The organism is Actinoplanes sp. NPDC026670, from assembly GCF_040638175.1.
In the GTDB taxonomy this organism is placed as follows: Bacteria; Actinomycetota; Actinomycetes; order Mycobacteriales; family Micromonosporaceae; genus Actinoplanes.
The window spans coordinates 1-56,839 of the sequence record NZ_JBEZXU010000075.1 but is presented as its reverse complement, the minus strand read 5'-3'; the positions used below and the strand labels follow the sequence as shown (position 1 = coordinate 56,839).

Below are 56,839 nucleotides of genomic sequence, written 5' to 3'. Positions count from 1 at the left end.
TGTACAACGCGGTCCCGGCATGGAAACGAGCCCGGACTTTACGCCGCTGCGACGGCGAGAACGACACCCGGAACGACACGACAAACACCGTCGCATCTTTCGGCCGTTTCCGTTCCCGCCCCATTATCGAACAAACGTACCACCCAGCCTGACCGGGCTGGTGCCGGGTCAGCGCACGGGTTTACCCGGCCGTAAACGACCGGGCTTGCACCCGCAAAGCACAGGTCAAGGGCGTCCGGATCCCCGGCCGGGCGATCCCGGCGCAGCCGGCCCCACTATGATCACCGGGCATGGACAATCTCACCCATACGCTGATCAGCGTCCTGGTCGCGGAGACTGTCCACCGGACCCTGCCGCCGTCGACGGTGCTCAGCGACCGGGCCCGCCGGACCGTTGCGATCACCGTCATGGCGGTCGGTGGCAACCTGCCCGACGCCGACGTCCTCTACACCACCTGGGCCGGCAGCACGCTCGACTACCTGCTGCACCACCGGGGGCACACGCACACCGTACCCGGGGCGCTCGGGTTGTCTCTTCTGCTCTTCGCGGCGGTTCGGCTGTGGTGGTGGCGACGGAAGGTGACACCGTCGGCGGCCGACAACTGGTTCCTGGCCGGGCTGTCGGTGCTGGCGACGCTGCTGCACATCGGGCTCGACTTCACCAACAGTTACGGGGTGCACCCGTTCTGGCCGGTCGACGACCACTGGTACTACGGCGACTCGGTGTTCATCGTCGAACCTCTGCTGTGGGCCTGCGCGGCGGCGCTGCTGTTCGTGCTGCCGGGCCGGATCGGGCGCGTTCTGATCGCGGTGGTGCTGACGGCCGGCCTCGGGCTGAGCTGGTTCACCGGGTTCGTACCGCCGGCATTCGCCGCCCTGCTGACCGCCCTTGTCGCCGGTCTCGCGGCCCTCAGCCGATTCGCTCCGGCGCGGGTGGCGCTCGCCGGCGGCGTCGCCGCCTGGCTGGCGCTGACCGCCACCTTCGTGCTCACCACCCGCAGCGCCCAGAGCCGCATCGAGGCGCTGCTCGCCGAGAGTTTCCCGCAGGCCCGCACCCTCGACGTGGTGCTGACGCCGATGCCGGCGAACCCGGTCTGCCGTGAGCTGCTGGCCGTCCAGACCACCGCGGACCAGTATTTTCTCCGACGTGGGTTCCACTCGTTGGCACCCGGCTGGATCGCCGCCGAACGGTGTGCGGAGCTGTTCCCGTCGGGCGCCGAGCGGACCGCTCCGCTCGTTCCGGTCGCGCAGCCGTCGACCGCCGAGATCGCCTGGGGTGGCGAGCTGGCGCTCCCGGCGGGTCTGCTGCCGGGGCTGGTCGGCGACTACTGCGCGGTCGACGCGCTGCTCCAGTTCGCGCGTGCGCCGTGGGCGGTGGCGGAGGGTGACGGATGGGTCGTCGGTGACCTGCGGTACGACCGCGAGCCCGGACTCGGGATGGCCGAGGTGCGGGTCGGGCCAGCCGAGGACGAGTGCCCGCAACTGCCGGCCCCCTGGATCCCGCCCCGAGAGGACCTCCTGACCGGCGAATGACCCGCCGCCGGCCTGCTCTTTTGTTAGCGTCACACCGGTGTCCAGTGATGACTACACGGGAACCTTCGCGGGTCTCCCGGTCCACCGGTGGGAAGACGGCCCGGCCCCGACCGACCCTACCGCGGTGGCTTGGTGGATCTCCAACGAGTACGCGGGCGGCCAGCTCACCTCGGTCTTCGAGGAGATGATGAAGCTCGCCGGTCCGGCTGGGCCGACCGCCCTGATCTTCGGGGACTGGGGCGAAACGAATTCGACGCCGTTCCCGGTGGACATCCTGACCGGCAACGCGGACCGGCTCAGCGGTCTCCGCGCGTTGTTCATCGCCGACATCGAATCCGAGCAGTGCGAGATCTCCTGGATCCAGCACGGTGACATCACTCCGGTGCTGACGGCCTTCCCGAATCTGCGGAAGCTGCGGGTGCGCGGATCCGACGGTCTCGCGCTGTCCCCGGTGCGGCACGAGAATCTACGTGATCTCGTCCTGGAGAGCGGCGGGCTGCCCGCCCCGGTGGTGCAGGCGGTCGGCGAGTCCGATCTGCCCGCCTTGGAGCATCTGGAGCTCTGGCTGGGTGTCGAGGAGTACGGGGGCGGTGCCAGTGTCGACGACCTCGCGCGGATCCTGTCCGGCCGGTCGCTGCCGGCCCTCAACCGGCTCGGGTTGTGCAACGCCGAGAACGCCGACGAGATCGCGGCCGCCGTCGCCTCGGCGCCGGTGGTCGCCCGGCTGACCGAACTCGACCTGTCGATGGGCACGCTCGGCGATGTCGGGGCGGAGGCACTGATGGCCGGACAGCCGCTCACCCACCTCAAGCGCCTGGTCCTCAACCACCACTTCATGTCATCCGAGGTGGCGCATCGGCTGGTCGACGACCTGCCCGCCGTCGCGGTCGACGTCGAAGACCCGCAGGACGAGGAGGAATGGGGCCGGTACACCGCGGTCAACGAGTGAATCCGGCCCCGTCCCACGTGGATCAGCAGCGGCCCAGGTCCTCCCACTGCTGGGTCCAGCCGGGCTCCGAGCCCTGCGTCCAGTACCTGGCCTTCCACAGGTGCACGCCGTCGCCCGACTTGGGGCCGGACGGGTCGCCGTACCGGCTCCGCTCGTGTTTGACGGTGTTTCCGGTCGTGTAGGTCGCGCTGAACTGCCAGTTCGGGGCGGTCGAGCAGTTGCCGGCGGGTGTCGACGGTGACGGCGAGCCGGGGTTGGACGGTGTCGGCGACGACGGGTTCGACGGCGACGGGTTGGTGCACGGGCCGGAGGTGGCGACCGTGTCGGTGAAGCGGGTGCCGGCGGTCCGGTACGACGCCGTCTGCGAGCCGACCTGGGCCGGGCTGAGCACCTGGTTCTTGGCGAACAGCACCCAGTCGACCTGCTCGATGTAGGTGGACAGCCCGCCGGTGTGGGTGGCCGTGTCGATGAACCACAGGTTCCAGTTGATGGTCATCGTCTGGCGCGGGAAGTACTTGCCGCCGTGGTCGCCGACCTGCACGCCGTCGATCCAGTACACGACGTGCCCGTTGGCGACCTGCGCCACCAGGTCGTGCCAGCCGTCCAGACTCGACCTCTGCTCGGAGTGCAGATTGTCGGCGAACCAGGGCTCGTTGCGGTACGTGTACCAGGTGGTCTGATAGTTGATCGGCCCGGTCTCTCCCCAGCCGCCGTTCGGCAGGTACTCGGAGATGTCGAGTTCGCTGTAGGTGGGGTCGAGGTCGCCGTTGAGCGGGCTGATGGTGAAGAACGTCTGGTTGATGTGGTCGCCGTCGTTGCCGCTGACCGGGGTGTCGGTGAACCGGACCCGGCTGGCGTAGGTGCCCTCCAGGTAGCGCTTCTGGGTCGAGTAGAGCTCGGCGTGGCTGGTCCCGGCGGCGGTGCCGTCGGTGGAGGCGGTCAGCTGCATCACCTTCTGCCCGTTGCTGGTGGGGAAGGTGATCGCGTTCGGCGACCAGTTGGCCCCGGGCACACCCGGTCCGCCCTGGTAGCTGCGCGGGGTCCAGCCGTTGGCGGTCAGTGCCGGGTCGGCGGAGGAGGCGTAGTGGAAGTCGTCGAACAGGTAGCCGCAGTCGGCGGCGGAGGCGGTGCCGGCGTTCATGGCGACCACACCGACGGCCGCCAGGACCGTCGCTGCGGCGCCGCCGAACAGGCGTTTACCGATGGACATGGGCGGAGTCCTCCCTGGGGAAGGGGCCTAGTTTTCATTAAAGCTTGTTGCCGATGAAAATTACGACCGACAAGAGAGCAAGTCAATAATGAATTTCTATACGCCGATCGGCGCGCCGCCCGCCAAGACCGCCCGGGGGTACGGGTCAGGCGCCGCCGGTCAGCGTCGGCAGGACCTTCGCGGTGATGTCGCGCAGCCGGACCACGTCGTCCTCGGTGAGGTGGTCGAACACCAGCCGGCGGACCTCGGTCACGTGCCCGGGCGCGGCCGCCGCGAGCACCGCGAAACCGGCGTCGGTCAGGTGCGCGATCTGGCCGCGCTTGTCGGTCGGGCAGGCCCGCCGGGCCACCCAGCCGCGCTGCTCCAGGGTGGCGACCGCGTGCGAGAGCCGGGTCGTGGTGGTGCCGGCCATCCGGGCCAGCTCGGTCATCCGCATCGCCCGCTCCGGACGGGCGCTCAGCGCCGAGAGGATGTGGTAGTGGGTGTGCGGCAGGCCGGCCTGCTCGCGCAGTTGCTGGTCGAGCGCGGTGGGCATCAGCATCAGGATCTGGGCGAGGTTGAGCCACGCGCCCATCTCGGTGTCGCTGAGCCACTGCGGTTCGTCGGTCACTGCGCCATCCTCGGTGTGTCTGTCGATCGGCAACTGTGCTGGTCAGACGGTGCTGATCAGACGGTGTGGAACGAGCGTTTGGCCAGGCCGATGGAGAACCCGTCGATTGCGGTCGTCACCGCGGCCGCCGGGTCGCTCGATGCGCCGAGGGTGATGAACAGCGGCGTGAAGTGCTCGACTGTCGGATGGGCGTAGGGCATACCCGGCGCCCGGTCCCGGAAGCCGGCCAGCTCGTCGACGTCACCACGGGCCAGCGCGTCGGCCGCCCACGCGTCGAAGTCGGCCGACCAGCCCGGCACCCTGCCCTCCAGCATGGCCCGGGTGAGGAACTGCAGCCCGTGCGTCATGAACCCCGACCCGACCACGAGAACACCCTGCTCGCGCAGCGGCCGTAGCCGTTCGCCGAGGCCGAGCAGGGTGGTCGCGTCGTGGGTGGGGATGCTGAGCTGGAGCACCGGGATGTCGGCCTCCGGATACATCACCTTCAACGGCACCCACGCCCCGTGGTCCAGGCCACGGCTCGAGTTCTCGTGCACGGTCTGCGGCACCAGCGCCTTCACCTGGCGGGCCAGGTCACCGGCGTCCGGGGTGTCGTACCGCATCCGGTAGTAGAGCGGCGCGAACCCGCCGAAGTCGTAGACCAGCTCGGTGCCGGCGCTGCCGGACAGCGCCAGCGGCGCCGACTCCCAGTGCGCGCTGACGATCAGGATCGCGGTCGGCCGGGGCAGATCCCGTGCCCAGGTGTGCAGCTCGGTCATCCAGGCCGGGTCCTCGAAGGTCGGCGGGGCGCCGTGGCTGAGGTAGAGAGCCGGGATCGGCCCGTCGGCGGGTGTCCAGGCCCGGTGCGTGCCGACCGGTGTGACCCGGCCCAGATGCTGCCGGAACGGGTGCGCCGCGGGAATCAGCGCGTCGGCGAGGGTGGTACGGCTCGGGCTCATCCGATCGTCTCCAGGCGAGCGGCGGCCGGCCGCAGGACGTGGCTGTTCACGGCACGGACCTGGTCGGCCAGGTCGGGCAGTTCGAGCACCTCGACACCGTGCCGCCGCAATGTTTCGACGCCGTCGCAGTCGGCGAACAGGATCGGCTCACGCCAGGCCAGCACGCCCCGGCCGACACCGGCGTCCAGGATCAGCCGGGTGCACGTCGCGGGCCGGGACCGGCGGGTGGTGCACGGCTCCAGCGAGGTGTAGAGGGTGGCGCCGGACAGGTCGAGGCCGGGCCGGTCGGCCAGCCGGGCCAGGGCCTCCTCCTCGGCGTGGTGGTGCGGGTGGGTCTCGCCGGTGTAGCCGGTGGCCAGCAGACCCCCGTCGGCGTCGACGATCACCGCGCCCACGGCGTAGCGGTCCGGCACTGCGGGGGCCAGCCGGGACACCCGGATCGCCTCGCTCATCCAGAATCGGTCGGTGGCGGTCATGACGATCTCCCCGGAGCGGCGGGTCCCAGAAACGGCGGTCATGAGGATCTCCCCGGAGCGGCGGGCCCCGGAAGCGGCGGTCATGAGGCGAGCGCCGTGAGCGGCAGGTCGAGGGTGTGCGCGGTGTGGTCACGCTTGGTGGTCAGGTAACGGGCGTTGGCGGCGGACAGGTGCACGCCGGTCGGGATCCGGTCGGTCACCCGTACCCCCAGATCGCCGAGCTGGGTGGCCTTGTCCGGGTTGTTGCTGAGCAGCCGGATCCGCGGTGTGCCGAGAGCGAGCAGCATCTGCGCGGCGGCGGTGTAGTCACGCTCGTCCTCGCCGTGACCGAGCGCCAGGTTGGCCTGGTAGGTGTCGAGGCCGGTGTCCTGGAGGGCGTAGGCGTCGAGCTTCGCGTACAGGCCGATGCCCCGGCCCTCCTGACGCAGGTAGAGCAGGAACCCGCCGGCCGTGGTGATCCGCTCGGCGGCCTCCCGCAGCTGCGGGCCGCAGTCGCAGCGCTCACTGCCGAACACGTCGCCGGTCAGGCACTCGCTGTGCGGGCGGACCAGTGGCGCCTGGCCGCCGCCGGCCGCGAGAGCCACCGCGGAACGCCAGTCGCCGAGCCCGAGAGCCAGGTGCTCACGGCCGTCGGCCAGGCCGGTGAACGTGAAGACCTGCGCCGACGTGGCGTAACCGTCCGGGAACCGTAACGGCACCGTCACCTGCGTACGAATCTGCGCCGTCATCCCGTACCCCCAAGTTGTTGAACTTTCACGGACCAGCATCGTCCGCGAATGTTGAATGATCAATAAAACCTGGCGTGGCAAGAATCACTTGCCGTTGGTGCTTCAACAAACATCCGCTTGTTAAAGCGGTTGTTTGTATTAGAGTGCTGGACATGGTCGAACTCGACACCGCCTTCGCCGCCCTCGGTGACCCCGTCCGGCGGGCCCTGGTGAGCCGCCTGTCCCGGGGTGACGCCACGGTCGGTGAGCTCGCCGAACCCTTCGGCCTCTCCCAGCAGGCGATCTCCCACCATGTCGGGGTGCTACGCCGCAGCGGGCTGATCGAGCAGCGGCGCGAGGGCACCCGGCGGCCCTGCCGGCTGCGGGCCGACAGGCTGTCCGAGCTGGGCGGCTGGATCGCCGAGCAGCGCCGGGCCTGGGACGACCGTCTCGACGCCCTCGACCGGCACCTGGCCGGCGACGAGGACGCGGCAACGGGGACCTCGCGGTGAGCGGGGCCGAGTTGCGGGGTGACGAGCTGATCGCCAGGCGCCGGTTTGCGGCGTCGCCCGAGCGGGTCTGGGCCGCCTTCGTCGAACCCGCCGGGGTCGCCGCCTTCTGGGGCGGGTCACATGCGACGGTGCCGCCCGAGTCGGTGCGGATCGACCTGCGTCCCGGGGGAGAGTTCGCCCTCGACACCCGGGCGCCGGACGGCGCGACCCGGCGACTGCATTTCGTGTACGTGCTGGTCAGCGCCCCGCACGAGCTGGTCTTCGACGAGCCGGTCACTGGGCTCCGCACCACGATCACCATCCGGGCCGCCGGCGCCGGCACCGACCTGACCGTCCACCAGCGCCGCCTTCCGGTCGAGCTGCGGACCGCGCAGGCCGCCGACGGGCTCGCCTCGATCCTCGACGCCCTCGACACCTACCTGGAGAAACGATGAGTCAGCGGCATCTCGTGAACGAGTACTTCGACGGGTTCCGGACCGGTGACCACCCGCGGATTCTGGCCACCCTCACCGACGACGTCACCTGGGTCATCCACGGGCACCGGGTGACCAACGGCAAGGCCGAGTTCGACGGCGAGATCGAGAACCCGGCCTTCACCGGCCACCCCCTCCTCGATGTGGAGCGGGTCCTCGAGGACGGGGCGGTGGTCGTCACCACCGGTGAGGGTCGCGGGGTCAGCGTCGAACACGGTCCGTTCCGGTTCGCCTTCAACGACCTGTTCACGTTCCGTGACGGGCTGATCGCGCGTGTCGACTCGTACGTCGTACCGCTGAATTAGCAGTTCGTGGTGTGCTGGGCGGTGACCGCCGTGCCGTCGTCGGTGGCGGCGACCACCACCGACGTGGGACCGTCGCGGTAGGCGACGCGGTTGGCGTCGTAGGCCGCGAACTGCCGGGCCCCGGCCGGGACCGTGGCGTTCACGCGGGTCGCCAGGCGGCCCGCGTCGACCGGCTCGCTGACCGCCGAAACCGTCACGATCTCCCCGTTCGGGCACTTCAGGCGTTGTTCGGTGAGCCCGGCGGGCCGGGTGCCGACGGTGGCCAGCAGCGAGGTCACGGCAGCGCCGCCCGGGGTGGCCGGATCGGCCGTTCCGGTGCCGACGGATCCGGCGCTGCACTCGCTACGGGCGGTCACCGCCAGCCATCCCGGGCTCAGCCGCCGCACCGACAGCCGCACCGGGCCGACGTCGGCCTGCAACGCCCGGACCCCGGCCACCGCGTCTGACCGGCGGGTGACGTATCGGCCGGTCAGGCCCTGCTCGATCGTGGTGATCAGCGACTCCTCACCGCCCGGATCGGTGTAGAGGTCGGCCTTCGCGGTGAAGACCCGGCCCCGGCGCAGGAACCCGAGCTCGCACTCGGCGGCCGCCACCACCGCACTGACCGTGACGGCGGCGTTCTCACCGGCTGCGACGACGGCGTCCGCGACGGCGGTGTTCATGGTCGCCACCACGTCGCCGACGCGGGGCTGACGGTCGCCGTCCCACCGCCACCACACCGCGAACCCGGCCACCGCGACCAGCAGGGTCACCACGACGGCGGCGATCAGGAGGCGTTTCCCGGGAACCCTCACCGGAGCCAGGACACCAGCTCGTCGATGGGCTTACGGCGTTTGGCGAGTTTCGCCACCGGCACCCCGGGATCGTCGGCCGGGTAACCGACCGTGATCACCCCGGCCAGCGCTACGTCGTCGGGCAGCCCGGCCGCCGTGGACAGCGCGGCCAGCTCCGCCGGGAACGCCGGACTGTAGAAACCACTGGCCAGGCCCTCGTCGGCGGCGGCCAGCTGGAGCAGCGTGAACAGGGCGCCGGCGTCGAACCACCAGAACGGCACCGGCCACGGGATCTCCTCCGCGCCCGGCTCCAGCTTGTCGGCCTCGGTGTACCGCTCGTGGTAGGACGCCTCCCGGATGCCGAGGACCAGCTGCGCCGGCGCCTGCGAGATCCACGGCGGGAAGCCCTTCTCCAGATACCAGGGCTCGGCGACCGCGGCGAGTTCGGCCCGCTTCGCCGGGTCGGTCACCACCACGATGCGGTGGCCCTGGCTGAAGCCGGCGCTCGGGGCCCGGTGCACGACCTTCACGACACGTTCGAGGACCTCGCCGGGGATCGGGTCCGGCCGGTAGTTGCGAACCATCCGCCGCCCGCGGAGAACCTGATGGAATTCGGCCATCCGGCGACGGTAGCGAATCTGCGGGCTACGCGGGGATCAGGCGCAGTCCGTGGCAGGCGGACGCCTCCGCGGTGTGCGAGTGCCGGCCCAGCGTGGCCAGCTGTTCGATCGCGTGCAGGACCTGCTCGTTGGGGCACGGTTTGGTCAGAAGCGCGCAGACGCCGTGCTCGGTGGCTCGTGGGTCGCCGGGGTGCAGTTGCCCGCTGATCACCGCGATCGGGATCTGCGCCGAGCGCTCGTCGCCGCGGACCTCGCGGATCAGCGCCCAGCCGTCCATCCGGGGCATTCCGATGTCGGTGAGCAGCACGTCCGGTGGCGCCTCCCGGATCGCCCGGAGCGCCTCGACGCCGTCGACGGCCCGCGACACCGTGAAGGTGGTCTTCCGGAACATCCGGAGCAGCAGCGCCGCGATGTCCTCGTCGTCCTCGGCGACCAGCAGGACCGTCACGACGGCCTCCCGGACGGCGGCCGGACCGGCCGGCGGCGCGCGCGGCGGGCCTGGGCCGGGGTCAGGGTCGTCCTGGGCCGGGGGTCAGGTCGGTGGTAACCCACAGCCACCCATTATCGTCGCGTCACCCCACCTGGTCGTGACAATCCTGACAATCCGCGCTCACTGGGTGGGCGCAGACAGGCGGATCCCCACCCCGCGGACGGTGTGCAGGTAGCGTGGTTGCGCCGCCCGTTCGCCGAGTTTGCGGCGCAGCCAGGTGACGTGCACGTCGACCGTCTCCAACGACCGGCTCTCCGGCCACACGTCGCCGAGCAGCTGCTGCCGGGAGACCACCGTCCCGGCCCGCTCCATCAGGTACGCGAGCAGGTCGAACTCGAGCCGCGACAGCTGGAGCGCCGTGCCGTCGAGGGACGCCGTGCGCGCCTGCGGGTCGAGCGCCAGCCCGCCCACCACCAGCCCGGCCGCCGTCGGCCCGCGCCCCCGGCGCAGCATCGCCGCGATCCGGGCCTCGATCTGCTCGGCCGAGTACGGCTTGACCACGTAGTCGTCGGCCCCGGCACGCAGCAGCCGGATCATCTCGCTCTCCGCCTCCCGGGCGGTCGCGACCACGATCGGCACCTGCGAGGTGAGCCGGATCCGGCTCAGCACGGCCGCCCCGTCGAGGTCGGGCAGACCCAGGTCGAGCACCACCACATCCGGCTCGCGCGCGGCGACCTCACGCAGGCCGTCGAGGGCGGTCGCGCACAGGCGCACCTCATGGCCGGTAGCGGTGAGTAACCGGCCGATTGCTTCCCGGACATCGACGTCGTCCTCGATCACCAAGACCTGCGGCATTGCGCCAGCGTATCGGTGATGCAGAATGTGCCGATGGGCCGGAGCTGGAGATACGTCGCGGGATGGCTCGCAGTGACGGTAACCGCGGTCACCGTCTCCTGGTTCGGGGTCCGGCTCGGGGTGGCCCCGGCGCTCACCGACGAGCCACCGGTCGCCATCGACGTGAACCGGCGGTACACCGAGATCAGGTTCGGGCTGGCCGAGACCGAGCCGCCGCCGTCACCGAGCCCGTCCAAGGTGCGTCCGTCGCGGACTCCACAACGCACTGTGACGACACGCCCCCCAGCCTCACCGTCGGTGAAGCCCAGTGCGAAGCCGTCACCCACCCCGAGCGTGGAGCCGTCGGCCGTGGACCGGCGGCCGCGGTACCGGGTCTCCGCCGACGGCGGGTCGATCATCGTGGCCTTCTCGTCGACCCGGGTGGACATCGTCGACGCCGACCCGCTGCCCGGCTACACCGCCACCGGCGCCCGGCGCAGCGACACGGTGGTCGTCGCACGCCTGTCCACTCCGGGGCACACGTCGGTCATCACCGCCTACTGGAGCGGCGGCCCGGCGGCGCAGGTCATCGAGGAGTACGGATCCTGATCCGGCCCGGGTATCGACGGTCGTTACCGGGCCGATAGCAATCCTTCCGGTGCCCTTAAGGCAACCGAGGCGAGACTCCCACGGCACACAGAGATCGACTTGAAGCCATGGGAGGATCGTCAGTGAGACGTTCCCGCAGCAGAAAGGCGCTGCGCGTCACCGCGCTGGGCAGCGTCACACTGGTCATGCTCGGCCTGGGGGCGGCGTACAGCGCCGGTTACTCGGGTGCCGGCGAGATCCCGGAGCCGGACTTCTCCGACGGTGGCGCGATCAGCTCCGCGGCCGCCGCCGACCAGTACGTGACCGGTAGGTCCACCGGGTTCACCAAGGACCCGGACGCCACGTACACCCGCCAGTCGGTGACCACCACGGCGCGTGGCCTGAACTACGTGAGCTACTCCCGTACCTACAAGGATCTTCCGGTTTTCGTCGGCGGCGACGTGGTCGTCGTGACCGACGCCAAGGGCGCCGTCAAGGGCGGCACCACGACCGGCGCGGTCGAGGTCGCCACCACCCCCAAGGTGACCGCGGCCAAGGCCGAGAAGGTGTCGCTGCTGATCCACCCGGGCACGGTCAGCGGCGAGCCGAAACTCGGCATCGTCGCGGGTGAGGGCAAGGACCGCCTGGTCTGGGAGGTCGTCATCGAGGGCGACGACAGCCGGGCCCACGCCTACGTCGACGCGCGGACCGGTAAGTACGCGGGCTCATGGGACGAGATCACCGGTGGCACCGGGCAGGGTCACTACGGCGGTCAGGTCACCATCGGCACCACCACCGGGTCCGGCGGGTTCGAGATGCGTGATCCGGCGCGCGGCGGCATGCGGACGCTCAACGACCGCACCGGCCAGATCCTCACCGACGCCGACGACAAGTGGGGCAACGGCGCCGGCAGCGACATCACCACCGGTGGCGTCGACACCCAGTACGCCGGCGGCGTCCTCTGGGACATGCTGAAGGCCAAGTTCAACCGCAACGGCATCGACGGCAACGGCGGCGCCGCGACGATGTTCGTCGGCCTCACCGACGTCAACGCCTTCTACAGCTGCGCCGGTACGGGCGACGCCAGCCGGGACCAGACGAAGTACGGCCGGACCAGCGACGGCGCCCGCCAGGTCAACTCGATCGACGTGGTGGCGCACGAGCTCGGCCACGGCGTTTTCTGCCACACCCCGGGCGGCAGCCGCGGCACCACCAACGAGACGGGCGGCCTGAACGAGGCGACCGGCGACATCTTCGGCACCATGGCCGAGCACTTCGCCGCGAACCCGAACGACCCGCCCGACTTCCTGGTCGGCGAGAAGGTGAACCTCTCCGGCAACGGCCCGATCCGTAACATGTTCAACCCGTCCGCCGCCGGTGACCCGAACTGCTGGTCGACGAAGATCCCGACCACCGAGGTGCACTCCGCCGCCGGGCCGCTCAACCACTGGTTCTACCTGGCCTCCGAGGGGTCCGCCCCGGCCGGCAAACCCGCCAGCACCACCTGCAACGGGTCCAAGGTGACAGGTATCGGCCTGTGGCCGGCCGGTGAGATCTTCTACCACGCGCTGCTGCGCAAGACGTCCGGCTGGACCTACAGCAAGGCCCGCAAGGCCACCCTGGACGCCACCCTCGCCCTGCACCCGAACAGCTGCACCGAGTTCACCGCGATCAAGGCCGCCTGGGACGCCGTCAGCGTGCCCGCCCAGGGCGACCCGACGTGCGCGGTGGCCGCCCCGCAGCCGGCTCCCTCCACCAGCACGACGGCGACGCCTCCCGTTTCGGCGTCGCCGTCGGTCAGCCCCACCCCCGGCCCGACCGCTACCCCGGCGAAGACGGTCGACATCGACGCCTCCGCGCTCCGTGCCGACATCACCGAGTTCGCCCGGATCGCGCAGGCGAACAACGGCAACCGGGCACACGGGTCGGCCGGCTACAAAGCCTCGCTCGACTACCTCAAGCAGCGCCTGGACGTGGCCGGTTACACCACCCGCGTCCAGCAGTTCACCCACGCCGGCAAGACGGGTTACAACCTGATCGCCGATCTGCCCGGGCGTGGCGACCCCAACCGGGTCGTCATGCTCGGGGCGCACCTCGACAGCGTCACCCAGGGTGCTGGCATCAACGACAACGCCTCCGGCTCGGCCGGCATCCTCGAGGTCGCCCTGGCCTATGCCGCCTCCGGTGCGAACGGTGACAAGGGCATCCGGTTCGGCTGGTGGGGCGCCGAGGAGCTGGGCCTGGTCGGATCCAAGGCGTACGTGTCCTCGCTGTCTGCCGGCGAGCGGGCGAGGATCACCGGGTACCTGAACTTCGACATGATCGGCTCGCCGAACCCCGGCTACTTCGTCTACGGCGACGACGCCAAGGGGACGGCCATCGCCGCCGCCCTGAAGGCCGGGTTCACGGCGGAGGGCATCACCTCGCTGTCCACTGACATCAAGGGCCGCTCCGACCACGCCTCGTTCAAGGCCGCAGGCATCCCGACCGGCGGCACCGCGACCTTGAGCCTGGCCCCGGCGATGACCCAGGCCGAGGCCGATCTCTGGGACGGCGAAGCAGGCAAGGCGTACGACCCCTGCTACCACTCCGGCTGTGACGGGGCCGGCAACGTCGACTTCGACGCCCTGGACGCGCACACCGACGTGGCCGCGTACGCCGCCTGGACCCTGACCGGCGTCAAGGCGCCCGCCGAGACCACCTCGACCCGGGTGGAGAACCCGGCCGACTTCGCCGTCAAGGACCGTTCCGCGATCGAGTCGCCGATCACCGTGCAGCGCACCGGCAACGCGCCGGCCGCCCTCAAGGTGGAGGCGAGCATCCGGCACGGGTTCCGCGGCGACCTGGAGATCCACCTGATCGCCCCGGACGGCACCGCGTACCAGCTGAAGAAGTCCAGCCGGTTCGACAGCGCCGACGACGTCAAGCTCGACCAGACCGTCGACGTCTCGGCCGAACAGGCCTCCGGCACCTGGAAGCTGCGAGTCCGCGACCTGTACTCCGGCGATACCGGAACGCTGGACTCCTGGGCCCTGACGTTCTGATCAGGGTCGATCGGGCGTGCCCTGCCTATGGTGGGGCGCGCCCGGTCACGTTATGGTCGGCGGTCCGATGAGACGAAGCTACGTACTGGTCGCGCTGGCCGTCACCACCCTGGTGGCGCTGGCGTTCGTCATCCCGCTGGCGCTGCTCGTGCACAGCGCCGTGCAGGACCGTGCCATGCGCGAGGCCGAACGCCAGGCCCTCGGACTGTCCGCGGTGGTCGTGGTCGCCACCGACCGCGAACTGGTCCTCAACTCGATCATGAGCACCCGGGCGGGCCAGCACGGCGAACTCGCCGCCCACCTGCCCACCCTCGGCACCGTCGGGGTCAGCCGGGCCGGCGACGGCGCGGTCGCCCAGGTCCGTGACCGGGAGACCGCCGGCACGATCGGCATCGACGGCGGACGCGTCTACCTGCGCCCGGTCGCCCTCCCACAGGGGCTGATCGCCGTCATCGAGGTCTTCGTCCCCGGCACGTCACTGCGCGCCGGCGTCGGCACCGCCGTGCTGGTGCTGCTGGTCGAGGCGATCGTGCTGGTCGGCCTCTGCATGTTCCTCGCCGACCGCCTCGCGGCCCGGGTCGTCCGCGCCACCCGCGATCTCGCACGCACCGCCACGAGCTTAGGGGCAGGTCAACTTCATGCGCGGGTACGCCCGAGCGGCCCCCGTGAGATCGAGGAGGTCGGGTCGGCCCTGAACCTGCTGGCCGACCGGTTCCTGGAGCTGCTGGCCAAGGAGCGGGCGCTCGCCGGGAACCTGTCGCACCGCCTGCGGGTGCCGCTGACCGCGCTGCGCCTCAACGCCGAGGCCCTGCCCTCCGGCGACGACCGGGACCGTCAGCTGCGTGTCGTGGACCGGCTCGAACACGAGATCAGCGCCGTGATCAGCGAGGCCGGCCGTCCGCTGGCGGCCCGGCCCCGGCTGCACTGCGACCTGGGCGCGGTGGTCGCCGACCGGACCGGGTTCTGGGGCGCGCTCGCCGAGGACCAGGGGCGCACCTGGCAGGCCGACCCGCCGCCGGAGGGGATCACCGTGCCGGCCGCGTGGTCGCGGGTCACCGAAGCCCTCGACGTGCTGCTCGGCAACGTCTTCCACCACACCGGTGAGGACGCCGCCTGCCGGGTCACCGTCACGCGGGCCGCCGACTCGGCCACGGTGACCGTCGACGACGCCGGGCCCGGTTTCGCCGACCCGGAGGCGGCCCTGGCCCGGGGCGCGAGTGGCGCCGACTCCACCGGCCTGGGCCTGGACATCGCCCAGCGCCTGGCCGCCGACACCGGCGGTTCGTTCACCGTCGGCCGCAACGAGTGGGGCGGCGCCCGGGTGAGCCTCACGCTCGGTGTGGTCTCCGAGGACACCCCGGCCCAGCCCGTGCCCCGCCGCCGCTGGTGGCGCACCTTCGGCGGAGCCCACGCCCACCGGGGCTAAGGCATTCACATACTTCGATCAGACTGTTAGCTTCACGGGACGTGGTTGCGTGACCACCCAGAGTCGGGAGGTTCCCTTGCGCACAACCGTCCGCCGAAGCGCCGCCGTCGCGGCCGCCGCCATCCTCGCCACCCTCGGGCTGTCCACCGGCGCCCAGGCCGCCCCACCCGAAGCCGACGTCCTCGCGGTGCCGGGCGCCGAAGTCGTGAAGGACAGCTACATCGTCGTCCTCAAGTCCGGGAAGATCGCCCGCACCGTGGCCGCCGAACACCAGGCGACGCTGCTCCGTACGTACTCCAAAGTCTTCAATGGTTTCTCGGCGACCATGACGGCGCGCACGGCGCGGCAGGTCGCCGCCCACCCGGACGTCGCGTTCGTGCAGCCCAACGTGATCCACCGGATCTCCGACACGCAGACCAACCCGCCGTCCTACGGCCTGGACCGCATCGACCAGCGCAACCGGCCGGTCAACGCCGCGTACACCTACAACACCACCGCCTCCAACGTGCGCGCCTACATCATCGACACCGGCATCCGCACCTCCCACCAGGACTTCGGCGGCCGCGCGACCAGCGGATTCGACGCCATCGACGGCGGTACGGCCGACGACTGCAACGGCCACGGAACGCACGTCGCCGGAACCGTGGGCGGCACCGCCTACGGGGTCGCCAAGGGCGTGCAGCTCGTCGGCGTGCGGGTGCTGAACTGCGAGGGCAGCGGCACCACCGCCCAGGTCGTGGCCGGGATCGAGTGGGTCACCGCGAACGCCGTCAAGCCCGCCGTCGCCAACATGAGCCTCGGTGGCGGAGCCGACACGGTCCTCGACAACGCGGTCAGCGCGTCCATCACGTCCGGGGTCAGCTACTCGATCGCGGCCGGCAACGGGTTCCTCGGACTGTTCGCCCTGGACGCCTGCACCCAGTCACCGGCCCGGGTCCCGGCCGCGATCACCGTGTCCGCCACCAACAGCAGCGACGCGAAACCGTCCTGGGCCAACCGGGGCACGTGCGTGGACGTGTTCGCGCCCGGCATCAGCATCCCGTCGACGTGGAACACCAGCGACACCGCCACCAACACGATCAGCGGCACGTCGATGGCCACGCCGCACGTGGCCGGGGCGGCGGCCCTCTACCTGGCGACCCACCCGGGTGACACGCCGGCGCAGGTGCAGGCCGCGATCATCGCCAGCGCGACCACCGGGGTGGTGACCAGCCCGGGTTCCGGCTCACCGAACCGCCTGCTCTACACCGCCGCCTTCTGAGCGCCGGCTGCCCGCGAAGCCGGTGTCGGCGGCAGCCGCCGACACCGGCCCGGACCGCCAGCCGTCGCTGAGCGCGGGAATCGGGGTGCCGAAAGGCGCGTCAGCGACGGCTGGCGGTCTTTGGCTTCCGGCCGGCCCGGCAGCGGGTGACCGGGCTGATCCCGCCGCCCGATCGGGCGCCGTTCCCAAGATCAGGATCTTCGGCCCGCCCGTTGTTCCGATGATGGGACAGCCGGACCGGTCGTCGTGTCCGTGATCGGGACGGTCGGCCCGATGGCCGGAGTCCATGTGTCCTGCCGCGGCCGACGCCGGAGTCCTAACGTGGGTGGTGGAGGGATCGACATGAAGATCTGGCTGGTCAACGAGGTGATGACCGCGGACGTGGTGGCGGTCGGGCCGGAGGTGCCGTACCGGGAGCTGATCGTCCTGCTGGCACAGCACCGGATCAACGCGCTTCCGGTCGTGGACGAGGATCGGCGCGTGCTCGGGGTGGTGTCCGAATCGGACCTGCTGCTCAAGATCGAGTTCGCGGGTGCCGGGGAGCCGCGCTGGTTCGAGTTCCGGGGACGGGCACTGCGCCGCAAGGCGGACGCGATGACCGCCGGGGAGCTGATGACCGCGCCGGCCGAGGTGGTCCGCACGACCACCGGGATCCGCACGGCCGCCCGCCGGATGGAACAGGCGCACGTCAAGCAGTTGCCGGTGGTCGACTTCGGCGGGCGGCTGGCCGGCATCGTGAGCCGCGGCGACCTGCTGAAGGAGCACCTGCGTACGGACGCCGAGATCCTCACCGACGTGCGCGCGGCGATCCACGAGATCACCTGGACCGAGAACACCGGCCACGTCGTCGCGGCCGCCGACCGGGGCGCGGTCACGCTGACCGGCCGTTCCGAACGCTGGTCCACCACCGTCCTGGTCGAACGCCTGGTCCGCCAGGTCGCCGGCGTCGTCTCGGTCGACTCGCGGCTGACGTTCGACTTCAACGACCGCGACCTGGTCAAACCGGCGTCGTCGTATTTCGGCGCCTGACCGGCCCGGCCGCGGGTCGCCGACCCGGGTCCGGACCTTCTCCTCCTTCGGGCCGGAACCCGTCACGTCCCCGGCCGGCGGAAACTCGCCGACCGGGGACGCCGTCGGTGCCGGCCGGTGGCCAGCGCGGTCAGTGAAAGCCCGCCGGCCGGCGCGGTCAGTGGAAGCCCGCCTTGGGACGGGTCAGTCGGCGGCCAGCGCGGCCACCGGGCTGACCCGGGCCGCCCGCCGGGCCGGCAGAAGACCGGCCAAGACCGTGATCAACGCGGTGACCAGCACGATCGCCAGCAACCGCCCACCCGGGAGGGTCAACGGCAGGTCCAGGCGCAGCGACTCCAGGGCCAGCCACGCCATCGGCACCCCGAGCACGATGCCGAGCACCGCGCCGATCAGCCCGTACAACCCGGCCTCCATCCCGATCATCAGCCGCAACCGCCCCCGGGACAGCCCGAGGGCACGGGCCAGCCCGAACTCCTGGGTGCGCTCGAGAACGGACAGCCCGGTGGTGGTGCCGACCCCGACCGCCGCGATCAGCACGGTCAGCCCGAGCAGCCCGACCGCCGCCGCGAACAGCGACGACACCTCGCCGTCGGCCTTCTCGCGTTCGTCGGCGAGCACCGCCACCTCGGCCCCGGCCGGGCTCCCGGCGCTGCGGAACGCGGCCAGTGCTTCGTCCCGGCCACCGCCGGCGATGTCGGCGAGGATCCCGGCCGACGCGCCACCGAGCGCCTCCAGGTCGGCGGGCGCCAGCACCGCGCCCATCCGCAACGGCCCGTCCCCGGTGAGCACCGCGACGACCTCGGCGCGAACCGTCCGCTCGGAACGCAACGACACCACGTCACCGACTGTCGCACCGAAGTCGGCGGCCGCCGTCGCCGACAGCACCACCTTGCCCGGCCCGAGCGCCGCGACCTGCCCCGACGACGCCGAGAGGGTCCGCAGTTCCGGCATCGCGCCCATGTCGACGGCGATCGCCCCGTGCGAGAACCCACCGTCGGTGGTGCTGAAGTCGGCCATCCGGAACGGGGTGACGTCCCGGAACCGCGAATCGGCCCGCAACCGGGCCAGCACGCCGTCGAGACCGTCGGCGGCTCCGGCGGAGGAGGCGAAGAGAGCGAGATCAGCCGGGGTACGCGACGCCATCGTCCGGTCCGTCCACAGTTGCAGGCTGGAGATCCCCACGACCGTCCCGGCCAGCATGGTCACCCCGAGCGCGACCACCACCGACACCGCCGCCGCCCGCCGGGGTGTGCCCCCGATGCCGCTGACCGCGAGCCGCCCGGCCGGCCCGGCGGTCCGTAGTGGCCACCCGGCGACGGCGAGGATCGGGCGGATCAGCACCGGGCCGAGCAGGATCAGCGCGCCGAACCCGAACGCGCCCACCCCGACCAGGTACAGCAGCGCCTCGGACGAGCCCATGCTGCGCACCGTCAGCCACGCGATCGCAGCCGTCGCCGCGACCAGCAGCAGGCCGCCGGCCAGGCGGGTCCCGGCGATGCCGCGTTCGGCGGCGAGCGTGCTCGCGCTGCGCAACGCCTGCAACGGCGAGACCCCGGCCGCCGAGAACGCGGGAGCGAGCACGGCCCCGGCGGTGAGCAGCCCGGCCCCGAGCACCACGGCCACGGCGGCACCGACCGGCACCCCGGGCCCGGAGACGGTACGCCCGAACAGCCCGGCCACCGCCGGCGCGGCGAGCCCGGCGCCCTGGGCGAGCAGCACCCCGGCCGCCCCGGTGACCAGACCGACCACCGCGCCCTCGACGGCCAGCGCCGTCACCAGCTGACCGGGCTGCGCCCCGATCGCGCGCAGCAGCGCCAACTGCCGCAGCCGCTGCGCGAACACGATCCGGAACGTCGACGTGGCGACCAGCGCGGCCGCCACCACGGCGATCCCCACGAACATCGCCACCAGGGCGAACAGCTGATCGAACTGGCGTACCGCGGCGCGCGCCTCCCGTACCCGCATGGTCTCGCCGGTGGTGACGCTGAGATAGGCCATCGGATCGCGCAGCAGCGAGTCGGACAGACCGCTCATCATCGCGGGGATGTCGGCGCCCGGCGCCGCCAGAATGTCGACCCGGGGGAGACCGGGACTGCCGCTGATCCCGGCGACCACCCGATCCGGCGCCCAGGCCCGCTCGGCCGCGTCGCGCGGCCCGTCGACCACCCCGGTCACCGTGACGGTCACCGGCGCGACGCTGCGGTCACCGGTGTTGAGCCGCAGCGTGCCGCCGGCGCGCACCCCGAGCCGTCCGGCGGCCCGCCGGTCCACCGCGATCTCCCGCGCCGCCCGCGGATACACACCGGACACCAGCATGATCCGCGACAGCGGCCCGGTGCCGGGATCGGCGATCAGCTCCAGGTCACTTCCGGACGATGCGTCACCCACGGTGAACGTCGCGGTCACCCGCCCGGCGACTTCCGCAACCCCGGCGACGGTACGGATCTCGCCCACCTGCTCCGGGCTGAGCGGTTCCCCGCCGACGGCATACACGACGACGTCGACCGACGCGGGCGTCTCACTGAACGTGTCCAGGGTGGTCCGGGTGACGATCGCGTACGCCAGCACCGTCCCGAACACCACGAACGCCGCCACCAGCACCGACAGCCCGGTCATCAGCAGCCGCCCGGGCCGCCGCCACACCCCGCTGAGCTGGGTGCGCAGCACGATCCCGGACATCAGAAGACGATCTTCGGGATGCGCAGGTCGACCCCGCTGTCCTCGCAGTGCCCGGCGGCCAGCTCGTAGATCTCGTCGAGGGTGCCGGCGGGCGGGCGGATCGGGTCGCCGGTCGCCTTGACCATGGACCAGTGCACGTACCGGCCGACCTCGGTGCTGATCCCGTCGTTCTCCAGCTGCGTGTACCGGATCTGCCGGATCTGCTGCTCCCACTCCTCGGCCTTCGCGGCGTCGGTCGGTGGGGTCTGCGCCTTGTCGATCAGCTCCTGGGCCAGCGTGCAGTCGGCGGCCGACGCGGCGGTCGGCCCGAAGCGCTTGTCCCACAGGTAGTTCACGCCGTACGCCACACCGGCCATGACGACCGCGGCCAGGATCACGAAGGTGATGTTGATGTGCTTGCTGTTCACGACACTGATTCTTCGGCGTGGGACGGGTCCGGCGCATTGCCGCCAGGGCAGATCCTGAACGGCCGCCGTGTATGACTCAGGTCTTACACACCCGGTTTGACCAGGCCGATCTCATACGCGAACACCACCGCCTGCACCCGATCGCGGAGTTCCAGTTTAGCCAGGATCCGCCCGAAATGAGTCTTGACCGTGCCCTCGGCGACGACCAGCCGGGCGGCGATCTCGGTGTTCGACAGCCCGGCCGCGACCAGTTCCAGGACCTCCCGTTCGCGTTCGGTCAGCGCGGCCAGCCGCTCGTCGGCCCGGCCGGGCAGGGTCAGCTGACCGGCGAACCGGTCCAGCAGCGCCCGGGTGACCCGTGGCGCGACCACCGACTCGCCGGCGGCCACCACCCGGATCGCGGCGAGCAGCTGCTCCGGCGGGGCGTTCTTGAGCAGGAAACCGCTGGCCCCGGCCTGGAGCGCGGCGAACGCGTCGGCGTCGGTGTCGAACGTGGTCAGCACCAGCACCCGCGGGCCGTCCGGGCCGGCGCAGATCCGGCGGGTGGCGGCGACCCCGTCCAGCACCGGCATCCGGATGTCCATCACCACCACATCAGCGGGGGTACGGGCCAGCAGCGCGATCGCCTCGGCCCCGTCGCCCGCCTCGCCGACGACCTCCATGTCGGGCTGGGCCGACAGCACCATCACGAACCCGGCCCGGACCAGCGCCTGATCGTCGACCAGCAGAACCCGGATGCTCACACCGCCTCCTTGAGCGGGATCACAGCCCGCACCCGCCAGCCGCCGTCCGGACCCGGCCCGGCGGTGAACTCACCCCCGTGCACCGCGACCCGTTCACGCATGCCGAGCAGGCCGTTCCCGCCCCCGGCCGGCACCGGCGCGGCTGCTCCGGCGCCGTCGTCGGCGACCGCCAGCACCGCCCGCCGGGCCTCGACGGCCAGCGTGACCTCGACCTTCGTGCCCGTCCCGGCGTGCCGCAGCGCGTTGGTCAGCGACTCCTGCACGATCCGGAACAGGGTCAGCTCGTCGGCCGCCGACAGCCGCCCGGTGTCACCGTCGATGCGCACCTCCACGCCCAGACCCGCCGTCCGGGCCCGCTCGGCCAGGGCGCCGAGCCGATCGAGGCCGCGACTGCGCCGCTCGTCCGGGTCGTCGTCGCCGGCGTCGCGCAGCACCGCGACCAGCCGGTGCATGTCGTCCAGTGCCTCCCGGCCGGTGGCGGCGACCGTGCGCATCGCCTCCCTGGCCAGGCCGGCATCGGTGTCGACGACGTAGGTCGCCCCGTCGGCCTGGGCGATCATCACGGCCAGGCTGTGTGCGACCACGTCGTGCAGCTCACGGGCGATGAACGCCCGCTCGTCGGCGGCGGCCAGCCGGGCCAGGTGGTCGCTCTCGCGCTCGGCGGTGGCGGCCCGTTCCCGGTTGGTCCGGAACACGTAGCCGAACAGCCACAACGCGCCGCAGGCGGCGAGCATCATGCTCTGCTCGGCCAGGTACGGGTAGTCGAGCAGCGACCCGGACCACTCAGGGTCGACGCTCAGCAGGGCGGCGATCACCGCGCCGGCGGCCACCACCGCCCCGGACCCGAAGACCGCCGCGCGGGAGGGGGAGTGGACCACCACCGTCGTCATGGCCACGAGCAGCGCTACGTCGTACGCCGCCGGAACCGCCGCAGCGACCGCCACCTGGACCAGCGCGAGGACGGTGACCACCGCGAACACCCGGATCGGCGCGAAGCGCCGGGCGACCAGGGCGGCCGCCATGGCGACGCCGATCAGCACGTCCCGCCACGAGTAGTCGCGGTACTGCACGGCGAGCGTGGCGACCACCGTGGCGAGAATCAGATCCCAGAGCAGACGCAGCTGCGGGATCCACCGACCGGACATCCCGCCACCCTAGACCCACTTACACGCTCGTCCAGTGGTCCAGGGTGGCCCGGAGTTTCTCCGGATCGATCGGCTTGGCCAGGAAGTCGTCCATCCCGGCCTGGAGCGCCCGCTGCCGGTCCTCGGCCAGCACCCCGGCGGTCATCGCGATGATCGGGGTGTGCCGGTCGGATTTCTCGTGCGCCCGCAACTGCTCGGTGGCCTGATAGCCGTCGAGGCGGGGCATCTGGCAGTCCATCAGGATCGCCACGTAGTCGCCGGTGGCGGCCAGTTCGACCGCTTCGGCACCGTTGGCCGCGATGTCGGTGTCGTAGCCGAGCCCGGCCAGTGTGTCGACGGCGACCAGCTGGTTGATCTCGTTGTCCTCGGCGAGCAGGATCCGGCCCCGCGCCCCGGCGGTGGCGGGCGCCGCCCGGACGCCCTCGTCGCGGGCCGGCACGACCGGCCCGAACCGGGACATCAGATAGTTGAACAGCACCGACGGGCCGATCGGCTTGGCCAGCACGTCGACGCCGGAGTGGTCGGTGAGCCGGTGCTCGGCCGACGGGTCGCGGCTGAGCAGCACACAGAACGGGCGCGGCTCGATCTCCGGCTGGGCGCTCATCACGCTGATCAGCTCGACCCCGTCCAGCCTGGTCAGGTGATGGTCGATGACCGCGATGTCGTGCGGCTCGCCGCGGCGGCACGCCAGCCCCAGCTGGTCGAGGGCGGCGTTGGCGCTGGCTGCGGAGGTGACCCGCATGCCCCACGCCTCGACGTGCTCGGTCAGGAAGCTGCGGCTCGTCGGGTTGGAGTCGGCGATCAGCAGCCGGCGGCCGGCCAGCCCCCGGTGCCGCTCGTGGGACTCCTGCGCCGACTCGATCGTGCCGAGCGCCACGGCGAAGTGGAACCTGCTGCCGCGGCCGGGTTCGCTGTCGGCCTGAAGCGTGCCGCCCATCAGCTCGACCAGCTGCCGGCTGATCGTCAGGCCCAGTCCGGTGCCGCCGAACTCCCGGCTGTTGGTGGCGTCGGCCTGGGTGAACGGCTCGAACATCCGGGAGATTTGGTCCGCGTCGATGCCGATGCCGGTGTCGGACACGCTGAACTCGTACCGGCAGCGGCTGTCGCCGGCCGGCCCGAGCGGATCGACCCGGATCACGATCTCACCGCGGTGGGTGAACTTGACCGCGTTGCCGACCAGGTTGAGCAGCACCTGCCGCAGCCGGCCCTCGTCGCCGTGCACGACCGCCGGCAGCTCCGGCGGGTAGTAGCCGACGATGTCGATGTTCTTGTCCCGGGCCGCCGCAGCGCCCGCGTGGGCGACCTGTTCGAGCAGGTCACCGAGGTCGAAATCCTGTTCGGCCAGGGTCGCCTTGCCCGCCTCGATCTTGGAGAAGTCGAGGATGTCGTTGATGATCGCCAGCAGCGCCTGCGCGGACGCCCGGATCGACTCGCCGTAGCGCCGCTGCACCGGCTGCAACGGCGTGTCCAGCAGCAACTTCGTCAACCCGATGACCCCGTTCATGGGGGTACGGATCTCGTGGCTCACCATGGCCACGAACTGCGACTTCGTGGCGGCCGCGGCGAGCGCCTCGTCCCGTGCGGAGGCCAGTGCCCGTTCGGTGCGCTGCCGTTCGGAGACGTCCCGGATCGCCGCCGACACCAGCATGCCCTCCTCGGTGTCGAGCGGCGCGATGGTGATCTCGACCGGGAACTCGCTGCCGTCGCGGCGCAGGGCGCTCAGGTCCCGGCCGATCCCCATCCGGCGCGGCGACGGGTCCCGCAGGTATTCGCGCATGTCCGCGTCGTGGTGGTCGCGCAGCCGGGGCGGGATCAGCATCTGTACCGACCGGCCCACCAGGTCCGCCGCGGACCAGCCGAACAACCGCTCGGTCTGCTCGTTGACCAGCCGGACGACACCGTCGGCGCCGACGATCACCATGGCGTCCGGAGCGCTGAAGATCAGCTGACGGAAGCGCTGCTCGGCCCGTTTGGCCTCGGTGACGTCGCGGGCCACCGCATAGATGCCCTCGCCGTCCTCCGCCGGGGTGGCGTTCCAGTCCAGCCAGCGGTACTCGCCGTCGCGGGTCCGGTACCTGTTCTCGAACGAGATCGTCGGCATCATCCCGTCGACCAGGGTGATGCTCTGCGCCACCGTGCGGTCCACGTCCTCGGGGTGCACGAACGACAGGTACGGCCGGCTGGTCAGCTCCTCGACGGTCCAGCCGAACACCTCGGTCCAGGTCGGGTTGACCCGGGTGAAGTAGCCGTTGCGGGAGGCCATGCACATCAGGTCCCGGGACAGGGTGAAGAAGTGGTCCAGCTCCTCGGCCATCTGCCGGCGCTGCGCCTGCTCGCGGTCCCGTTCGGTGAGGTCGCGGTACGTGACGATCAGCATCGTGACGTGCCCGTCGGTGCTGATCGGGTGGATGCTCGCCAGCACCGGCAGCTCGGAGCCGTCCCGGTGCCTGAGCATCGCGTCGAACTCGGAGCAGGTGCCCCCGTCGAGCACGTTCTTGACCTGCCGGGCGCAGCTCTCCGAACCGCCGGGGGGCCACCACAGGTACGGCGGCCGCGTCCCGACCACCTCGTCGGCCGGGAAGCCGGTGATCTGCGTCCAGCGCGCGTTGACCCGCAGCACCGTCCCGTCCGGGGTGACCGCCATGACGCCCTCGATCAGCGCGGTCAGCACGGTGTTGCTGAAGTCGTGCTGCTCGCGCAACTCGGCGATCAGCCCGAGCCGGCCCGCGTCGGCGTCGTTGAGCATGTGCCCGGCCCGCAACAGCACCAGGTAGAGGGTCAGCAGCAGCACGCTGACCACGACGTTCGCGACCACCCCTTCCAGGTCGACCCGGAGGCGATTCATGATCGCGAGCGCGAGGCCGAGCAGGACCACGACCGCGGCCACCGTCGGGGTGAGCCGCCGGACCGTCCGGCTGCCGAGGCGGGCGCTGCCGAAGATCCGTACCGCCAGCCCGCCCGGCCGGCTGACCGTCACCGCCAGGGCCAGCGCCAGCAACGCCGCCTGGGTGCCGACCGGGGTGTCGGTGGCGGTCGAGTCCCAGTACAGCGCGGCGAGCCCGAGCAGGGCGGCGAGCGCGGCGACCGCCATCACCAGCGCTGCGGCGGCGGCCAGGATCTGGGCCGGGAGATGCCCCCGGCCGCGGTCGGTCTCCAGTACCAGCAGGGCCAGGCCGAGCAGCAGGAACGCGACGGGCGACCGCAGCGGCGGCGGCTGGTCGGTGTCGAGTTTGCCGAGGCCGTCCACCAGCCGCACGATCGCGAAGCCGGCCACCGACAGCGCGATCAGGCGGACCGCCCACAGCCGCCGGCCCTCGGCGCGTACCGGCCCGGCGATCAGCAGACCGGCGGCCATCGCGCACGCCATCGCGGCGCTCTCCCACACCATCAGGCGCTCGCCGGGCACCAGCCGGCCCAGCTCCAGGGTCAGCGCCTTCTCGGCCAGCCCCAGCACGCCGATCAGCAGGGCACACACCGTCGCTGCGCGCCACAGCCGGAAACGGCGCGCCGGCCTGGTCGAAGACACCGTCACCAGACCAGCGTCACCAATAAAACCCGAGCACAGGACGCGTTTCGGCGAACTATGCGAGGGATTACCCAGCGAGTGCCGACAGGGCGAGCGCGGCTTCCCGGTAGACCACCGCCGGGTCCTGCGACAGCCACGCCTTCACCTGGGCGCTCCACGTGTCGGCCAGCACCTCGGCGTGCCCCGCCTCGATGCCGTCGAGGGCGGCCGCCACGATCACCGCGGGCGCCGCCTTGTCACCGTCGTACCAGGCCATCATGTCGGTGTCGGCGGCACCCAGGTGCAGCCCGGTCACCAGGGTGCCCTGGGCGGCCAGCTCCAGCCGGGCGCTGTTGGTCAGCGCCCACTCGGCCGCCTTCGCCGCGTGGTACGCCCCGGCCCCGTCGACGGCGAGCCAGGAGATCGCCGACAGCACGTTGAGGATCGCCCCGCCGGCCAGCTGCGGCGCGAACGCCCGGATCACGTTGAGCGTGCCGTAGAAGTGGGTGTCCAGCTCGCTGCGAACGGCGGCCAGGTCACCGGTGATCAGGTTGGCGCCGGTCGAGATGCCGGCGTTGTTGATGAGGATGTCCACGTCCGGGGCGGCGACGGCCGCCGCGGCCACCGAGCCGGCGTCGGTGACGTCGAGCCGCACCGGGATCACCCCTGGCACGTCGATCAGCTCCGGGCGGCGGGCGGTGGCGTACACCTTGGCGGCGCCGCGCTCCACGAGCGAGCTGGCGAACTGCCGGCCGAGGCCCCGGTTCGCGCCGGTGACCAGGACGTTTGCTCCGTTGATCTGCATACCGGCTACGCTAGAACCTGACGTTGACGTCAGAGGCAAGTTCTATGGTGGGGGTCACCTTGCGGATCGGGGAACTGGCGACCAGGGCGGGCGTGAGCGTCCGGGCGTTGCGCTACTACGAGGAGCAGGGCCTGCTGGCCGCCGGGCGCAGCGGCAGCGGGCAGCGGCACTATCCGGAGCCGGCCGTCGACCGGGTGCAGCTCATCCAGATGCTCTACAGCGCCGGGCTGTCCAGCAAGACCATCGCCGACCTGCTGCCCTGCGTCGACGCCCAGGTCAGCACCCCGGAGTCACGGGCCCGGCTGGCTGCCGAGCGGGCCCGCATCGACGAGCAGATCACCGGCCTGATCCGGGCCCGCGACCAGCTCGACGCGGTGATCGCGCTGTCCGAGAACCCGGCGAACGGCTGCACCCGGATTCACGACTGACGAAAACCGTCAACATCGTGCCCGCCCGGCCGATAGGAGTCGAGGAGCAGCGGTCGGACGGCCGTTCTGCGGACCGGGGGCGATCATGGTGGACGACAGCGACCGGCGCCGGGCCGGCCAGGGCAGCAGCACCCACGCCGAGCCGGAGACCGCGGCCCGCGAATGTGTGACGGCGGCGCTCGGTGGCCGTACACCCGAGCCGGCCGACCTTTTCATCGTGCACGCGACAGTCGACTACGACCCGCTGGTGTTCTTCGAGGCGGTGGCCGAGGCGGCCGCGCCGGCCCAGGTCGTCGGCTGCACCGCCTACGCCGGATTCACCGGGTCCACGACCGTGTCCAGCGGCGCTGTCAGCCTGTACCTGCCCGCCGCCGAACTCACCTTCGGGGTCGCCGCCGCCGACTCGGTCAGCGGGGATCTGCGCGGTGCCGCCCGCCGTGTCACCGAGGCGGCCCGCGACCGCGCCGGCGGGGACGGCGAGCACTCGGTGCTGATGATGCTGACCGACGGCCTGGCCGGCGACCTGCGGGAGGTGGTCCGCGGCAGCTACGCGGTCACCGGGGCGACCGTCCCGCTGGTCGGCGGCGCTGCGTCCGAGAATCTCTCGATGGGTGCCACGCATCAGTTCGCCGACGGCAAACTGATGTCCAACAGCCTGATCGCGATCTGGATCAACTCGCCGCATCCGCTCGGCATCGGTGTCGCACACGGGTGGCATCCGATCGGCGACCCGATGACGGTGACCCGTGCCGAGGGCAACGTCATCCACGAGCTGGACGGACTGCCGGCCGTCGCCGCCTATCTCGGCCAGCGCGGCGACGAACTTCCGGCCGGCGAGCCGGGAGACGGCGAGGGCCCCACCTTCGCCCGGCTCACCTTCGACCACCCGCTCGGACTCGCCAACGCGGCGGGCACCTTCGACGGGCGGCACATTCTCGGCCGGACCGCCGAGGGTTCGCTGATCATGTTCGGCCACGTCAGCGAGCAATCGGTGGTGCAGGTGCTGGCCGGCAACCAGCGTGAGTTGTTGGACGCAGCCGGGACAGCCGCCGCCACCGCCGTTCAGCGGCTCGGCGGCACACCCCGTGGGGCGCTCGTGTTCAGCTGTGCCGGCCGGGTCACGCCGCTCGGCAGCGACGTGGCCGGGGAGTCCGCCGCGATCCGCGACCGGCTGGGCGCGGCCCCGTTCGCCGGGTTCTTCACCTACGGCGAGTTCGCCCGGGTCAGCGGCTCCACCGGCTTCCACAACGCCACCGTCGTCGTTCTCGCCCTCTGATCATGGGGGAGGAGGACGACGAGATCCGCCGGTTGCGCGCCGAGCTGGCCCAGTCGCGGGCCATCTCGGCCCGTGCCCTGGCCCGGGCCACCCGGCTGGCGCAGCTCGTCACCGCGCTCGGCAAGGTCACCGAGGTCGACGACGTGCTGGAATGTGCGGTCTGTGACGTCGCGGAGATGTTCGACGCCGACATCGCGGCCGTGCTCACCCCATCCGACCGGGGCCTGCGGCTGGCCGCCCAGTGGGGCATCGCGGCCCGGCACCTGCCACCCGGGACGGTCGAGCCGCCGGCCGCCGTGGGCACGCTCAGCGCGACCCGGCCGGTGACCGCCGCGGCCGTCGGCGACTCCCCGGCACCCGGCTGGCTGGCCGCCGGTGGGCTGAGCCATCTCGCGTACGGGCTGCTCACCGTCCGTGGCGAGCACCTCGGATACCTGCTGCTGGCCCGTACCGAGGAACGGCCCTTCGACGACGCGGACATCCAGGAGCTGATCGCGATCGTCAGCCGGATCTCGCTGGCCATCGACAACGGGCGGCTGTACCGGCGCACCCAGGATCAGCTGCACCGGCTCCAGCGCCTGAACACGGTGACCGCGGGACTGGCCGGCATGGTCGACGTGATCACCGCGGCCCGCAACATCGTCGACACGATGATCGAGCACGTCCCGGTGGCCGGGGCGGCGGTCTACCTCACCGACGCCTACGGCGAGGAACTGGCGGCGGGCGGCGGCGCCGAATGGCCACGGATCCTCGGCGAGATCCCGCCCGGCGTGCTGTCGGTGCGCCTGGGCACCCAGGAGCCGAGCGCCGGCCGGCTGCTGCTCACCGGAGTTCCCGCCGACGGCACCGACGCGCGATCGTTCCTCGACCATCTGGTCGACGTCGGCGGCCTGGTCCTGGAGAAGGCGCTGCTGTTCCAGCGGATCCGGATGCAGGCCGAGACCGACGTGCTCACCGGGATGCCGAACCGCGCCTACTTCATGGAGACCCTGGCCGCCTCACTGAGCCGGTGCCGGCAGGACGGCAGCGACGTCGCGGTCCTGTTCATCGACATGGACGGCTTCAAGGCGGTCAACGACACGTACGGCCACGACGCCGGCGACCAGCTGCTGATCATCGCGTCCCAGCGGCTGTCGGACACGGCCGGCCTGCACGGCATCGCCGCCCGCCTCGGTGGCGACGAGTTCGTGATCGCCTGCACCGACACCACCGCGGCGGAGGCCGAGCAGCTGTCCGAGCGCATCCAGGAGGCCGTGGACGCGCCCTACCGGCTGCGGCTGCCGGCCGGGGAGGTCGAGGTCACCGCCGGCTGCAGCATCGGGCTGGGCCTGGCCGCGGATTACGGATACGACGCGTCGGTCCTGCTGAGCACCGCTGACGCCGCCATGTACACCGCGAAGCAACGGCGCCGTGCGGCCCGCCGGAGTCAGCCGTCGACAGCCTCGTCCGGGCAGTCCCAGCTGGGGCCGGCCTCGGTCACGACGACGACCCGGCTCACCTGATCACGGTCGGACGGCGCCGTCACCGGCAGCGGATGGCGCACGATCGCGAACGACGCCGCGACGGAGAGGCCGGCGACCACCAGAGCGATCGAGTCTCGCGTCCGCATCGACGTCTCCCCTCACGAGGCAGCAACCATACACCGGATAGTCAAGCGCCGATGGGCTAACTTGTCCGGGTGAGTCTCCTCGAGGACGTGGGCAAGCGCGACGGCTGGCGCTGCTGGGTGTGCGACGAGCCGGTCGATCCGGACATGTCGGTCAACGATCCGCGTGGTCCCAGCGTGGACAGCCGCACCGCCGACCGCAAGGCCAAGATCGCCGAACGGCTCGCCCACCGGGCCTGCAACACCCGCAAGGGCGCCGTGAAGGTGGTGATCGCCTGGCCGGACCGGCTCAACGTGGTGGAGCCCGCGCCGCTGATCACCGTCGCCGAGCGGCTGGAGCGTAAGGGCGGCCGGGAACTGGTCGCCCGCTGTCCCAGCAAGCGGGACGCGCAGGAGGCGGCGGATTGGCTGGTGGACCGTTTCTCCCGTCTGGTTCCGGGGCTGCCGGTGACCGCGACCGTCGACGCCGGCGGCGGGCAGTTCCTGATCGCCCTGGCCACCGGCCGCCGCTGACCACGTTTCCACCCGGCGAAATGGGACCGGTCTTGACCCGGTCCCTGGGGCTGGGCATACGGTCCAGGAGTGGACCAACACGGTGGTGCCGACGGTTTCGTACAGCTGCTGAACCCCGAGGGTGACCACGTCGACAGCGTCACCGGCCCCGACGGGGTGACGTATTCGGTCGACTTCACCGACGACGAGTTCCGTGGCCTCTATCAGGACATGGTGACCGTCCGCCGGCTCGACGCCGAAGGGGTCGCGCTCCAGCGGCAGGGTGAGCTCGGCCTGTGGGCCAGCCTGCTCGGCCAGGAGGCGGCCCAGGTCGGTTCCGGGCGGGCGCTGCGGCCGCAGGACATGGCGTTCCCCACCTACCGGGAGCACGGCGTCCTCTACTGCCGGGGGATCGACCCGATCATGCCGTTCGGCCTGTTCCGCGGGGTCGACCAGGGCGGCTGGGATCCCAACGAGTTCAAGTTCAACCAGTACACGATCGTCATCGGCGCACAGACCCTGCACGCCACCGGCTACGCCATGGGCGTGAACATGGAGGGCAGGACCGGCACCCCCGACGGCGAGGCGGTGATCGCCTACTTCGGTGACGGCGCCTCCAGCCAGGGCGAGGTCAACGAGTCGTTCGTCTGGTCGGGGGTGTTCAACGCGCCGATCGTGTTCTTCTGCCAGAACAACCAGTATGCGATCTCCGCGGCGGCCGAGCGGCAGACCCGGGTGCCGCTCTACCGGCGCGCCGGTGGCTACGGTTTCCCCGGCATCCGCGTCGACGGCAACGACGTGCTGGCCAGCTACGCCGTCACCCGGGCCGCCCTCGACCACGCCCGCAGCGGCCAGGGGCCGAAACTGATCGAGGCGTATACGTACCGGATGGGCGCGCACACCAGCTCCGACGACCCCACCCGCTACCGGATCGCCAGCGAGGTCGAGGCGTGGAAGGCCAAAGACCCGATCAGCCGCCTGAAGGCCTTCCTCACCCGACAGCGGATCGCCGGCGACGACTTCTTCGCCCAGGTCGAGGACGACGCCAAGAAAGCCGCCCTCGACCTGCGCGAACGCGTGCTGGCCATGCCCGACCCGCAGCCGGTCGAGCTGTTCGACCACGTCTACCCGACCGGCTCACCGGATCTCGACGCGCAGCGCCACCGCTTCAGCGATTACCACGCGTCGTTCGACGACTAGCGCCCGCCTCCTTGCGAAGCAGGCGCTAGACCGACGCGACCGCGTCGGTGGTCACCGCCTCCAGGGCACTCCCGAGGATCTCCCGCACGTCAGACACGAGGTGTACGGTCAGCGCCTCCAGCACGTCGGCCGGCACCTCGTCGAGATCCGGCTCGTTGCGCTTCGGGATGTACACCTCGGTCAGGCCGGAGCGCTGCGCGGCGAGCAGCTTCTGCTTCACCCCGCCGATCGGCAGCACCCGCCCGGTCAGCGACACCTCGCCGGTCATCCCGATCTCGGCGCGCACGTTGCGCCCCAGCAGAAGCGACACCAGCGCGGTCGTCATCGTGACACCCGCCGACGGCCCGTCCTTGGGCACCGCGCCGGCCGGCACGTGCAGGTGGATCGGGTGGTCCAGCTGCTCGGGGGAGATGCCCAGCTCACCGGCGTGCGCCCGGACGTAGGACAGGGCGATCTGGGCGGACTCCTTCATCACGTCGCCGAGCTGGCCGGTGACCGACAGGCCGGGCGTGGTGCCGGGCAGCAGCGACGCCTCGATGTAGAGCACGTCACCGCCCATCCCGGTGACCGCCAGGCCGGTCGCGACCCCGGGAACCGCGGTCCGCTCACCCGACTCCGGCGTGAACCGGGGCCGGCCGATCAGATCCTTCAGGTCACCGGCGTCGACCGTGGCCGGCAGCTCCCGCAGCGACACCTTGCGGAACGCCTTGGCCAGCAGGCGCTCGAACGACCGTACCCCCGCCTCCCGGGTGTAATTGGCGGCGATCTCGCGCAGAGCGTCCTCGGTGACCGTCACCTCGCCGGGGTCGAGCGCGGCGCGCTCCAGCTGCCGGGGGATGAGGAAGTCGCGGGCGATGGCGACCTTGTCGTTCTCGGTGTAGCCGTCGATCCCGATCAGCTCCATCCGGTCGAACAGCGCCTGCGGGATCGTCTCCAGCACGTTCGCGGTCGCGATGAACAGCACGTCCGACAGATCCAGGTCGAGGTCCAGGTAATGGTCGCGGAACGTGTGGTTCTGCGCCGGGTCCAGCACCTCGAGCAGCGCGGCCGCCGGGTCGCCCCGGTAGTCGCTGCCCACCTTGTCCACCTCGTCGAGCAGCACCACCGGGTTCATCGACCCGGACTCGCGGATGGCCCGCACGATCCGGCCGGGCAGCGCGCCGACGTAGGTGCGCCGGTGCCCGCGGATCTCCGCCTCGTCCCGCACACCGCCGAGCGCCACCCGCACGAACTTCCGGCCCAGCGTCCGGGCGACCGACTCGCCGAGCGATGTCTTGCCCACCCCGGGCGGGCCGGCCAGCAGGATCACCGCACCCGAACCACGGCCGCCGACCGTCTCCCGGCCACGTGATTCACGCCGGGCCCGCACGCCCAGGTACTCGACAATCCGCTCCTTGACCTCGTCCAGGCCGTGGTGGTCGGCGTCGAGGACCGCGCGGGCCGCTTCCAGGTCGGTGTTGTCGGTGGTACGGACGTTCCACGGCAGGTCCAGCACGGTGTCCAGCCAGGTGCGGATCCAGCCGGCCTCCGGATTCTGGTCGCCGGCCCGCTCCAGCTTGTCGATCTCACGGAGCGCGGACTCGCGTACCGCCTCGGGCAGGTCGGCGGCCTCGATCCGGGCCCGGTAATCGTCCTTGCCGTCGGCCTCGCCCTCGCCGAGTTCCTTCCGGATCGCCTTGAGCTGCTCGCGGAGCAGGTATTCGCGGTTGCGCTTCTCGACGTTCTCGCGGACGTCCTTCTCGATCGTCTCGTTGACCTCGGACTCGGCCAGGAAGTCGCGGGTCCACTCGATCAGCAGCTTCAGCCGGGCCTCGACGTCCGGGGTCTCCAGCAGCTCGCGCTTGCGGTCACTGGACAGGTACGGCGCCCAGCCGGCCGTGTCGGCCAGGTCGCTGGGGTCGTCGATGGCGCTGACCGAGTCGATGACCTGCCACGCCTCGCGGCGCTGGAGCACCGAGACGACCAGCTTCTTGTACTCGGCGGCCAGCTCACGGACCTGCTCGGACGGCTTCTCGGTGTCGACCGGCTCGGCCTCCACCCACAGGGCCGCGCCGGGCCCGGTCACGCCGCTGCCGATCTTCGCGCGCGGGCCGGTGCGCAGCACGGCGGCCGGTTCGCCGCCACGGATCCGGCCGACCTGCTCGACGGTCGCCACCACGCCGTAGGACGCGTACCTGTCCTCCAGCCGCGGGGCGATCAGCAGCTCGGAGCCGGCCGAGGTGCGCGCCGCGTCGACGACGGTCTGGGCCGCCTCGTCGAGCTGCACCGGAACGACCATGCCCGGAAGCAGGACGATGTCGTCGAGGAAGAGCACGGGGAGTCGCTTGCTCACGGTTACCTCCGGGAAGTTGAGTACGGCAGGCTCAACCGTGGGGCTCCCGGTCTTCTTCCGGCGTTCACTGTCGGCGAACAACCCACCCCCAGCCCGCCGGCCGTCGCTCAGCGCGGTCATCGGCCCGCCGAGACCGTCGTGAGCGACGGCTCGGGCCGCCGGCCGTCGCTCACGACGGTTATCGGCCCCTCGAAACCGTTGTGGGCGACGGCTGACGGTCTGACCTGGGCGTTTGAAAAAGTGATATCACATTGATAGTCTCGGGTTATCACTGCTTCAGGGGGAGGCCCACATGACCGAACACCTCGACCTTCCTGCCCCGCAGGTGCGTGAGCGCACCGCCCGGGACGCCTCCGGCTGGCCGGTGCTCGCCGGTGGGGGACTGGTGCTGCTGATCTCCGCCGCGGTCTTCGTTGTCGCGGTTCAGCAGGACAGTGTCGCCGCCGTGCTCAGCCTGATCGGGGTCAGCCTCGTGCTCCTGCTCGGCACCCTGATCGTGCTGGCCGGCCTCACCCCGGTCGCGCCCGGCGAGGCCCGCGTCCTCCAGTTGCTCGGCCGATACACCGGCACCGTCCGCACCGACGGGCTGCGCTGGGTCAACCCGCTGACCAACCGGCGCCGGGTCTCCACCCGGATCCGTAACCACGAGAGCGACGTTCTCAAGGTCAACGACGCCGACGGCAACCCGATCGAGATTGCCGCCGTGGTCGTCTGGCAGGTGCAGGACACGGCGCGGGCGGTCTTCGAGGTCGACGACTTCATCGAGTTCGTCGCCATCCAGACCGAGACGGCCGTGCGGCACATCGCGAACAGCTACTCCTACGACTCGCACGACACCGAGCTGATGTCGCTGCGGGACAACGCCGACGAGATCACCGCCCGGCTGTCGGAGGAGATCGGGGTCCGGGTCGCCGCGGCCGGAGTGAAGATCGTCGAGTCGCGGCTGACCCGTCTGGCCTATTCGCCGGAGATCGCCCACGCCATGCTGCGCCGCCAGCAGGCCAACGCGATCGTCGCCGCCCGCACCCGGATCGTCGAGGGGGCCGTCGGCATGGTCGAGCTGGCCCTGGCCCGGCTGACCGAGCACGACGTCGTCGACCTCGACGAGGAGCGCAAGGCCGCCATGGTCAGCAACCTGCTGGTCGTCCTCTGCGGCGATCGGGACGCCCAGCCCGTCGTCAACACGGGCACCCTCTACTCCTGAGATCCCCATGGCCACCGAGCGCAAGAAGCTCCTGCTCCGCCTAGATCCCGCCGTGCACGACGCCCTTGCACGGTGGGCCGGGGACGAGCTGCGCAGCACCAACGCCCAGATCGAGTATCTGCTCCGCAAGGCGTTGGGCGACGCCGGCCGGCTTCCCGGTGGAGTCGGCCGGATGCGGGGCCCCGGCCGCCCGCCCAGCACTCCCGGGCCGGGGCATGACGACGGCCCGGACCAAGGCGACCCGGGCCAGGACGGTCCGGGTCAGGGCGACCCGGGTCAGGAGGACCCGGGCCAGGGCGACTCGGGGCAGGCGGACCCGGGCCAGGACAGTCCGGGTCGGGACGGTCCGGGTCGGGACGACCCGGATGAAGAACACGAGGAGCAGTGAGATGAGCGTGCCCGGCAGCCTCGCCCAGCGGATCTTCCTGCTGGCCCACGACCCCGACAAGGGACGGGTCCGGGTCGGCACCAATCTCGGCGCCATGGTCCGGGCGGCGGCCCTGACCGATCTCTACCTCAAGGGCCACCTCACCGACGAACGGGGCCGGGCCGCGCTCGCGCCGCGGCGGCCGATCGCCGACCCGGTTCTCACGACGCTGCTCGACGAGATCGAGGGCTCCCGTCCGCGCAAGTGGCAGTCGTGGGTGGACCGGCGGCAGCGCGCGACCGTCATCGCGGTTCGTGAGCAGCTCGGCGCGGGCGGTTGGGCGCGCGTGGAGCCGTACCGCATCCTCGGGATCTTTCCCGCGACGCGGGTGACGCCGCGCGACCCGCGGGTCCGCAAGGAACTGTTGCGCCGGGTCCGGGCCGCTCTCAAGGACCCGGTCGGCCGGGTCGAGCCGGCCGACGCCGCCCTGGTCGCCATCGTCACCGCCGGTGACCTCGCCCTGGTCCTCGACCGCCGGGCCCGGCGCGAGGCCAAACGCCGCATCCAGGAGCTCACCGACCTCAGTGGTCCGGTCGGCCCGGCGCTGCGCAAGTCGATCGAGGCGTCGGCGGCCGGCGCGGCCGGTTAGCGGTTCGCAGTGGGCGAGCGGGCCGGGGCGACCGCCAGCTGCCGTTGAACACCACGTGGATCTTGTGGACTTCGGTCACGCTGTCGAAGTCCACAAGATCGAGACGTGGGGGTGGTCAGCGGGTGGGCATGCGGATCCCCGGTAGGGGGAAGGTGGGGGCGGCTCGCCGGGCCGCGGCCGGGGCGGTCCCGCCGAAGGTGAGCAGCGCCAGGTCGAGCAGCGCCGCGCTGAAATCGCCGATCCACGGGTTGATCGACACGCTCAGCTGGGTGGCGGCGTCGGGTGTGGAGAACGAGTAGGTGAGGTAGCCGAAGATGCCGCCGGTGTGCCCCCACAGGGTCGGGCCGCCGGGCAGGCTCTCCTGGTAGATGCCGAGACCGTAGCCCAGCTCACCGACCGGGGTCAGCATCTCGGTCAGCTCCCGCCGACGCAGCAGACGTCCGCCGAGCAGGGCCCGGTAGAAGCGGTTGAGGTCGGCCGTCGTGGAGACGATCTCGCCCGCCGAGTACGCCATCGACGGGTTCAGGTCGGTGAAGTCCAGCGGGACGGGCCGGCCGTTCTGCTCGACCGGCTCGTAGCCGTGCGCGTGCGGGCCGTCGATCGTGACATCGGTGCCGGGCACCTCGGTGCCGTGCAGGCGGAGCGGTCGCAGGATGCGTTTGTCGACCTCTTCGCCGTACGCCCGCCCGGTGACCTTCCGGATGATGAGGCCGAGCAGAACGTAGTTGGTGTTGGAGTAGGACCACGACGTCCCGGGTTCGAAGTCCGGCGGCTGGGCGGCCGCGAGCGCGACCAGTTCCTCCGGCCGGAACGTCCGGTACCGGGCGGCCAGCACCTCGTCGATCGACGCGAAGAGGGCGTCCGTGTAGTTGAAGATCCCGCTGGTGTGCTGGAGCAGCTGGCGGATCGTGATGTGGGCGCCGTTCGGGATCGCGCCCGGCAGCCAGCGCTCCAGCGTGTCGTCGAGACGCAGCCGGCGCTCGGCGGCCAGCTGGAGCACCACCGTGGCCACGAAGGTCTTGGTGACGCTGCCGACCCGGAACCGCCCGCCGGCCGACGGACGGGCCGGGCGCCCCAGCTCGATCACCCCGCCGGCGCCGCGCCAGCTGCCGGCTGGGCTGTCCACCCGGGCCAGCGCGGCGGTGGCCCCGGTGGCGACGATCCGGTCCAGCGCGTCCTGCAGGGCGGCCCGGTCCAGTCCGCCGGACGACGCCGCGGCCGGTGATCCGGCCCCGGCTCCGGCGGCGATCGCGACCGCGGCGGAACCGGCCAGAACTGATCGGCGACTAGGCATGGTGAGTCTCCCCCCAAGTGACATCAACCCTGCCGACGCTGTCAGCTTCAGTGATGGGGGTCAATCTCTCCAGCCCCTGGTCGGTCCCCTACGGGTGAACCCGAAGACCAGGGCGAAATTGACCGCGCGCTGCACCATTGGGGACTTGAGACACTCCTCTTTGCTCCGACTCGCCCGGGACGTGGTGCTCCGGGCCACCGATCACGACCGCGGATGGCGGGCGGCGTACCGGGAGAGGCGCCTGCTCCGGGCGGTCGGCCGCGGTGAGCAGATCGCGATCGACGCCGCCTGGCAGTGCTGGTTCCGCGACCCCGGCGAACGGTGGTGGACCGCCGTTCGCCACGGGATGCGGCCCGCCGACCCCCGCTCGGTGCTCGACACCGGCCTGTTCACCGCCGAGCAGGCGTACGGGCTGAGCCGGGTCGCCCTCGACAACCCGGTGGACGGCTGGTCACCGGACGGGCTCGCCGAAGCCCTCACCATGACCGGCCACCCGATCGCCGGGATCGCCCGGGAGCGCTTACGGGACTGGCGCTGGCTGCTGCTCGCCGTCCTGGACGTCGCACCCGGGGCACCCTCGGTGATCAGCCATCTCACCCGGGAGATGGTGCGCGACCGGGACTGGGACGGCCTCTGGCGATTCGCCCGGGACCTGCCGCCGGCCGTCGCCGCCGAGGCGCTGCGCGACGCCGACCCGGGCTGGCGGCCACGGGAACACGACGGCGCCGAACTGTACGCCCTGCTGCGCGCGGCCGACCCGCAGCACCTGTGGGAACGCATCGAGGCACTGGACACGCCCCGGGTCCTGGCGGTGGACCGGCCGGTGGTGCGCGGCGCGTTCAGCGCCGACGAACGGCTGGTCGCGGTGACCGTGCCCGAAGGGCTGCGGGTGTTCGACGTGGGGACCGGCGAGCAGGTGGCGGCCTACGAGCTGGACGAGGCCGAGCCCGGCCCGGTGTCGTTCGAGGGCGACGTGCCGATCGTCGCCCAGCGCTGGCCGGGCGAACCGGTGGCCCGGTCCACGATCTGGCGGTTCGGGCCGCGGCGGCGCACCGGCCGGGCGGTCAACGGATGGGTGTACGACATGCGCCCCGGCACCCTGGACGGTTCGCTGCACGTCGCGTCGGCCCGCCGGGCCCCGGCCGATCCGTGGCCGGAGATGTCGCTGATCCGCCGGCACGGGCCGCCCGCGATCCGGCGGCCGGACGGCGCGGGGGAGCACCGGCAGTGCGTCGTGCTGGACACCGATCCGGTCGACATGCGGGCCGTGTTCGCCGGCGACCGGATCTCCATCGTCGGCCTGCGCCCGGGCAACCGGACGTTCTGGCCGATCCAGTCGCCCTACCGGACTCCGCGTGACCTGCGGGGCGTCTGCCTGGCCGGCCCGGAACTGGTGTTCACCAGCGAGCTCGAGGGGGTGATCCGCTGGGCGGTGGACGACGGACGGTTGAAGCAGACGGCCGTCCACTCCCACCGGAACGGGTGCGGCCACCTGGTCTGGGTGCCGTACCGTAACGCGGTGGCCGTCACCGACAGCTGCCACGGCCTGCGATATCTCGACGCGGAAACCCTCAAACCCCAGCAACGGCCCGGCGATCTGTACGGCCTCGCCGGCATCCGGGCCCTGTGGTCGGCCCCGCGCGGCACCGGGACCCACGCGGTCGGCCTGGACGGCGAGATCCGGCTGGTCCTGGCCCCGGCGGCGGCACTCGCCCACCAGGCCCGGCAGCCGCTGGACCGGGCCACCCTGGCGTCGGTGCCGCGCGATCCGGTGGCCTGGGACCGGGCCGGGACGCTGGTGGACGTGCTCGCTGCGAACGACCGCTACCGGGCGTCCGTAGGATCGGCCGGGTGATCTTCGTCGAGGTGGACCGGCCGGGTGACCCGGAGCACGACATGGCGCTCGGACCCCGGCTGCTGCGTGAGGGCCTCGGTGACGCCCAGGACATCCTGCGGATCTACTCGCCGCAGCCGACCGCCGCGTTCAGCCGACGCGACACCCTGCGTCCCGGTTATCAGCGGGCGGCGGACGCCGTACAGCTGAAAGGTTTTCTTCCGGTCGTGCGCCCGCAAGGCGGCAGCCTCGCCGCCTACCACCCTGGCAGCGTCGTCGTCGACCACGTGCACCGCGCCGTCGGGGAGCCCCTCGAACCGGTCGAGCGTTTTCAGCGGTTCGCCGCGATGCACGCCGCCCTGCTCGTCGCGCTCGGCGCCGACGCCCGGATCGGCCCGGTGCCGGGTGAGTACTGCCCCGGCGACTACAGCATCAACGCCGGCGGCGCCAAGATCGTCGGCTCGGCCCAGCGGGTGACCCGGGACGGCTGGCTGTTCAGCACGGTCATCCAGGTGACCGGGGCGGCCCGGCTGCGCGAGGTGTTGATCCCCGCTTACGCCGAGCTCGGCTACGACTTCGAGCCGGCCACCGTCGGCGCTCTGGAGGACGTCGTCGCGGGGGCGACCGTGCCGGCGGTCGCCGACGCGGTCCGTGCCGCCTACTGCGCGCTGGGCTGACCTGTCACTGGAATCCGCCGGGCGGCGGCGGAGGTGCCTGGTGCTGGAGCATGTCGCGGACGTTCTTCTGCACGGCGACCGCCGCGAACAGGGTCATCGCGAACGCCAGGCCGTAGAAGCCCTTCTCGCTCAGCACCAGCGTGCTGTTCACCAGGCCGACCACCAGCATCACGATCGAGATCCCGACGACCGCCCAGGACAGTCCCAGGTACAGCGAGGTCACCGGAATGCCCTCGGCCCGGTCGCGCACCGACTTCTGCAGGGAGATGGCGGCGAACAGGCCGAGGACCAGCACCGCCGCGTAGAAGCCCTTCTCGCTGGGCGCCATCTCGGCATTCCAGAGGCCGACCAGGAACGAGACGACGCCGAGAAGCAGGGCCGCCCAGGAGGCGCCGATGAACGCGGCGGTGGGCTTGGCCGGAAGCGGTGCGGGGCTGTTCACGCCCTAAGTTATCGCATGATCGCGCTGCGTGCGGGTACCGGTCAGGTGGCCGGTGCCATCGACGGTTCGGCCGATGGCCGGCTGTGCAGCAGCGTCGTGACGTCGTCTGCGGACAGCGGCCCAGCCGGACCGTTGCCGTGCAGGATGCGACCGAGCCGGACCACGCAGTCGACGGTGGCTCCCGGCGTGCCGTCGACCAGACAGTGCCCGACCTTGAGCAGGTCGACGGCTTCCGGGAGCGCCGGGTAGCCGGTGGTGAACGCGTCGAGGGCGACCCGTGCCCCGTGCCGCCGCAGTTCGGTGAGGGCCGGGCCGCCGGTGACGGCCGCGTCGGCCACCTCCAGCACCAGGTCGGCCGGCGTCGTTCCGGCTCGGGCCAGCCGGGCGAGCAGGTCACCGGCGAACCCCGGGGCTGCGAGGTCGGCAGCCGAGAGCGGGATGATCAGGCACAGTGAACGGTCGGCCGGCAGCCGGGCCTGCCATGCGCCCAGCTGCCGTCCGGCGGTCTCCACGGTCCAGCTGAGCAGGGTCGGGCCCAGGCCGGCGCGCTCGGCCAGCGGCCGCAACGCCGTCTCGTCGAGCAGACCGAGCCGCGGATGCGGCCAGCAGGCTCTTGGCTGTACGGCGACCAGTTCACCCGTGGTCAGCGAATGGACCGGCCGGAAGTCCAGACGCAGGAGGCCGTCCTCGACAGCCGTGGCGAGTTCGTCGGCGGGCCCGGCCGGGTCCGAGCCGTACAGGTGCCAGCCGTGTGTCCCGCGGCGTTTCGCGATGTACATCGCCTGGTCGGCATGCTGCAGGAGGTCTTGGTCGTCGACCGTCCCGGCTTCGGCCACGGCCACGCCGACGCTGACGCGTAGCCGCATCGGTGTGCCCCGGTAGTCGATCGGCGACTCGGCGGCCCGGGCCAGGATCGCCTGCGCCACCTCGGTCGCCTCACCGGCGTCCGGCAACACCATGGCGAACTCGTCACCGCCCAACCGGCCGGCCGTGCCGCGCGGCGGGGTGACGGCGCGCAGCAGACCGCCGAACGCGACCAGCAGCACGTCACCGGCGTCGTGCCCGAGCGTGTCGTTCACCTGCTTGAACCCGTCCAGGTCGATGAGCAGCAGACCGACCGGCCGGCCGGTACGGTGGCCGCGTTCGACGGCGGCCCGCACCGCCCCGGTGAGCCGGGTCCGGTTGGCCAGCCCGGTGAGCCCGTCGGTCAGCATCAGCCGGTGGTTCTCCCGCATCGCCACCATCTGGCGGGCCACCACGCCACCCGTCATCACGACAGAGCAGGCCACCAGCCCGGCCCACGGATACGGGCCAGCCTCGGCCGCGGCCAGCGCGAAGATCCCGAAACCGGCGGCCAGGCCGAGGTACGGCAGCGGCGCGACCGGGCCGGCCAGCCGCTGCGGGCGCTGCTCGGTGTCGCCGTCCTGGGCGCTGCGGCACTGCTCCTCGGCGCCCATCGCGATCAGGAACACCGGGGTGATCATCGCGGCGGCGATCCACCAGGGCAGCGGCCCGGTCCCGGCGGCCGGGGTGAACGACAGCACGATGTCGAGAGCCAGGTACCAGATCACGGCGGCCAGGACCAGCCGCATCGGCCGGCGCGACACCTGCCGTACGCCGCGGTAGAAGACCGTGCCCGCACCGACGATGACGACCATGTCGGCGACCGTGACCGTGGTCAGGATCAGCACCTGGGATGTCGTCCGCTGCGAGGTGCCGGCCAGGACCGGGCTGATGATCAGGTACCAGAGCGCCATGAACGCCCCACCGGCCGCCGTCATCACGTCCAGGCCGAGTTTCAGGCGCTCGCGGTGATCGAGCGGCTGCGCCCGGAACGAGAGCAGCCCGGCGAGCAGCAGCATCAGCGTCGCGAGGTGGAGCCCCATGCCCGCGATGACCGCCGGGGAGAACCGGGTGAGCCCCTCCGGTCCCATCATGCCCAGCGCGGCCCCGGACACGGCGAGGGTCAGCAGGGAGGTGAACAGCATCCACCACGGGCGCCGTTGCGACGGGTCCAGCTTGCGGTGACGGGCGGCCCGGACCACGGCGACCAGCGCGGCCAGCAGCACGGCGTTGTGCGACACGCCCATCCGGGAGTTCACCGGAACGTCGCTGGGCCAGGCCAGGACCAGGACGGCGAACACGAACACCGCGCACGTCAGCACGGGCAGGCCGGCCCCTGCCAGCCGTCCGCGGTCCGCCATCGCCCCTCCCCGCACAGATGGCCCGTCTTCCCATCGGCATTGATCCGGCAGAGTTGAGCCGTGGCGAACACTCCGGACCGCATCGCGCTGATCTCCGACGTACACGGCAACCTCACCGCCCTGGAAGCGGTCCTGGCCGACATCGGCTCCCGCGGCATCGAGCTGATCTACAACCTCGGCGACTACGTCGGCAAAGGCCCGCGCGGCCGCGAGGTGATCGACATCTGCCGGGAGCGGTGCGCGGTCAACATCCTCGGCAACTGGGACGACTTCCTGCCCGATCCGGCCCGCACCTTCGACAGCGAGGGCCTGGCGTGGTGGCTGGCCCAGCTCGGCCCGGGGCAGGGCGACTGGCTGCGGGCGCTGCCGTTCAGCCACGACTTCCTGCTCAGCGGCCGCCGGGTGCGGCTGTTCCACGCCTCGGCGACCAGCGTGCACCGGCGGGTCCGGTTCGACCACGACGAGGAGGAGTTCCACGGGATGTTCGCCAACACCCCGGCCACCGGTGACGGCCCGGCGCCGACGGTCGTCGGGTACGGCGACACCCACGACCCGTTCTACGAGGTGGCCGGCGACGGGCTGACCCTGTTCAACACCGGCAGTGTCGGCAACTCGATGAACGACCCCAGCCCGGTCTACGTGATCCTCGAAGGGCGGCTCGGCTCCGAAGCCCCGGGGCCGTTCTCGGTGCAGTTCGTCCGGGTGCCCTACGACGCCGAGGCGGAGATCGCCGCCGCGACCCGGATGGGCATGCCCGAGCTCGACGGCTACATCTCCGAGGTGCGCCGCGGCGTCTACCGGGGCGCTATGCAGGATCCGGGCGCGCCCCGATATCACCGTCGAGCGCATTGAACTGGGCGTCGCTGAGCCGGATCCGCTCGGCGGCCAGGTTCTCCGCCAGGTGCCCGAGGTGGGCGGTGCCCGGGATCGGCAGCATCACCGGCGACCGGCGCAGCAGCCAGGCCAGCGCGACCTGGGTGGCGGTCGCGCCGGTCTCGGCGGCCACCCGGGCGAACTCCGGGTGGGTCCCGGTGGCGCCGGCCGCGACCGGCCGCCACGGCAGGAACGCGATGCCGGCCCGCTCGCAGGCGTCCAGCACCGGCTCGTGTTCCCGGTCGAGCGCGTTGTACCGGTTCTGCACGCTGGCGATCTCGACGATGTCGCGGGCCTGATCGAGCTGGTCCACGGTCACCTCGGACAGCCCGATCAGGTTGACCTTGCCCTGGTCCCGCAGGTCGCGCAGCGTGCCGAGCTGGTCGGCGAGCGGGGTCTCCGGGTCGATCCGGTGCAGCTGGAGCAGCTCGATCCGGTCCAGCCGGAGCCGGCGCAGCGCCTGGTCGACCTGGTCGCGCAGGATCGCGGGCCGCCCGTCGAGACGCCATTCGCCGCCGGGGCCGGTCCGGGCCACCCCGATCTTGGTGGTGATCAGCAGCCCGTCCGGGTACGGGTACAACGTCTCGGCCAGCAGTTCCTCGTTGGCGCCGGCGCCGTACAGATGCGCGGTGTCGATCAGGGGAGCGCCGAGCTCGACCGCCCGCCGGGCCACCGCCTTCGCGTTGTCGCGGGCGTCGCCCGGCGTGGCGGGCAGGTGCATGGCGCCGAACCCGATCCGCCGGACCGGGAGATTCGTCGATGTCATCGGACGTCACGCTACCCGGCCCTCGGGCTGCTCCAGGGGAAACCGCTTCGGAAACCAGACGTCCCCTGTCAGGTTTTCGCGAAAGCGTCGTCGCTATGAAGACCAAACCTCTCACCGGGAAGATCGCGCTCGTGGCCGGAGCGACCCGCGGCGCCGGACGGCAGATCGCGGTCCAGCTCGGCGCAGCCGGCGCCACCGTTTACGCGACCGGCCGCAGCACCCGCGCAGCCCGCTCCGAATACGGCCGGCCGGAGACCATCGAGGACACCGCCGACCTGATCACCGAAGCCGGCGGCGTCGGCATCGCGGTCGCCGTCGACCACCTCGACCACGAGCAGGTCGCCGCCCTGGTCCGCAAGATCGACGACGAGCAGGGCCGCCTCGACGTGCTGGTCAACGACATCTTCGGCGGCGACCCGCTGACCACCTGGAACAAGCCGGTCTGGGAGCAGCCCCTCGAACCCGGCCTGCGCCTGCTGCGCCTGGCCATCGACACCCACATCATCACCAGCCACTACGCGCTGCCGCTGCTGATCCGTAACCCGGGTGGCCTGGTCATCGAGGTCGGCGACGGCACCACCGGCTACAACACCGCCAACTACCGCCTGTCGGTCTTCTACGACCTGGCCAAATCGACTGTCAACCGGCTCGGGTTCGTCTGGGCGCACGAACTCGCCGACCACGACGCCACCAGTGTCAACGTCACGCCCGGCTGGATCCGCTCGGAGATGATGCTGGACGTCTACGGCGTCACCGAGGCCGACTGGCGTGATGCGTGCGCCAAGGAGCCGCACTTCGTGATCTCCGAGTCGCCGGTGCTGATCGGCCGGGGCATCGCCGCCCTGGCCGCCGACCCGGACCGGGCCCGCTGGAACGGCCGGTCGGTGACCAGCTTCGACCTGGCCGAGGCCTACGACGTCACCGACACCGACGGCACCCGGCCGGACGCCTGGCGATATGTCGTCGAGGTCCAGGACGCCGGGAAACCCGCCGACGTGACCGGTTACCGGTAGAGATCACCCAAACGCCGCGCGGCCTCGGCGAGCCGTCGCCGCAGGCCGGGCGGCTCCAGCACTTCGACCTCCGGGCCGAGCCTCAGCATGTACGAGTAACCGACCTCGATCGACTCGACCGGAAGCCTGGTCCGCACCCACCCGTCCGGACCAGGCTCGCCGGCTGCCTCGTGGGCCTCGTGCACCGCCGGCGGCTCGGCGACGAACCGCAGCATCCGCAGCCCGTCCGGGCTCAGCCGGACGGTGATCGTCTCGCGCAGCATCTGCCGCAAGAACTCGGCCGCCCGCCCCGCCCAGAACTCCGGCAGGTCGAACTCCGGGTCCCGGGTGAACTCCGCGCCCGTCGGCTCGACGTGCGTGATCCGGTCCACCCGGTAGGTGCGCAGATCGTCACCCACCCGCCCGGCCAGATACCAGACCCCGTTCTTGAGCACCAGACCGTACGGCTCGACCTGACGCGACACCTCCTCGTCACGCCGCCGGTAGCCGATCATCAGCACCCGGTCCTGCCACACCGCCCGCGCCAGCCCGGCCAGATGCTCCGGCGGGTCGGCCGCGTCGAACCAGCCCGGCGCGTCCAGGTGGAACCGCTGCCCGGCCCGCTGCGACGCCTCCCGCAGCCCCTCCGGCAGGGCGGCCAGCACCTTACGGCGTACCGACTGGACCGGCTCGTCCAGGCCCATGTCCCGGGCCGGACCGGGCAGCCCGGCCAGGAACAGCGCCTCCGCCTCACTGCGGCTCAACCCGGTCAGCCGGGTCCGGTAGCCGCCGACCAGCCGGTACCCGCCGGCCCGGCCCTGCTCGGCGTAGACCGGCACCCCGGCCTCGGACAACGCCAGCGCGTCCCGGTAGACGGTCCGCTCGGACACCTCCAACTCGGCCGCCAGTTCGGCCGCGGTGAGCAGGCCCCGTGACTGGAGAAGCAGAACCATGTTGATCAGCCGGGCCGCACGCATGCCCCGATTGTCGGTGAGCCTCACGCCTCAGGGGAATTGCGCCACTTTTTGTTTTGCGGGTCGTTGTACCAGGCTCGAAAGTGAGGGGATGTTCCCACTTTTCAACTTCCGTGCCCTTTTCGGAGCTGTTGTCGGTGTGGTCGCGGTTGTCGCCGGGATGTTCAGTCCGGTCCGCGGCCACTGGAACGTCACCCTCGCCGGGATCGCCGGCACCACGGCCGTCGTCCAGGCCGTCGTCGCGCCCGCCATCACCCTGACCGGATTCCAGGCCGCGCCCGCCGTCCGCCGCGGACCCGAACAGCTGCAGCTCGCGCCCGGCGCCCGGATCGACCTCGACTCCCGCGCCGCCGACTGGGGCGCCGCCACCTGCGCCGAACGCTGCGATCTCGTCGTCACCGGCCAGGGCTCGATCGAGGAGACCGGCGGCGGGGAGCTCGCCGACAAGTCGGCCGGCTACTACTCGTGCCTGGCGGCCAGCGAATACGGCTTCACCATCACCCCCGAACTCGCCTCGGCCGGGGTGGAGGCGTGTGGCCGTACCAGCGATGGCCGCAACGCCGGGATCACCGTGACCCGGACCGGGAACGGCGATCTCGTCCTGGCGGTGACCGTCTGGGAGCCGCCGCCGGTGACCATCCTCCGCACCGACGAGGAGGAGCCGCCGCTGTTCCAGGATCTGCCCGACGACGACTTCTGAACCTCAGTCGGCGACGTCCGCGACCAGCTTGTTGGACCAGCGCAGCATGTCCAGGTAGGCCGAGCCGAGAGCGACCGAGTTGACCTGCGGGATGTCGCCGTTCTCGTACGCCTCGACCGCCTCCAGCACCCGTTGCAGCGGGCTGCCGTCGCCGCGCAGCGCCCCGGCCAGGTCGTCGGCCAGCGGCATCTGGGTGGCCAGGTCCTCCCGCGGCATGCCGGTCAGGTCGGCGACCCCGGTCAGCAGCCCGAGCAGGAAGGCGGTGTCCGGCAGCACCTTGAACTCCGGCGCCAGACGGTGGCAGAACCGGGCCCGCACCAGGGCCTCGGTCAGCTGCTCCTCGGACGCGCCGGTCACCTCGCTGGCGATCATCAGCGCCGCCCACTGCCGGATCTTCGCGATGCCCAGCAGCACCACCGCCTGCGGCACCGAGTTCAGCCGCTGCGGAAGCCCGGCCGCGGCGCTGTTGCTGGCCCGTAGCACCCGCATCGCCAAGGCCGGGTCGGTGCAGATCAGCTGGCTGACCTTGTCCATGTCGGTGTCGGCGGCGTGCAGCAGGGCCAGCAGCTCCAGGCGGCGCAGTTTCGACGCCGACAGCGTGTGCGTGGTCAGCACATGGGGGCGGCTCAGCGCGTACCCCTGCCGCAGTTCGCATCCGTATCGGTCGGCCATCGCCACGTGCGCGTCGGTCTCCAGGCGTTCGGCGACGAGCTGGATCTGCGGGTACCGGCGGCACACCTCGATCGTCTCCTCCAGCCGGCTCAGGTCGCCGTCCAGCAGGTCCAGCTTCACGAACGAGGCGATGCTGAACAGCCGGTCGTGTCCCAGCCCCCACACGAAGTCGTCGAGCGCGATCCGGTAGCCGGCTTCGGCCAGTGCGGTCACCCCGGCCAGCACCTCGTCGTCGATGGTGATCGACTCCAGCACCTCCAGCACCACCTGATCCGGGCCGATCGGCAGGGTCAGGTCGCCGACCAGGAACTCCCGGGTCATGTTGATGAAGCAGAGCCGGTCGCGGACCACCTCGGGCAGGCCGAACTCGGTGAACGCGGCAACGATCACCTGACTGGTCGCCGAGATGTCCCGCTGGGAGGCCTCGACCTCGTCCAGACTGCCCCGGAACAGCAGTTCGTACCCCACCACGGCGCCGCGAGCATCGAAGATCGGCTGCCGCGCGACATGGACCAGTTGCGTGACGTCCGCAGGCTTGGCCTGCGGTGCCCGGACGTCGTTCATGATGCCAGCTTGCCTGATCGGCCCGGTCACCCGGCGTTTTTTCGATCAGGCCAATAGGTCGGTGCTGTCCTGATCAGGCCAGCAGCTCCGCCAGGCGGGCCGCGCCCACGTTGCCGCCGGACAGGATCACGCCGACCCGGGCCGGGACCGGGCTGATCCGGCCGGTGAGCAGCGCGGCCAGCCCCACCGCGCCGCTCGGCTCCAGCACCAGCTTGAGCCGGTCGACGGCGAACCGCATCGCGTCACGCATCTCGTCGTCGCTGACGACCACGATCCCGTCGACCAGGTCCCGGTTGATCGCGAACGTGAGATCACCGGGCCTCGGATTGGCGAGACCGTCGGCGATCGTACGCGGCTGATCGATGCGCACCGGATGCCCGGCGGCCAGCGACTGCCTGGTGTCGTCGGCCGCGTCGGGCTCCACCCCGATCACCCGGATGCCCGGGAACAGGCCCTTCGCGGCGATCGCACTTCCGGCGATCAGCCCGCCGCCACTGATCGGCACGACGATCGCGTCCAGCTCACCGGTCTCGGCCAGCAGCTCCAGCGTGGCGGTGCCCTGGCCGGCCACGATGTCCGCGTGATCGTACGGCGGAATCAACGCCAGCCCACGCTCCTCGCCGAGCTTGCCGGCGATGGCCTCCCGGTCCTCGGTGTAACGGTCGTAGGTGACGATCTCCGCGCCGTGCCCGGCGACCGCGTCGAGTTTCGCAGCCGGACTGTCGGTGGGCATCACGATCACCGCGGAACTGCCCAGTTCCCGGGCGGCGAGCGCGGCGGCCTGCGCGTGGTTGCCCGACGAGAACGCCACGATCCCACGGGCCAGCTGCTCCGGGGAGAGACGGGAGACCGCGTTGTAGGCGCCCCGGAACTTGAACGCGCCACCACGTTGCAGGTTCTCCGCCTTCAGGAAAACCCTTGCCCCGACCAGGCCGTCGAGGGTCCGGGAGCGGATCACCGGGGTACGGTGCGCGACTCCCTCGATACGATCGGCTGCGTCCCGGACATCCTGCAAAGTCACCGTCATGCCCTGATCGTAAGGGGCTCGGTGGGCGGTTGCACCGTACATTTCGGCCCCCGGTGTTGACGGCCCGCGTCCGGCTGCCGAGACTGCGACGATGGCGACGGTACGAGCGGCCGGCATCCGCGGTTTCGCCGAGGTGGTCCGCGAACTCGGCGCGGACCCGCTCCCGTTCGTGCGCGCGGCCGGCCTGGACCCGGCCGTCCTCGACCACGACGACCTGCCGATCGAACAGTCCCGCCTGTCGACCCTCCTGCAATCGGCCGCGGCCGGGCTGAACTGCCCTGATCTGGGCCTGCGGATGGCCGCCCGGCACGGCCTGGACACGCTGGGCCCGCTGGCGGTGATGCTGGCCAACTGCCGGACCGGCGCCGACGCCCTCGCCACGACCCAGCGCTACCTGACCGTCCACAGCGACGCCCTGCACGTCGACCAGATCCCCGACCCGGACGGCGTGCCGGGCGCGATCGCTCTCCGCTACCGGGGCCATCCGCCGGGGCCGCCGCCGGTACAGGCGACGGACGCCGGGATCGGCTTCCTGCACCGGGCGTTGTGCCTGCTCTTCGCCGCTCCCGATGCCCCTGACGCGGCTCTTCGTGCCGACGACGCCGCTGGTGCCGGTTCTTACGGCTATGGGTTACTCGACGTACGGCTGTCCTACTATCCGGCCGAATATCCGTCTCCAGATCGTTCTTCGGATCGCTTCTCGGATCGCTTCTCGGGCCGATCTTCGGATCGTTCTCCGGATCGCTCCTCGGACCGATCTCCAGTCCGCTCTTCGGAAGGCTCCCCGGTCTGCTCCTCGGGCCGCGCTTCGGACCGGACTCCGGTCCACGATCCGGACCCCTCGTCGGTTGCCGGCGCCGGTTGTTACGAGCGTTTCTATCGTGCTCCGGTCCGTTTCGGCGAGCCCGAATCGCTGCTACGGGTGCCGGAGGCGCTTCTGGCCCGGCCGATCTCCGGCGCTCACGAGGATCTCCGGATCCGCGCCGAGGCCTACCTCCGGACCCTCCTGCCGGACGTCGACGACATGACCGGCCAGATCCGCACGGTGATCGACGGAATGCTGGTGTTCGGGGCGGTGCCGATGGAGGCCGTGGCCCGGGCGCTGTCCCTGCACCCGCGCACCCTTCAGCGACGTCTCGCCGCCCAGGGCACCACCTTCGCGCACATCGTCGACAACATCCGCCGAGACCGGGCCCGCCAGTACCTGACCGAGACGACGATGCCGTTCGGCGACGTATCCTCCCGCCTGGGTTTCGCCGAACAGGCAACCTTCAGCCGAGCCTGCCACCGCTGGTGGGGCGTCCCCCCTCGCCGGGTCCGAGCCACCCGCCAGGGACAACAGGCATTTTCCTAACCCCTCAATACTACTCACGGTGACTCTCATTGGAGTTAGGCGCCGCATTGTGAGGCTGATCTCAATTCAGATTAGCAATTGTTATCGAGCCGCAGCGAATTCCTGTTAAGAACTGATGCGGCGGTGCTCGAAGTGCAGGTTGGCATGATCGAATACTGACATTGGTCTTGCGGGGTGGGGGAGAATTCATGCATGAGGCAGGGGTCGTTGTTCAGCAGGTCGGAAATAGCGTCGATGCGCGATCGAACCCGGTCTCGAAACTATTCTCCAGAACGCGAAGACTTCCGTCGCGAACACGAACGACGCCGCGCGTGGGGTTTACAACGCCGTCACGCAGAAAAGCTACGTCGCTTACGCCCGTCGAGCCCTTCACCGGTCACCACCGAGAACCGCCAGGCACCTCCAGCACCTGCCGTCGAGGGTTGCCAGGCGCCTGCGCTGTCTTCGCTCGGGGGTTGCCAGGCGCCTGCGCTGTCTTCGGTCGAGGGTTGCCAGGTACCTGCGCTGTCTTCGGTCGAGGGTCGTCAGGTACCTGCGCTGTCTTCGGTCGAGGGGCGCCAGGCACCTTCGCTGTCTTCGGTCGAGGGGCGCCAGGTACCTCCGCCGTCTTCGGTCGAGAGTTGCCAGGTACCTTCGCCGTCTGCCATCGAGAGCCAAGCACCTCGGCCACCCACCATCGAGCGCCGCGAAACTTCACTCGCGCCAGATGCCAGGAGCGGCCGTCCTTCGCTCGTGCTCGATGCCGGGAGCGTCAGTCTTGCTCGCGATTCGGGTGTCGGGCGTAGCGGTCTTGCTCGCGATTCGAGTGCCGGGAGCAGCGACCTTTCACGCGATTTGGGTGCCGGGGCCTGCTGGTCTTCTCCTGAGCCGGAGGTCGGGAACTGTAGCGCTCCTCCTGCGGTGAACGCGGTCTCGCCTCTCCCTGCGGCCGACGAGGGTCGTCTACCTCTTCCTCCAGTCAGCAGGTCTGAAGCCGGAGTTCCTCAGCCTGTTGCCGACAACAGCCGGAGCTGGCCTGGTCCGGCGGCGGGAGCCGGCCCGATACCTGCTGGTCCCAGTGGCGGGTGTGCCTCGGGCCCGTCTGCGGCCTCGCTTTCGACTGTCCTGCCACCAATTCCCGCGTGGCCTCCTGCCGCACCACCGGTCCCGGCTCGCTCATCCCAACCAGCCGCGTTGCGGTGCCGGCCGCTGGAACGCCGTCGTCGACCATCGAAGTCCTGGCCTGGTTCAGGGGCGTTGCGACGCTTTCCGGCGGTAGCGCGGTCTCGGTCAGGGGTGTTGGGCCGTGGACTGCGGGGCTTGTGGCTTCGGCCAGGGGGGTTGGAGGGGGATGTCCCGCCACCACCGCCCCGACCCGACCGCGGCGAGCAACCACCGCCGCCGGCCGCAACCACGACGCACGGAGCCGCGCGAGGCCGCCCGAGCGCGGGACATCGCCAGTTGGAGCGCTGGCCTTCGGATCTGTGGCCTCGACCGCCGGACCGCCGGACCGCCGGACACCCGGACCGCCGGACACCCGGACACCCGGACACCCGGACCGCCGGGCACCCGGACCGCCGGGCCACCGGACACCCGGACCGCCGGGCCACCGGACCGCCGGGTTCGACGAGCGACGTTGTGGTTCGGGTCGCCCGAGTGGTTCCGATTGGGGATTGTGGCGCGGGCCCCACCGGCAGGTCTGACCGCAGCATCGCTGTGTCGGCCAGAGGGATCTACTGGCCCACTGTCGGCGGCTTCCGCTCGGGGTGGCAGGGCCAGGGACCGGCAGCCTCCGCCATTCTGCGTCGGCCGACAACTCGGCTTGGACTGTGTTGTCGGTACAGGTGGTATTTCGATCGGCAAGATCTTCCGTGCCCGCGCCCTACCCGATACTTTCTGCGCCTGGTCGGCGTGCGGTGGGATTTTTATGAATATGGGTGGTAGAGGTAGGATGGTGGTAAAGGTTCCAGTCGGCGATTCCGAGTTGTTTGAGGTTCGTTCTGGGTGCTCTTCTGTGGCTCAGGTAAGGTCGGATTCTAAGTTCTTAAAGTGAGTCTTCGGCGAGAGTTGGAGTTTTTCTCGGACCGTCTCTGATGGATAATTCAGCATTTGGTGCGCGGATTCATTGGGGGGAGTTGAATTTATCAACGGGTGGCGTCGGCTGACCTTTCGATCGCGCAGAGTGACTGGAGTTCGTCGGGGTTGGCGGTCTCGGGCCTTCGTGTGAGGCATCGACGGGTTCCGGGCTGCGAGCGAGTTGCCGGTTCGGACCTGGGGGCGGTAATCCGGGGCTGATCATCGGGGCAGTAACCCGGGGCTGATTGTCGGGCTGGGGGTGGTGAGTCGGGCTGATTGTCGGGCTGGGTCAAGTTTTCTGGGGGGCCTCGCGTGCAGGATTTCGGGAAACGCGCTCGTAACATGAGGGGTCGCCATGTCGGATACGCACGTTGACGTGCTCATCGTCGGCGCCGGGATCTCCGGCATCGATGTCGCCTATCGCGTCCGGGAGCGCTGCCCGGAACTCAGCGTCACCATCGTTGAGGCCCGTGAGCGGCTCGGTGGCACGTGGGACCTGTTCCGCTATCCGGGTGTTCGGTCCGATTCCGACATCTACACCCTCTCCTTCCCGTTCCGGCCGTGGACGGGGGAGCGGTCCATCGTCGACGGCGACGAGCTGCTGGCCTACGTCGAGGAGACGGCACGGCAGTCCGGCATCGACAAGCAGATCGTGTACGGGACACGTGTCCTCGGCGCGGACTGGGACACCGCCACCGCGCGCTGGCACGTGACCGCTGAACACGACGGTGTGCCGGTCACCTATGTGGCCCGCTTCCTGATCGGCTGCACCGGCTACTACGACTACGACAATCCGCACGACCCGGGATTCGAAGGCATCGGCGACTTCACCGGAACGATCGTGCACCCACAGTTCTGGCCTGCCGACCTCGACTACCGCGGTAAACGGGTGGTGGTCGTCGGGTCCGGGGCTACCGCCGTCACCGTGGTTCCGGCGATGGCCGCCGACGCCGCCCACGTGACGATGCTTCAGCGCACACCGAGCTACGTGCTGGCGCAGCCGAGGGTCGACGCGATCGCCCGTACGCTCAAGAAGGTTTTGCCGTTGGGTGTCGCCCACCGGATCGCCCGCGGCAAGAACACCGCCATCCAATGGGCGCTCTTCCAGGCGTGCCGCAGATTCCCGAACGGGATGCGCGCGTTGCTGCGCAAAGGCGCCGTCGCCGAGGTCGGCGACGCCGGCCTGGTCGACAAGCATTTCCGGCCGCCCTACAACCCGTGGGAGCAGCGGATGTGCATCGCCCCCGACGGCGACCTATACCAGGCGATCCGCGCGGGGGACGCCTCGGTGGCGACCGGGCACATCGACAGGTTCGTGCCGGGCGGCATCCGGCTCACCGACGGTGAGGTCGTCGAGGCCGACATCGTCGTGACCGCGACCGGCCTGCGGATCAAACTGCTCGGCGGCGTCACTCTCAGCATCGACGGCGAACCGGTCGACGTGTCGAAATCCTGCACCTACCACGGCGCGCTGCTCAGTGGGCTGCCCAACTTCGCGGTGTGCATCGGCTACATCAACCTGTCGTGGACGGTCCGGGCCGACGTCTCGGCCCGGCTGATCGCCCGGGTGCTGCGCAAACTCCTCGACACCGGCTCCGACACGGTGGTGCCGGTGGTGCCCGCCGGGATCGGCCCGACCGGCCCGTTCATGGACATGCAGTCCGGCTATCTGGCCCGCGCCGCCGACATCATGCCCCGGGCCGGCCGGAAGTATCCGTGGGCGTTCCGGCAGAACGTGTTTCTCGACGTCTGGGCCACCAACCGCACCGGCCTCGACGACGGACTCCACTGGACCCGTATCCGCAAGGAGGCCCACGCGTGAAAGCAGTCGTCGTCCACGACGGACAACTCGAGGTCACCGACGTCCCGTTGCCGCAGCCGGGCGCCGGGCAGATCCGGCTGCGGGTGTCCCGTGCCGGGATCTGCGGCTCCGACCTGCACGTGCGCCACGACGCCGAGGCCAGCGCCGACGTCGCCGCCGAAGTCGGCTATCCCGATTTCATGCGCCGTTCGCACCATGTCGTGATGGGGCACGAGTTCGCCGGGACCGTCGACGAGTACGGGCCCGGCTGCCTCCGCCGCTGGCGGCCCGGACAACTCGTCGTCTCGTTGCCGCTGATCAAACACGGCGACGAGGTGCACATGACAGGCATGTCCGAGCGTGCGCCCGGCGCGTACGCCGAATATGTCCTCGTCTCCGAAGACGCGACCATGCCGGTCCCCGCCGGCGTCGAGCCCGGCCTCGCCGCCCTCACCGAACCCCTCGCGGTGGCCCACCACGCGGTCCGGCGCGGCGACGTCGCCCGAAACGACACCGCGGTGGTCATCGGATGCGGTCCGATCGGCCTCGCCGTCATCCTGATGCTCAAAGCGGCGGGGGTACGACGGGTCGTCGCCAGCGACTTCACCGAGGCCCGTCGCGACCTCGCCCGGAAATGTGGCGCCGACGTCGTCGTCGACCCCGCAGTCCAGACGCCGTGGTCGGTGATCGACGGCGACACCGGGCTGGTCACGTCCGCCACCGACCTCTACGGCGCTGGCCTCACCGCGCTGCGTGACCTGCGTAAAGTCCGCGGCGTGCCGTGGTGGACGGTGATGCGGACCGCGCAGCGGCTCGGCGCCGGCCCGCGTGGCGCCGCCGTGTTCGAATGCGTCGGCCTGCCCGGCGTCATCGAGGACATCGTCACCCACGCCCCGTTCCGTTCCCGGGTCGTGGTCGTCGGCGTCTGCATGCAGCCCGACACGTTCCGGCCCACGATGGCCAGCAACAAGGAGGTCGACCTGCGGTTCTCGTTCTGCTACGACCCGGCCGAGTTCCGGGAGGCCCTGCACCTGGTCGCCCGCCGCCGCATCGACCCGCGCCCACTGCTCACCGGCGTCGTCGGCCTGGACGGGGTGGCCGAAGCCTTCGACCGGCTCGCCAAAGCCGACCACCACGCGAAGATCCTGGTCGACCCGTCCCGCGCGGCCAGCTGACAGCCGGCGCCACGGACCGGTTCATCGCTGTTGCTTCTTCCAGTCGTAACCCACCGTGTCGGACTCGTCGGTGTCGGCGCGCCGGCACACCTCACGCACCACGGCGTCGACGGCGGACCGCTCATCAGAGCCGATCATCGGTACGGCCCACCCGCACCCGGACAACTCGAAATGCTCCTGCCAGCCCTGCCACTCCTTCAGCCCGGTCAGCCCCAGCGACACCGACCCACCCATCTCACCGTGCCCGCCGTTGATCGACTCGCCGATCAGGAACGGCCGGGCCCCGAACGGCACCACACACACGTAGTACACGTGATGGGTCGGATGCTCCGGGGTGGGCGCCTGATTCCGGAACGCCACCCGCAACAGTTGATTCTCCAGCTCCTGACCGGTCAGCGGAGTCGACGCGGTGAACAGGTAGTCGGCCTCCAGAACGTGGCCGCCGGGCCACCACACCCGCCCCGCATCGAACCGGAGATGCTTGAACCGCTCCGGCGACGCCAGCGCCGACCAGTCGAGCGCCGGCTGCTCCCGGTGCAACCGGGCCACCGAACAGTCGAAGAGCCTCACCTCCCCGGACGTGAACTCCAGGGCGAGCCGCCACCGCTCGGTCGGAACGACCCGGACCAGTCCTGGAATGAGCACACCTCCGTCACGAGCGCCGTCGAATCCCGATGGTAATCATGCCGCCGTGAGGTCCCCTGTTTCCCTCGGCGGATTTCGGGATCTTGCACGAATCCTCACCCTCGCGCCGATCTTGCAGCCCCTTTTCCCGACCCCAGCGGGGGGACTGTCAAGAAAACGGTGTAACTCGATGTTGGTGAAGGTCAGTTGCGGCCTGCGGTGAGGCGTCCTTCGAAAGCGAGGTCGAAGGCGTTGA

At 71.1% G+C, this 56,839-nt stretch carries 51 protein-coding genes; 25 read left to right on the top strand and 26 right to left on the bottom strand.

All coding sequences use genetic code 11. The features are described 5' to 3' along the window. The first annotated feature begins 290 nt into the window (after positions 1-290). Both AB0E94_RS44405 and AB0E94_RS44400 read left to right on the top strand, forming a co-directional pair. Positions 291-1,532, top strand: a complete 1,242-nt coding sequence (locus tag AB0E94_RS44405; RefSeq protein WP_360339821.1) for a metal-dependent hydrolase — start codon at positions 291-293, stop codon at positions 1,530-1,532. 124 nt (positions 1,533-1,656) lie between these two features. Next, a complete protein-coding gene (locus AB0E94_RS44400) occupies positions 1,657-2,481 on the top strand; it encodes an STM4015 family protein (RefSeq protein WP_360339818.1) in 825 nt (274 codons plus the stop codon). A gap of 22 nt (positions 2,482-2,503) precedes the next feature. On the opposite strand, the gene AB0E94_RS44395 is transcribed toward AB0E94_RS44400, so the two are convergent. The 5 genes from AB0E94_RS44395 to ribA all read right to left on the bottom strand — a co-directional run bounded on the left by AB0E94_RS44395 (position 2,504) and on the right by ribA (position 6,443). Next, complete coding sequence (locus AB0E94_RS44395; protein ID WP_360339815.1) at positions 2,504-3,691, bottom strand: glycosyl hydrolase; 1,188 nt, start codon at positions 3,689-3,691, stop codon at positions 2,504-2,506. Between the two features lie 145 nt (positions 3,692-3,836). Next, the gene (locus tag AB0E94_RS44390; RefSeq protein WP_360339812.1) at positions 3,837-4,301 is read right to left on the bottom strand and encodes a MarR family transcriptional regulator; all 465 of its coding nucleotides are present in this window, start codon (positions 4,299-4,301) and stop codon (positions 3,837-3,839) included. Positions 4,302-4,357: 56 nt separating this feature from the next. Beyond that, positions 4,358-5,239, bottom strand: a complete 882-nt coding sequence (locus AB0E94_RS44385) for a class III extradiol ring-cleavage dioxygenase (protein ID WP_360339809.1) — start codon at positions 5,237-5,239, stop codon at positions 4,358-4,360. Then, complete coding sequence (locus AB0E94_RS44380; RefSeq protein WP_360339806.1) at positions 5,236-5,757, bottom strand: dCMP deaminase; 522 nt, start codon at positions 5,755-5,757, stop codon at positions 5,236-5,238. Before AB0E94_RS44380 ends, AB0E94_RS44385 begins: the two co-directional genes overlap by 4 nt. 38 nt (positions 5,758-5,795) lie before the next feature. Beyond that, positions 5,796-6,443 carry a GTP cyclohydrolase II gene (gene ribA, locus AB0E94_RS44375; protein WP_360339803.1) on the bottom strand — a complete coding sequence of 216 codons (648 nt, stop codon included), beginning with the start codon at positions 6,441-6,443 and terminating at the stop codon, positions 5,796-5,798. 152 nt (positions 6,444-6,595) lie between these two features. Between ribA and AB0E94_RS44370 the strand changes: the two genes are divergently transcribed. Genes AB0E94_RS44370 through AB0E94_RS44360 form a run of 3 tightly spaced genes read left to right on the top strand, consistent with a single transcriptional unit; the run spans position 6,596 to position 7,712 of the window. Continuing rightward, positions 6,596-6,934 (top strand): metalloregulator ArsR/SmtB family transcription factor, encoded by a 339-nt coding sequence (locus tag AB0E94_RS44370; protein ID WP_360339800.1) that lies wholly within the window; start codon positions 6,596-6,598, stop codon positions 6,932-6,934. After that, on the top strand, positions 6,931-7,368 hold the full coding sequence (locus AB0E94_RS44365) for an SRPBCC domain-containing protein (protein WP_360339797.1): 438 nt from the start codon (positions 6,931-6,933) through the stop codon (positions 7,366-7,368). The genes AB0E94_RS44370 and AB0E94_RS44365 overlap by 4 nt, the downstream gene beginning before the upstream one ends. Further along, on the top strand, positions 7,365-7,712 hold the full coding sequence (locus AB0E94_RS44360) for a nuclear transport factor 2 family protein (protein ID WP_360339794.1): 348 nt from the start codon (positions 7,365-7,367) through the stop codon (positions 7,710-7,712). Before AB0E94_RS44365 ends, AB0E94_RS44360 begins: the two co-directional genes overlap by 4 nt. On the opposite strand, the gene AB0E94_RS44355 is transcribed toward AB0E94_RS44360, so the two are convergent. The 4 genes from AB0E94_RS44355 to AB0E94_RS44340 form a co-directional block, all read right to left on the bottom strand. Next, the gene (locus tag AB0E94_RS44355; RefSeq protein WP_360339791.1) at positions 7,709-8,506 is read right to left on the bottom strand and encodes a hypothetical protein; all 798 of its coding nucleotides are present in this window, start codon (positions 8,504-8,506) and stop codon (positions 7,709-7,711) included. The genes AB0E94_RS44360 and AB0E94_RS44355 overlap by 4 nt on opposite strands. Further along, complete coding sequence (locus AB0E94_RS44350; RefSeq protein ID WP_360339788.1) at positions 8,503-9,105, bottom strand: nitroreductase family protein; 603 nt, start codon at positions 9,103-9,105, stop codon at positions 8,503-8,505. Before AB0E94_RS44350 ends, AB0E94_RS44355 begins: the two co-directional genes overlap by 4 nt. Before the next feature lie 25 nt (positions 9,106-9,130). Continuing rightward, entirely contained in the window at positions 9,131-9,553 is a 423-nt protein-coding gene (locus tag AB0E94_RS44345) for a response regulator (protein ID WP_360339785.1), read from the bottom strand. A gap of 162 nt (positions 9,554-9,715) precedes the next feature. Then, positions 9,716-10,390 carry a response regulator transcription factor gene (locus tag AB0E94_RS44340; RefSeq protein WP_360339782.1) on the bottom strand — a complete coding sequence of 225 codons (675 nt, stop codon included), beginning with the start codon at positions 10,388-10,390 and terminating at the stop codon, positions 9,716-9,718. Positions 10,391-10,462: 72 nt separating this feature from the next. On the opposite strand from AB0E94_RS44340, the gene AB0E94_RS44335 reads away from it, so the two are divergent. The 5 genes from AB0E94_RS44335 (at position 10,463) to AB0E94_RS44315 (ending at position 17,717) form a co-directional block, all read left to right on the top strand. Next, positions 10,463-10,978, top strand: coding sequence for a hypothetical protein (locus tag AB0E94_RS44335; RefSeq protein ID WP_360339779.1), 516 nt, complete (start codon positions 10,463-10,465; stop codon positions 10,976-10,978). A gap of 185 nt (positions 10,979-11,163) precedes the next feature. Next, positions 11,164-14,001 carry a M28 family peptidase gene (locus AB0E94_RS44330; RefSeq protein ID WP_360339827.1) on the top strand — a complete coding sequence of 946 codons (2,838 nt, stop codon included), beginning with the start codon at positions 11,164-11,166 and terminating at the stop codon, positions 13,999-14,001. A 67-nt stretch (positions 14,002-14,068) separates the two neighbouring features. Beyond that, entirely contained in the window at positions 14,069-15,427 is a 1,359-nt protein-coding gene (locus tag AB0E94_RS44325; RefSeq protein ID WP_360339776.1) for a HAMP domain-containing sensor histidine kinase, read from the top strand. Positions 15,428-15,503: 76 nt separating this feature from the next. Further along, entirely contained in the window at positions 15,504-16,688 is a 1,185-nt protein-coding gene (locus AB0E94_RS44320; RefSeq protein WP_360339773.1) for a S8 family peptidase, read from the top strand. 342 nt (positions 16,689-17,030) lie between these two features. After that, positions 17,031-17,717 carry a CBS domain-containing protein gene (locus AB0E94_RS44315; RefSeq protein WP_360339770.1) on the top strand — a complete coding sequence of 229 codons (687 nt, stop codon included), beginning with the start codon at positions 17,031-17,033 and terminating at the stop codon, positions 17,715-17,717. A 183-nt stretch (positions 17,718-17,900) separates the two neighbouring features. On the opposite strand, the gene AB0E94_RS44310 is transcribed toward AB0E94_RS44315, so the two are convergent. The 6 genes from AB0E94_RS44310 to AB0E94_RS44285 all read right to left on the bottom strand — a co-directional run bounded on the left by AB0E94_RS44310 (position 17,901) and on the right by AB0E94_RS44285 (position 27,001). Then, the gene (locus AB0E94_RS44310) at positions 17,901-20,396 is read right to left on the bottom strand and encodes an ABC transporter permease (protein WP_360339767.1); all 2,496 of its coding nucleotides are present in this window, start codon (positions 20,394-20,396) and stop codon (positions 17,901-17,903) included. Further along, positions 20,396-20,803, bottom strand: coding sequence for a hypothetical protein (locus AB0E94_RS44305; RefSeq protein WP_360339764.1), 408 nt, complete (start codon positions 20,801-20,803; stop codon positions 20,396-20,398). Before AB0E94_RS44305 ends, AB0E94_RS44310 begins: the two co-directional genes overlap by 1 nt. Positions 20,804-20,886: 83 nt before the next feature. Next, a complete protein-coding gene (locus AB0E94_RS44300; RefSeq protein ID WP_360339761.1) occupies positions 20,887-21,546 on the bottom strand; it encodes a response regulator transcription factor in 660 nt (219 codons plus the stop codon). Further along, positions 21,543-22,691: a histidine kinase gene (locus AB0E94_RS44295; protein ID WP_360339758.1), complete on the bottom strand. Its 1,149-nt coding sequence runs from the start codon at positions 22,689-22,691 to the stop codon at positions 21,543-21,545. Before AB0E94_RS44295 ends, AB0E94_RS44300 begins: the two co-directional genes overlap by 4 nt. Before the next feature lie 19 nt (positions 22,692-22,710). Next, on the bottom strand, positions 22,711-26,223 hold the full coding sequence (locus tag AB0E94_RS44290) for a PAS domain S-box protein (RefSeq protein WP_360339755.1): 3,513 nt from the start codon (positions 26,221-26,223) through the stop codon (positions 22,711-22,713). A gap of 61 nt (positions 26,224-26,284) precedes the next feature. Then, positions 26,285-27,001 carry an SDR family oxidoreductase gene (locus AB0E94_RS44285; RefSeq protein ID WP_360339752.1) on the bottom strand — a complete coding sequence of 239 codons (717 nt, stop codon included), beginning with the start codon at positions 26,999-27,001 and terminating at the stop codon, positions 26,285-26,287. 59 nt (positions 27,002-27,060) lie between these two features. Here AB0E94_RS44285 and AB0E94_RS44280 point away from each other — a divergent pair, with 59 nt between their 5' ends. The 3 genes from AB0E94_RS44280 to AB0E94_RS44270 all read left to right on the top strand — a co-directional run bounded on the left by AB0E94_RS44280 (position 27,061) and on the right by AB0E94_RS44270 (position 30,207). Next, the gene (locus tag AB0E94_RS44280) at positions 27,061-27,429 is read left to right on the top strand and encodes a MerR family transcriptional regulator (protein WP_360339824.1); all 369 of its coding nucleotides are present in this window, start codon (positions 27,061-27,063) and stop codon (positions 27,427-27,429) included. Between the two features lie 85 nt (positions 27,430-27,514). Then, positions 27,515-28,705 (top strand): FIST N-terminal domain-containing protein, encoded by a 1,191-nt coding sequence (locus AB0E94_RS44275; protein ID WP_360339749.1) that lies wholly within the window; start codon positions 27,515-27,517, stop codon positions 28,703-28,705. 2 nt (positions 28,706-28,707) lie between these two features. After that, the gene (locus tag AB0E94_RS44270) at positions 28,708-30,207 is read left to right on the top strand and encodes a sensor domain-containing diguanylate cyclase (RefSeq protein WP_360339746.1); all 1,500 of its coding nucleotides are present in this window, start codon (positions 28,708-28,710) and stop codon (positions 30,205-30,207) included. On the opposite strand, the gene AB0E94_RS44265 is transcribed toward AB0E94_RS44270, so the two are convergent. Continuing rightward, positions 30,132-30,314 (bottom strand): hypothetical protein, encoded by a 183-nt coding sequence (locus AB0E94_RS44265; RefSeq protein ID WP_360339743.1) that lies wholly within the window; start codon positions 30,312-30,314, stop codon positions 30,132-30,134. The genes AB0E94_RS44270 and AB0E94_RS44265 overlap by 76 nt on opposite strands. Positions 30,315-30,383: 69 nt before the next feature. Here AB0E94_RS44265 and AB0E94_RS44260 point away from each other — a divergent pair, with 69 nt between their 5' ends. Together AB0E94_RS44260 and pdhA are read left to right on the top strand one after the other, a co-directional pair. After that, positions 30,384-30,824, top strand: coding sequence for a hypothetical protein (locus tag AB0E94_RS44260; RefSeq protein ID WP_360339740.1), 441 nt, complete (start codon positions 30,384-30,386; stop codon positions 30,822-30,824). A gap of 69 nt (positions 30,825-30,893) precedes the next feature. Further along, a complete protein-coding gene (gene pdhA / locus AB0E94_RS44255; RefSeq protein ID WP_360339737.1) occupies positions 30,894-32,003 on the top strand; it encodes a pyruvate dehydrogenase (acetyl-transferring) E1 component subunit alpha in 1,110 nt (369 codons plus the stop codon). A gap of 25 nt (positions 32,004-32,028) precedes the next feature. On the opposite strand, the gene lon is transcribed toward pdhA, so the two are convergent. After that, the gene (gene lon, locus AB0E94_RS44250) at positions 32,029-34,335 is read right to left on the bottom strand and encodes an endopeptidase La (protein ID WP_360339734.1); all 2,307 of its coding nucleotides are present in this window, start codon (positions 34,333-34,335) and stop codon (positions 32,029-32,031) included. A gap of 292 nt (positions 34,336-34,627) precedes the next feature. On the opposite strand from lon, the gene AB0E94_RS44245 reads away from it, so the two are divergent. Further along, the gene (locus tag AB0E94_RS44245) at positions 34,628-35,539 is read left to right on the top strand and encodes an SPFH domain-containing protein (RefSeq protein ID WP_360339731.1); all 912 of its coding nucleotides are present in this window, start codon (positions 34,628-34,630) and stop codon (positions 35,537-35,539) included. A gap of 40 nt (positions 35,540-35,579) precedes the next feature. Here AB0E94_RS44245 and AB0E94_RS44240 read toward each other — a convergent pair whose 3' ends face one another. After that, complete coding sequence (locus tag AB0E94_RS44240; protein ID WP_360339728.1) at positions 35,580-35,915, bottom strand: hypothetical protein; 336 nt, start codon at positions 35,913-35,915, stop codon at positions 35,580-35,582. 13 nt (positions 35,916-35,928) lie between these two features. Between AB0E94_RS44240 and AB0E94_RS44235 the strand changes: the two genes are divergently transcribed. Beyond that, entirely contained in the window at positions 35,929-36,555 is a 627-nt protein-coding gene (locus tag AB0E94_RS44235) for a GPP34 family phosphoprotein (RefSeq protein WP_360339725.1), read from the top strand. Between the two features lie 115 nt (positions 36,556-36,670). On the opposite strand, the gene AB0E94_RS44230 is transcribed toward AB0E94_RS44235, so the two are convergent. Further along, complete coding sequence (locus AB0E94_RS44230) at positions 36,671-37,849, bottom strand: serine hydrolase domain-containing protein (RefSeq protein ID WP_360339722.1); 1,179 nt, start codon at positions 37,847-37,849, stop codon at positions 36,671-36,673. A gap of 145 nt (positions 37,850-37,994) precedes the next feature. Here AB0E94_RS44230 and AB0E94_RS44225 point away from each other — a divergent pair, with 145 nt between their 5' ends. Together AB0E94_RS44225 and AB0E94_RS44220 are read left to right on the top strand one after the other, a co-directional pair. Continuing rightward, positions 37,995-39,704: a hypothetical protein gene (locus tag AB0E94_RS44225; RefSeq protein ID WP_360339719.1), complete on the top strand. Its 1,710-nt coding sequence runs from the start codon at positions 37,995-37,997 to the stop codon at positions 39,702-39,704. Beyond that, entirely contained in the window at positions 39,701-40,360 is a 660-nt protein-coding gene (locus tag AB0E94_RS44220; protein ID WP_360339716.1) for a hypothetical protein, read from the top strand. Before AB0E94_RS44225 ends, AB0E94_RS44220 begins: the two co-directional genes overlap by 4 nt. Before the next feature lie 4 nt (positions 40,361-40,364). Here the strand turns inward: AB0E94_RS44220 and yiaA are convergent, their stop codons facing one another. Both yiaA and AB0E94_RS44210 read right to left on the bottom strand, forming a co-directional pair. Next, complete coding sequence (yiaA, locus tag AB0E94_RS44215; RefSeq protein WP_360339713.1) at positions 40,365-40,802, bottom strand: inner membrane protein YiaA; 438 nt, start codon at positions 40,800-40,802, stop codon at positions 40,365-40,367. A gap of 41 nt (positions 40,803-40,843) precedes the next feature. Next, the gene (locus AB0E94_RS44210; protein WP_360339710.1) at positions 40,844-43,006 is read right to left on the bottom strand and encodes a diguanylate cyclase; all 2,163 of its coding nucleotides are present in this window, start codon (positions 43,004-43,006) and stop codon (positions 40,844-40,846) included. A gap of 60 nt (positions 43,007-43,066) precedes the next feature. Here AB0E94_RS44210 and AB0E94_RS44205 point away from each other — a divergent pair, with 60 nt between their 5' ends. Next, positions 43,067-43,858: a metallophosphoesterase family protein gene (locus AB0E94_RS44205; protein ID WP_360339707.1), complete on the top strand. Its 792-nt coding sequence runs from the start codon at positions 43,067-43,069 to the stop codon at positions 43,856-43,858. On the opposite strand, the gene AB0E94_RS44200 is transcribed toward AB0E94_RS44205, so the two are convergent. Next, on the bottom strand, positions 43,812-44,645 hold the full coding sequence (locus AB0E94_RS44200; protein ID WP_360339704.1) for an aldo/keto reductase: 834 nt from the start codon (positions 44,643-44,645) through the stop codon (positions 43,812-43,814). The two genes, AB0E94_RS44205 and AB0E94_RS44200, sit on opposite strands and share 47 nt — an antisense overlap. Positions 44,646-44,740: 95 nt before the next feature. Here AB0E94_RS44200 and AB0E94_RS44195 point away from each other — a divergent pair, with 95 nt between their 5' ends. Then, on the top strand, positions 44,741-45,658 hold the full coding sequence (locus AB0E94_RS44195) for an SDR family oxidoreductase (protein WP_360339701.1): 918 nt from the start codon (positions 44,741-44,743) through the stop codon (positions 45,656-45,658). Here the strand turns inward: AB0E94_RS44195 and AB0E94_RS44190 are convergent. Then, complete coding sequence (locus AB0E94_RS44190) at positions 45,649-46,614, bottom strand: YafY family protein (protein ID WP_360339698.1); 966 nt, start codon at positions 46,612-46,614, stop codon at positions 45,649-45,651. The two genes, AB0E94_RS44195 and AB0E94_RS44190, sit on opposite strands and share 10 nt — an antisense overlap. Positions 46,615-46,702: 88 nt before the next feature. Between AB0E94_RS44190 and AB0E94_RS44185 the strand changes: the two genes are divergently transcribed. Then, a complete protein-coding gene (locus AB0E94_RS44185) occupies positions 46,703-47,311 on the top strand; it encodes a hypothetical protein (protein ID WP_360339695.1) in 609 nt (202 codons plus the stop codon). A 3-nt stretch (positions 47,312-47,314) separates the two neighbouring features. Here AB0E94_RS44185 and AB0E94_RS44180 read toward each other — a convergent pair whose 3' ends face one another. Together AB0E94_RS44180 and AB0E94_RS44175 are read right to left on the bottom strand one after the other, a co-directional pair. Continuing rightward, positions 47,315-48,547 (bottom strand): HDOD domain-containing protein, encoded by a 1,233-nt coding sequence (locus AB0E94_RS44180; RefSeq protein WP_360339692.1) that lies wholly within the window; start codon positions 48,545-48,547, stop codon positions 47,315-47,317. A 73-nt stretch (positions 48,548-48,620) separates the two neighbouring features. Beyond that, the gene (locus AB0E94_RS44175) at positions 48,621-49,574 is read right to left on the bottom strand and encodes a pyridoxal-phosphate dependent enzyme (RefSeq protein WP_360339689.1); all 954 of its coding nucleotides are present in this window, start codon (positions 49,572-49,574) and stop codon (positions 48,621-48,623) included. Between the two features lie 91 nt (positions 49,575-49,665). Here AB0E94_RS44175 and AB0E94_RS44170 point away from each other — a divergent pair, with 91 nt between their 5' ends. From AB0E94_RS44170 to AB0E94_RS44160, 3 genes are all read left to right on the top strand, one after another. Then, positions 49,666-50,928 carry an AraC family transcriptional regulator ligand-binding domain-containing protein gene (locus tag AB0E94_RS44170; RefSeq protein WP_360339686.1) on the top strand — a complete coding sequence of 421 codons (1,263 nt, stop codon included), beginning with the start codon at positions 49,666-49,668 and terminating at the stop codon, positions 50,926-50,928. 2,410 nt (positions 50,929-53,338) lie between these two features. Beyond that, a complete protein-coding gene (locus AB0E94_RS44165) occupies positions 53,339-54,805 on the top strand; it encodes an NAD(P)/FAD-dependent oxidoreductase (RefSeq protein ID WP_360339683.1) in 1,467 nt (488 codons plus the stop codon). Continuing rightward, the gene (locus AB0E94_RS44160) at positions 54,802-55,959 is read left to right on the top strand and encodes a zinc-binding dehydrogenase (RefSeq protein ID WP_360339680.1); all 1,158 of its coding nucleotides are present in this window, start codon (positions 54,802-54,804) and stop codon (positions 55,957-55,959) included. Before AB0E94_RS44165 ends, AB0E94_RS44160 begins: the two co-directional genes overlap by 4 nt. Before the next feature lie 21 nt (positions 55,960-55,980). On the opposite strand, the gene AB0E94_RS44155 is transcribed toward AB0E94_RS44160, so the two are convergent. Beyond that, positions 55,981-56,604: a hypothetical protein gene (locus AB0E94_RS44155; RefSeq protein WP_360339677.1), complete on the bottom strand. Its 624-nt coding sequence runs from the start codon at positions 56,602-56,604 to the stop codon at positions 55,981-55,983. Positions 56,605-56,839 lie beyond the last annotated feature (235 nt).

Excerpts from the sequence above, each read along its gene's own strand:
- AB0E94_RS44405 (WP_360339821.1), top strand. The coding sequence starts at position 291 with ATGGACAATCTCACCCATACGCTGATCAGCGTCCTGGTCGCGGAGACT.
- AB0E94_RS44395 (WP_360339815.1), bottom strand. The coding sequence starts at position 3,691 with ATGTCCATCGGTAAACGCCTGTTCGGCGGCGCCGCAGCGACGGTCCTG.
- AB0E94_RS44385 (WP_360339809.1), bottom strand. The coding sequence starts at position 5,239 with ATGAGCCCGAGCCGTACCACCCTCGCCGACGCGCTGATTCCCGCGGCG.
- AB0E94_RS44380 (WP_360339806.1), bottom strand. The coding sequence starts at position 5,757 with ATGACCGCCGTTTCTGGGACCCGCCGCTCCGGGGAGATCGTCATGACC.
- ribA (WP_360339803.1), bottom strand. The coding sequence starts at position 6,443 with ATGACGGCGCAGATTCGTACGCAGGTGACGGTGCCGTTACGGTTCCCG.
- AB0E94_RS44370 (WP_360339800.1), top strand. The coding sequence starts at position 6,596 with ATGGTCGAACTCGACACCGCCTTCGCCGCCCTCGGTGACCCCGTCCGG.
- AB0E94_RS44360 (WP_360339794.1), top strand. The coding sequence starts at position 7,365 with ATGAGTCAGCGGCATCTCGTGAACGAGTACTTCGACGGGTTCCGGACC.
- AB0E94_RS44350 (WP_360339788.1), bottom strand. The coding sequence starts at position 9,105 with ATGGCCGAATTCCATCAGGTTCTCCGCGGGCGGCGGATGGTTCGCAAC.
- AB0E94_RS44340 (WP_360339782.1), bottom strand. The coding sequence starts at position 10,390 with ATGCCGCAGGTCTTGGTGATCGAGGACGACGTCGATGTCCGGGAAGCA.
- AB0E94_RS44330 (WP_360339827.1), top strand. The coding sequence starts at position 11,164 with ATGCTCGGCCTGGGGGCGGCGTACAGCGCCGGTTACTCGGGTGCCGGC.
- AB0E94_RS44325 (WP_360339776.1), top strand. The coding sequence starts at position 14,069 with ATGAGACGAAGCTACGTACTGGTCGCGCTGGCCGTCACCACCCTGGTG.
- AB0E94_RS44315 (WP_360339770.1), top strand. The coding sequence starts at position 17,031 with ATGAAGATCTGGCTGGTCAACGAGGTGATGACCGCGGACGTGGTGGCG.
- AB0E94_RS44310 (WP_360339767.1), bottom strand. The coding sequence starts at position 20,396 with ATGTCCGGGATCGTGCTGCGCACCCAGCTCAGCGGGGTGTGGCGGCGG.
- AB0E94_RS44295 (WP_360339758.1), bottom strand. The coding sequence starts at position 22,691 with ATGTCCGGTCGGTGGATCCCGCAGCTGCGTCTGCTCTGGGATCTGATT.
- AB0E94_RS44285 (WP_360339752.1), bottom strand. The coding sequence starts at position 27,001 with ATGCAGATCAACGGAGCAAACGTCCTGGTCACCGGCGCGAACCGGGGC.
- AB0E94_RS44275 (WP_360339749.1), top strand. The coding sequence starts at position 27,515 with ATGGTGGACGACAGCGACCGGCGCCGGGCCGGCCAGGGCAGCAGCACC.
- AB0E94_RS44270 (WP_360339746.1), top strand. The coding sequence starts at position 28,708 with ATGGGGGAGGAGGACGACGAGATCCGCCGGTTGCGCGCCGAGCTGGCC.
- AB0E94_RS44265 (WP_360339743.1), bottom strand. The coding sequence starts at position 30,314 with ATGCGGACGCGAGACTCGATCGCTCTGGTGGTCGCCGGCCTCTCCGTC.
- AB0E94_RS44245 (WP_360339731.1), top strand. The coding sequence starts at position 34,628 with ATGACCGAACACCTCGACCTTCCTGCCCCGCAGGTGCGTGAGCGCACC.
- AB0E94_RS44235 (WP_360339725.1), top strand. The coding sequence starts at position 35,929 with ATGAGCGTGCCCGGCAGCCTCGCCCAGCGGATCTTCCTGCTGGCCCAC.
- AB0E94_RS44230 (WP_360339722.1), bottom strand. The coding sequence starts at position 37,849 with ATGCCTAGTCGCCGATCAGTTCTGGCCGGTTCCGCCGCGGTCGCGATC.
- AB0E94_RS44210 (WP_360339710.1), bottom strand. The coding sequence starts at position 43,006 with ATGGCGGACCGCGGACGGCTGGCAGGGGCCGGCCTGCCCGTGCTGACG.
- AB0E94_RS44200 (WP_360339704.1), bottom strand. The coding sequence starts at position 44,645 with ATGACATCGACGAATCTCCCGGTCCGGCGGATCGGGTTCGGCGCCATG.
- AB0E94_RS44195 (WP_360339701.1), top strand. The coding sequence starts at position 44,741 with ATGAAGACCAAACCTCTCACCGGGAAGATCGCGCTCGTGGCCGGAGCG.
- AB0E94_RS44190 (WP_360339698.1), bottom strand. The coding sequence starts at position 46,614 with ATGCGTGCGGCCCGGCTGATCAACATGGTTCTGCTTCTCCAGTCACGG.
- AB0E94_RS44185 (WP_360339695.1), top strand. The coding sequence starts at position 46,703 with ATGTTCCCACTTTTCAACTTCCGTGCCCTTTTCGGAGCTGTTGTCGGT.
- AB0E94_RS44180 (WP_360339692.1), bottom strand. The coding sequence starts at position 48,547 with ATGAACGACGTCCGGGCACCGCAGGCCAAGCCTGCGGACGTCACGCAA.
- AB0E94_RS44175 (WP_360339689.1), bottom strand. The coding sequence starts at position 49,574 with ATGACGGTGACTTTGCAGGATGTCCGGGACGCAGCCGATCGTATCGAG.
- AB0E94_RS44170 (WP_360339686.1), top strand. The coding sequence starts at position 49,666 with ATGGCGACGGTACGAGCGGCCGGCATCCGCGGTTTCGCCGAGGTGGTC.
- AB0E94_RS44165 (WP_360339683.1), top strand. The coding sequence starts at position 53,339 with ATGTCGGATACGCACGTTGACGTGCTCATCGTCGGCGCCGGGATCTCC.